The organism is Lewinellaceae bacterium, from assembly GCA_020636105.1.
In the GTDB taxonomy this organism is placed as follows: domain Bacteria; phylum Bacteroidota; class Bacteroidia; order Chitinophagales; family Saprospiraceae; genus BCD1.
In genome coordinates, this window is record JACJYL010000002.1 from 1 (window position 1) to 57,671 (window position 57,671).

Annotated in this window: 37 protein-coding genes, 1 tRNA gene and 1 CRISPR repeat array (1 of these 39 running past the window's edge); of the genes, 26 read left to right on the plus strand and 12 right to left on the minus strand. The window is 42.4% G+C overall.

Annotated features, from left to right (window positions below):
• Positions 1-41 precede the first annotated feature (41 nt).
• Positions 42-13,116: a CRISPR direct-repeat array (repeat unit 30 nt; unit sequence GCTTTAATCGTACCATTTTGGAATTGAAAC).
• Positions 13,117-13,437: 321 nt separating this feature from the next.
• A complete protein-coding gene (locus tag H6571_17490; GenBank protein MCB9325537.1) occupies positions 13,438-14,025 on the minus strand; it encodes a thymidine kinase in 588 nt (195 codons plus the stop codon).
• A gap of 406 nt (positions 14,026-14,431) precedes the next feature.
• On the opposite strand from H6571_17490, the gene H6571_17495 reads away from it, so the two are divergent.
• From H6571_17495 to H6571_17510, 4 genes are all read left to right on the plus strand, one after another.
• Positions 14,432-15,142, plus strand: coding sequence for a hypothetical protein (locus tag H6571_17495; protein MCB9325538.1), 711 nt, complete (start codon positions 14,432-14,434; stop codon positions 15,140-15,142).
• A 390-nt stretch (positions 15,143-15,532) separates the two neighbouring features.
• Positions 15,533-16,504: a 6-phosphofructokinase gene (pfkA, locus tag H6571_17500; protein ID MCB9325539.1), complete on the plus strand. Its 972-nt coding sequence runs from the start codon at positions 15,533-15,535 to the stop codon at positions 16,502-16,504.
• Between the two features lie 51 nt (positions 16,505-16,555).
• The gene (locus H6571_17505) at positions 16,556-17,752 is read left to right on the plus strand and encodes an ATP-dependent 6-phosphofructokinase (GenBank protein ID MCB9325540.1); all 1,197 of its coding nucleotides are present in this window, start codon (positions 16,556-16,558) and stop codon (positions 17,750-17,752) included.
• A gap of 91 nt (positions 17,753-17,843) precedes the next feature.
• Positions 17,844-18,563 (plus strand): rhomboid family intramembrane serine protease, encoded by a 720-nt coding sequence (locus H6571_17510; protein MCB9325541.1) that lies wholly within the window; start codon positions 17,844-17,846, stop codon positions 18,561-18,563.
• Positions 18,564-18,667: 104 nt separating this feature from the next.
• On the opposite strand, the gene glpK is transcribed toward H6571_17510, so the two are convergent.
• Positions 18,668-20,158 (minus strand): glycerol kinase GlpK, encoded by a 1,491-nt coding sequence (glpK, locus tag H6571_17515; GenBank protein ID MCB9325542.1) that lies wholly within the window; start codon positions 20,156-20,158, stop codon positions 18,668-18,670.
• Positions 20,159-20,412: 254 nt separating this feature from the next.
• Here glpK and bshC point away from each other — a divergent pair, with 254 nt between their 5' ends.
• Both bshC and H6571_17525 read left to right on the plus strand, forming a co-directional pair.
• The gene (bshC, locus tag H6571_17520; GenBank protein ID MCB9325543.1) at positions 20,413-22,005 is read left to right on the plus strand and encodes a bacillithiol biosynthesis cysteine-adding enzyme BshC; all 1,593 of its coding nucleotides are present in this window, start codon (positions 20,413-20,415) and stop codon (positions 22,003-22,005) included.
• 62 nt (positions 22,006-22,067) lie between these two features.
• A complete protein-coding gene (locus H6571_17525) occupies positions 22,068-22,577 on the plus strand; it encodes a hypothetical protein (GenBank protein MCB9325544.1) in 510 nt (169 codons plus the stop codon).
• Between the two features lie 405 nt (positions 22,578-22,982).
• Here the strand turns inward: H6571_17525 and H6571_17530 are convergent, their stop codons facing one another.
• The gene (locus tag H6571_17530; protein ID MCB9325545.1) at positions 22,983-23,969 is read right to left on the minus strand and encodes a DUF3179 domain-containing protein; all 987 of its coding nucleotides are present in this window, start codon (positions 23,967-23,969) and stop codon (positions 22,983-22,985) included.
• Positions 23,970-24,317: 348 nt separating this feature from the next.
• Between H6571_17530 and H6571_17535 the strand changes: the two genes are divergently transcribed.
• From H6571_17535 to ggt, 9 genes are all read left to right on the plus strand, one after another.
• A complete protein-coding gene (locus H6571_17535) occupies positions 24,318-25,181 on the plus strand; it encodes a LysM peptidoglycan-binding domain-containing protein (protein ID MCB9325546.1) in 864 nt (287 codons plus the stop codon).
• A gap of 103 nt (positions 25,182-25,284) precedes the next feature.
• A complete protein-coding gene (locus H6571_17540; GenBank protein ID MCB9325547.1) occupies positions 25,285-26,655 on the plus strand; it encodes a pyridoxal-phosphate dependent enzyme in 1,371 nt (456 codons plus the stop codon).
• Positions 26,656-26,727: 72 nt separating this feature from the next.
• Positions 26,728-28,062 (plus strand): dicarboxylate/amino acid:cation symporter, encoded by a 1,335-nt coding sequence (locus H6571_17545; GenBank protein ID MCB9325548.1) that lies wholly within the window; start codon positions 26,728-26,730, stop codon positions 28,060-28,062.
• A gap of 23 nt (positions 28,063-28,085) precedes the next feature.
• A complete protein-coding gene (locus tag H6571_17550; protein ID MCB9325549.1) occupies positions 28,086-28,613 on the plus strand; it encodes a hypothetical protein in 528 nt (175 codons plus the stop codon).
• A gap of 105 nt (positions 28,614-28,718) precedes the next feature.
• Positions 28,719-30,053 (plus strand): TlpA family protein disulfide reductase, encoded by a 1,335-nt coding sequence (locus H6571_17555; protein ID MCB9325550.1) that lies wholly within the window; start codon positions 28,719-28,721, stop codon positions 30,051-30,053.
• 114 nt (positions 30,054-30,167) lie between these two features.
• A complete protein-coding gene (locus H6571_17560; protein ID MCB9325551.1) occupies positions 30,168-31,274 on the plus strand; it encodes a histidine kinase in 1,107 nt (368 codons plus the stop codon).
• A gap of 28 nt (positions 31,275-31,302) precedes the next feature.
• Positions 31,303-32,085, plus strand: coding sequence for a response regulator transcription factor (locus H6571_17565; protein MCB9325552.1), 783 nt, complete (start codon positions 31,303-31,305; stop codon positions 32,083-32,085).
• A gap of 217 nt (positions 32,086-32,302) precedes the next feature.
• Positions 32,303-33,592 carry a DUF2911 domain-containing protein gene (locus H6571_17570; GenBank protein ID MCB9325553.1) on the plus strand — a complete coding sequence of 430 codons (1,290 nt, stop codon included), beginning with the start codon at positions 32,303-32,305 and terminating at the stop codon, positions 33,590-33,592.
• A 481-nt stretch (positions 33,593-34,073) separates the two neighbouring features.
• Positions 34,074-35,792: a gamma-glutamyltransferase gene (ggt, locus tag H6571_17575; protein ID MCB9325554.1), complete on the plus strand. Its 1,719-nt coding sequence runs from the start codon at positions 34,074-34,076 to the stop codon at positions 35,790-35,792.
• 126 nt (positions 35,793-35,918) lie between these two features.
• On the opposite strand, the gene H6571_17580 is transcribed toward ggt, so the two are convergent.
• Positions 35,919-36,254 (minus strand): hypothetical protein, encoded by a 336-nt coding sequence (locus tag H6571_17580; GenBank protein MCB9325555.1) that lies wholly within the window; start codon positions 36,252-36,254, stop codon positions 35,919-35,921.
• 1,096 nt (positions 36,255-37,350) lie between these two features.
• Here H6571_17580 and H6571_17585 point away from each other — a divergent pair.
• Complete coding sequence (locus H6571_17585; protein MCB9325556.1) at positions 37,351-39,711, plus strand: carboxypeptidase-like regulatory domain-containing protein; 2,361 nt, start codon at positions 37,351-37,353, stop codon at positions 39,709-39,711.
• 33 nt (positions 39,712-39,744) lie between these two features.
• Positions 39,745-40,653 carry a DUF4249 domain-containing protein gene (locus H6571_17590; protein ID MCB9325557.1) on the plus strand — a complete coding sequence of 303 codons (909 nt, stop codon included), beginning with the start codon at positions 39,745-39,747 and terminating at the stop codon, positions 40,651-40,653.
• Positions 40,654-40,745: 92 nt separating this feature from the next.
• On the opposite strand, the gene H6571_17595 is transcribed toward H6571_17590, so the two are convergent.
• Both H6571_17595 and H6571_17600 read right to left on the minus strand, forming a co-directional pair.
• On the minus strand, positions 40,746-41,123 hold the full coding sequence (locus H6571_17595) for a methionine-R-sulfoxide reductase (GenBank protein MCB9325558.1): 378 nt from the start codon (positions 41,121-41,123) through the stop codon (positions 40,746-40,748).
• A 6-nt stretch (positions 41,124-41,129) separates the two neighbouring features.
• Positions 41,130-41,339 (minus strand): DUF2007 domain-containing protein, encoded by a 210-nt coding sequence (locus H6571_17600; protein MCB9325559.1) that lies wholly within the window; start codon positions 41,337-41,339, stop codon positions 41,130-41,132.
• Between the two features lie 72 nt (positions 41,340-41,411).
• Between H6571_17600 and H6571_17605 the strand changes: the two genes are divergently transcribed.
• Together H6571_17605 and H6571_17610 are read left to right on the plus strand one after the other, a co-directional pair.
• The gene (locus tag H6571_17605) at positions 41,412-42,176 is read left to right on the plus strand and encodes a shikimate dehydrogenase (protein ID MCB9325560.1); all 765 of its coding nucleotides are present in this window, start codon (positions 41,412-41,414) and stop codon (positions 42,174-42,176) included.
• A gap of 55 nt (positions 42,177-42,231) precedes the next feature.
• Positions 42,232-43,482: a proline dehydrogenase family protein gene (locus tag H6571_17610; protein ID MCB9325561.1), complete on the plus strand. Its 1,251-nt coding sequence runs from the start codon at positions 42,232-42,234 to the stop codon at positions 43,480-43,482.
• 109 nt (positions 43,483-43,591) lie between these two features.
• Here H6571_17610 and H6571_17615 read toward each other — a convergent pair whose 3' ends face one another.
• Complete coding sequence (locus tag H6571_17615; protein ID MCB9325562.1) at positions 43,592-44,707, minus strand: AAA family ATPase; 1,116 nt, start codon at positions 44,705-44,707, stop codon at positions 43,592-43,594.
• Between the two features lie 224 nt (positions 44,708-44,931).
• On the opposite strand from H6571_17615, the gene H6571_17620 reads away from it, so the two are divergent.
• Entirely contained in the window at positions 44,932-47,034 is a 2,103-nt protein-coding gene (locus H6571_17620) for a hypothetical protein (protein ID MCB9325563.1), read from the plus strand.
• A gap of 91 nt (positions 47,035-47,125) precedes the next feature.
• On the opposite strand, the gene H6571_17625 is transcribed toward H6571_17620, so the two are convergent.
• Positions 47,126-49,063: a T9SS type A sorting domain-containing protein gene (locus H6571_17625; protein MCB9325564.1), complete on the minus strand. Its 1,938-nt coding sequence runs from the start codon at positions 49,061-49,063 to the stop codon at positions 47,126-47,128.
• Positions 49,064-49,354: 291 nt separating this feature from the next.
• Between H6571_17625 and H6571_17630 the strand changes: the two genes are divergently transcribed.
• Positions 49,355-50,008 (plus strand): YigZ family protein, encoded by a 654-nt coding sequence (locus H6571_17630; GenBank protein MCB9325565.1) that lies wholly within the window; start codon positions 49,355-49,357, stop codon positions 50,006-50,008.
• Positions 50,009-50,100: 92 nt separating this feature from the next.
• Here H6571_17630 and H6571_17635 read toward each other — a convergent pair whose 3' ends face one another.
• Positions 50,101-51,057 (minus strand): DUF4349 domain-containing protein, encoded by a 957-nt coding sequence (locus tag H6571_17635; GenBank protein MCB9325566.1) that lies wholly within the window; start codon positions 51,055-51,057, stop codon positions 50,101-50,103.
• Positions 51,058-51,345: 288 nt separating this feature from the next.
• Here H6571_17635 and miaB point away from each other — a divergent pair, with 288 nt between their 5' ends.
• The 4 genes from miaB to H6571_17655 all read left to right on the plus strand — a co-directional run bounded on the left by miaB (position 51,346) and on the right by H6571_17655 (position 55,508).
• The gene (gene miaB, locus H6571_17640) at positions 51,346-52,770 is read left to right on the plus strand and encodes a tRNA (N6-isopentenyl adenosine(37)-C2)-methylthiotransferase MiaB (GenBank protein MCB9325567.1); all 1,425 of its coding nucleotides are present in this window, start codon (positions 51,346-51,348) and stop codon (positions 52,768-52,770) included.
• Between the two features lie 157 nt (positions 52,771-52,927).
• The gene (locus H6571_17645) at positions 52,928-53,290 is read left to right on the plus strand and encodes a hypothetical protein (protein MCB9325568.1); all 363 of its coding nucleotides are present in this window, start codon (positions 52,928-52,930) and stop codon (positions 53,288-53,290) included.
• A 274-nt stretch (positions 53,291-53,564) separates the two neighbouring features.
• Positions 53,565-54,866: a sigma-54-dependent Fis family transcriptional regulator gene (locus tag H6571_17650; GenBank protein MCB9325569.1), complete on the plus strand. Its 1,302-nt coding sequence runs from the start codon at positions 53,565-53,567 to the stop codon at positions 54,864-54,866.
• A 129-nt stretch (positions 54,867-54,995) separates the two neighbouring features.
• On the plus strand, positions 54,996-55,508 hold the full coding sequence (locus tag H6571_17655; GenBank protein MCB9325570.1) for a hypothetical protein: 513 nt from the start codon (positions 54,996-54,998) through the stop codon (positions 55,506-55,508).
• A gap of 130 nt (positions 55,509-55,638) precedes the next feature.
• Here the strand turns inward: H6571_17655 and H6571_17660 are convergent.
• Positions 55,639-55,712: transfer RNA gene (locus H6571_17660), tRNA-His, on the minus strand.
• 174 nt (positions 55,713-55,886) lie between these two features.
• Here H6571_17660 and rfaD point away from each other — a divergent pair.
• Positions 55,887-56,852, plus strand: a complete 966-nt coding sequence (gene rfaD / locus H6571_17665) for an ADP-glyceromanno-heptose 6-epimerase (GenBank protein MCB9325571.1) — start codon at positions 55,887-55,889, stop codon at positions 56,850-56,852.
• A gap of 24 nt (positions 56,853-56,876) precedes the next feature.
• Here rfaD and H6571_17670 read toward each other — a convergent pair whose 3' ends face one another.
• Positions 56,877-57,317, minus strand: coding sequence for a hypothetical protein (locus H6571_17670; GenBank protein ID MCB9325572.1), 441 nt, complete (start codon positions 57,315-57,317; stop codon positions 56,877-56,879).
• Between the two features lie 83 nt (positions 57,318-57,400).
• On the minus strand, positions 57,401-57,671 hold the 3' end of the coding sequence (locus tag H6571_17675) for an RsmB/NOP family class I SAM-dependent RNA methyltransferase (GenBank protein ID MCB9325573.1). It continues 926 nt past the right edge of the window; only the last 271 of its 1,197 coding nucleotides appear in the window; its start codon lies off the right edge, out of view; it ends in the stop codon at positions 57,401-57,403.

Genomic DNA, 57,671 nt, shown 5'->3' on the forward strand with positions numbered 1-57,671 from the left:
AAACGCTTTACAAAAAAATCAAAAGCATCGAACGCCCCCAAGCTTTAATCGTACCATTTTGGAATTGAAACGCTCCTGGTCCTCTAACTGGTCTAACTTTCGGAGGATGCTTTAATCGTACCATTTTGGAATTGAAACAACAACGCGGACAAAATAACGGACTCCGGATTTATGGCTTTAATCGTACCATTTTGGAATTGAAACTAGCCTTAAAACTTGGTTGGGCTCCAGGCTTACCGGGCTTTAATCGTACCATTTTGGAATTGAAACCAGATAGCTCTAAACTAACCAGCCCTCCAGGGTGAGCTTTAATCGTACCATTTTGGAATTGAAACCGGTTACTACTGGAAGGTTTACAGGAGTGCAATCTGGCTTTAATCGTACCATTTTGGAATTGAAACGGAGTATATAATAACATCTACCCAAAGCATCAGTTTGGCTTTAATCGTACCATTTTGGAATTGAAACATTTTCCTGTGTACCATTTAGCTGGTGCTGATATGGCTTTAATCGTACCATTTTGGAATTGAAACTCGCTTGCTGAAAGGTAGTTACCTCACAACCAGCATGCTTTAATCGTACCATTTTGGAATTGAAACGAAGAAGCATTTGAGTTTTTGCAAAAATATAATTTCGCTTTAATCGTACCATTTTGGAATTGAAACGAATAAAATTCATCTTTGTCCATAATCGGATTTAAAGCTTTAATCGTACCATTTTGGAATTGAAACTCAAAAGAGTTTTCATTATTATCTTCCCCTACAAAAGGCTTTAATCGTACCATTTTGGAATTGAAACGACAGAGTAAAGCAGTTTATAAACTTTGAAAATTGCGCTTTAATCGTACCATTTTGGAATTGAAACACCCTAAAAACACTACATCTAAACTATGCCTGGAAGCTTTAATCGTACCATTTTGGAATTGAAACGGTCGAAGGCGTTACATAATTGCCCGCTCGTGGGGGCTTTAATCGTACCATTTTGGAATTGAAACAATGAAGCAACAAATCGCAACCAACTTTTTATCGGCGCTTTAATCGTACCATTTTGGAATTGAAACCGGGCTAAACCTCCAGGCTGGGGGAAGTATAATACTGCTTTAATCGTACCATTTTGGAATTGAAACGGGCCAGCTCTTTGTCTCGCCCGTCGGCCATAGCCGGCTTTAATCGTACCATTTTGGAATTGAAACGGCTTATAGTAATAGTTATCAATTTTCGCACCGGGGCTTTAATCGTACCATTTTGGAATTGAAACACTTTTCATGATTGGTCACGAACTCCCGCATACGTAGCTTTAATCGTACCATTTTGGAATTGAAACTATTTGTCGGATATAACGTTTTCTATCTTTACATTATGGCTTTAATCGTACCATTTTGGAATTGAAACAAGTATCAGTTTGTTCCTCGGGGGTATAGGCTCGGGCTTTAATCGTACCATTTTGGAATTGAAACGCGGAGGATGGCCCCGGATAGGTCCACCTCGGATAGGGCTTTAATCGTACCATTTTGGAATTGAAACACGGGTAGAAAAAAGCTAAGTAATGCCAAAGAGCGCGCTTTAATCGTACCATTTTGGAATTGAAACTTTGCTGGGCACTCTGTTCCATGCTTTTTGGAGGCGCTTTAATCGTACCATTTTGGAATTGAAACACATCATTATAAACTTCAATAGTCGAACTAGCAGGTGCTTTAATCGTACCATTTTGGAATTGAAACCCGTTACCGTAGTGGACACCAGCGACACGGTAGTAATGCTTTAATCGTACCATTTTGGAATTGAAACCTTGTAGCGAGTATGCTGTAGTCCCCGCGAAATTGCGCTTTAATCGTACCATTTTGGAATTGAAACCGTTAAACATTAAAGCCGCGGAGGCCTCGTATATTGCTTTAATCGTACCATTTTGGAATTGAAACTAAACTTGAATCTTTCCAGTCTATGTATGAGCCTAAGCTTTAATCGTACCATTTTGGAATTGAAACTTCTAAGATATTATCTAAAGTCATTTTTATAGATTGCTTTAATCGTACCATTTTGGAATTGAAACGGGGGATAATTAATCTAAATTTTGGGTTTTCCGGGCTGGCTTTAATCGTACCATTTTGGAATTGAAACATCAAAAGCAAGGGCCGCCTTTTCTCCGGCATCTCGCTTTAATCGTACCATTTTGGAATTGAAACTGGATGAGCTGGCCAATATTTCCAGGCTTGTAGCCCGCTTTAATCGTACCATTTTGGAATTGAAACGGGTTGCCCGGAGACCGCTAAAAACCCCCTGGCTGGGCTTTAATCGTACCATTTTGGAATTGAAACGGGTTAAGGTGGGCAAGGTGGACCTAACCCCTCGGAGCTTTAATCGTACCATTTTGGAATTGAAACCGGATATACGCAAACAAAGCGATATTTAAAACGCTCGCTTTAATCGTACCATTTTGGAATTGAAACAGGAAAAAAAAGACTCCATGGATATACCTTCCAGCTTGCTTTAATCGTACCATTTTGGAATTGAAACGAATTTAGATAACATACCCTCCACCTCGTTAATTTTGCTTTAATCGTACCATTTTGGAATTGAAACCCAGGAAACCTACGGCGGTAAGTTAGTAGAGAACAGGCTTTAATCGTACCATTTTGGAATTGAAACTTTTTTAAAGGTGATTTTATGCAAATAACCCTTTGCGGCTTTAATCGTACCATTTTGGAATTGAAACCCTTAAAATAGAATCCCTGCAGGATAATATTCTAAAAGCTTTAATCGTACCATTTTGGAATTGAAACTCTGTATTTTCGTCGATATAGAAGTACCCGTATTTGGCTTTAATCGTACCATTTTGGAATTGAAACAAATCTCCAGGCGGCCACCGTTTGAGTGCTATACGGGCTTTAATCGTACCATTTTGGAATTGAAACGGACCAACCAGGGCCGCAACTTTAACCGGTGGCGGGGCTTTAATCGTACCATTTTGGAATTGAAACAACCAAAGAATTATATTTCCTCCCGCCTGAAGGTTTGCTTTAATCGTACCATTTTGGAATTGAAACGGTTCTCGCCGCGGTCGGCAAGTTTGGCCATAATGGGCTTTAATCGTACCATTTTGGAATTGAAACTAAAATCAGCGCTGAACGCTATTGTATTAGAAGGAGCTTTAATCGTACCATTTTGGAATTGAAACCTGTATTACTGTGGGTAGTGGTCCCCAGGGAGGTACTGCTTTAATCGTACCATTTTGGAATTGAAACGGAATATTAGTTTATTCTGCCTTACCGTATCTACGGCTTTAATCGTACCATTTTGGAATTGAAACCAATTTAACCTACAATAATGGCAGACCCTAAACAAGGCTTTAATCGTACCATTTTGGAATTGAAACCAGTAATAGCGGGCGCCGCGTTTTGGCCTATAGTGGGCTTTAATCGTACCATTTTGGAATTGAAACTATATTCCCAGTGTTTTTCGAGAGTGTAGGCATAGTGCTTTAATCGTACCATTTTGGAATTGAAACGGAGCACGTTATTAGCCGCCACATTTTGCATTTTCGGCTTTAATCGTACCATTTTGGAATTGAAACGGGGTAAATACCTCTCCTCCGCTAATAATTTTAATCTGCTTTAATCGTACCATTTTGGAATTGAAACACAGGAATACACAGATAACAGAAGGTTTAGCAAAGCGCTTTAATCGTACCATTTTGGAATTGAAACTAAACAGTACAAATTTAGCGTAGATGAAAACGCTTTGCTTTAATCGTACCATTTTGGAATTGAAACGGATTTTTGGGACTGGTTAGATTCTTTCTGGCATAGCTTTAATCGTACCATTTTGGAATTGAAACTAAACAGTACAAATTTAGCGTAGATGAAAACGCTTGCTTTAATCGTACCATTTTGGAATTGAAACCCGTTTGAGTGCTATACGGTGAAAATTGCCCGCCTTTGCTTTAATCGTACCATTTTGGAATTGAAACACATAATGAACCAATTCAACGCTCCAGCCGAGGAGGCTTTAATCGTACCATTTTGGAATTGAAACGAGCGTTTTTACGTTGTTTTTCGGTACCTATTACCCGCTTTAATCGTACCATTTTGGAATTGAAACTAAGAACATCCGAAAACAAAAGTTTCTTATACCTTGCTTTAATCGTACCATTTTGGAATTGAAACAAGGTAACGCCTCCCCGTTTGCCAGGTCTACTATTTTGCTTTAATCGTACCATTTTGGAATTGAAACAACCGAGGATTACAGCCTCCTGCCAGGGCATCCAGGCTTTAATCGTACCATTTTGGAATTGAAACTTATAAAATAACTTTATGCTTTAACCCGTTTGGGTTGCTTTAATCGTACCATTTTGGAATTGAAACTTTGTAGCTAATCCAAGATCATCGTTAGCGAGTAGAGCTTTAATCGTACCATTTTGGAATTGAAACTAATTTTGAATTTTCAGTAAATACCGAGTTTGTAAAGCTTTAATCGTACCATTTTGGAATTGAAACTAAAAAACATAAAAAACATATTTTCAAAATGGGAGGCTTTAATCGTACCATTTTGGAATTGAAACATGGCCTATATCCTATTTTATATAGCCTATATATACGCTTTAATCGTACCATTTTGGAATTGAAACAGATCATCGTTAGCGAGTAGATACATTCCGCTATTAGCTTTAATCGTACCATTTTGGAATTGAAACTATATAGGGGCTCCGGAGGCATCTACGGCGGTTATGGGCTTTAATCGTACCATTTTGGAATTGAAACCTAACCTGGAGGCATTAATTTGCCCGTAAACATCGCTTTAATCGTACCATTTTGGAATTGAAACGGGTGAGGCTTTGGAGTGGTACTACGACCTCCTCCTGCTTTAATCGTACCATTTTGGAATTGAAACCAAGAATTAATCCAGTAAACCTTTACATCTCTGTCTGCTTTAATCGTACCATTTTGGAATTGAAACACAGGAATACACAGATAACAGAAGGTTTAGCAAAGGCTTTAATCGTACCATTTTGGAATTGAAACAACAGGAGGACACCTACCGGCCGGCATACGCCAGGAGGCTTTAATCGTACCATTTTGGAATTGAAACTGGCCTCCTGTAGAGTTAGGGAGCCATCCTCCATAAGCTTTAATCGTACCATTTTGGAATTGAAACATGTAAAAGAATTGGAGCTCAAATTAGAGGCCGCCGTGCTTTAATCGTACCATTTTGGAATTGAAACGACGCTGGTAACCCCAACCCTCAGCGGAGATTTTAGGCTTTAATCGTACCATTTTGGAATTGAAACGGTTCTCGCCGCGGTCGGCAAGTTTGGCCATAATGGGCTTTAATCGTACCATTTTGGAATTGAAACCGGTATAAGCCTCTCCGGCGCCCTGCCTATATACCTGCTTTAATCGTACCATTTTGGAATTGAAACGGGTAAAATAGTAAAGCAGTTAGAGGGGTATTTAAGCTTTAATCGTACCATTTTGGAATTGAAACCCCCTAAAAGGTGGTCCCTGGTGGAGGTCAATTTTGCTTTAATCGTACCATTTTGGAATTGAAACAAACGAATTAAATAAATTTAACATAAAGCAAAAGTGCTTTAATCGTACCATTTTGGAATTGAAACAGCTTTGGAGCTCGTTTGTCGGGTCCGCGTCCGCGTGCTTTAATCGTACCATTTTGGAATTGAAACGGGTAAAATAGTAAAGCAGTTAGAGGGGTATTTAAAGCTTTAATCGTACCATTTTGGAATTGAAACAGGATGGGGAGGTTTTCGGTATTTTAAGCCGTCCGGGCTTTAATCGTACCATTTTGGAATTGAAACAACCGAGGATTACAGCCTCCTGCCAGGGCATCCAGAGCTTTAATCGTACCATTTTGGAATTGAAACCCCGATACGGGGGAAACGCCAATACTATCCGTTACATGCTTTAATCGTACCATTTTGGAATTGAAACTTTTTTATTTCGCTCGTCCATACATTTTCGGCCAGCTTTAATCGTACCATTTTGGAATTGAAACGTATTTCCGCCGCGGTTACTCGGCATACCGCCAGGGCTTTAATCGTACCATTTTGGAATTGAAACACGTTGAGTATATGCGTAGCGTAACGAAGTGGAGTTGCTTTAATCGTACCATTTTGGAATTGAAACGTTCCTAGGCAAAGCGCCAAACGGTACCGGAGGGAGCTTTAATCGTACCATTTTGGAATTGAAACCTTGTAGCGAGTATGCTGTAGTCCCCGCGAAATTGCGCTTTAATCGTACCATTTTGGAATTGAAACATAAAACCGCGCCGGGAGTAGTAGATAACGCCTGGGGCTTTAATCGTACCATTTTGGAATTGAAACAAAATATTTTATCTACTTCCGCAAAGTTAATATCCGGCTTTAATCGTACCATTTTGGAATTGAAACATACTATTTGCCCGTTGCTGGTTAGGTCTTGGGTAACGCTTTAATCGTACCATTTTGGAATTGAAACGTAGGAGTTTCAACTAATACGTAGTCATTATGGGTGCTTTAATCGTACCATTTTGGAATTGAAACCCCGGAGTCCCGGAGGTCCAGGAGGAGGTCGTAGTGCTTTAATCGTACCATTTTGGAATTGAAACGGATATGCAAAACGTTTATGATACTCTTCACCCCTGCTTTAATCGTACCATTTTGGAATTGAAACCAATTTAACCTACAATAATGGCAGACCCTAAACAAGTGCTTTAATCGTACCATTTTGGAATTGAAACGTAATTTCTGCTCCTCTTTTTCATACTCCGCCCGGGCTTTAATCGTACCATTTTGGAATTGAAACTGTGCTCGAGTGTTATAGAATCTAATATATCCCCCGCTTTAATCGTACCATTTTGGAATTGAAACCCAGCTAATAAAATCCTGGTACACGCCGTTTATTTTGCTTTAATCGTACCATTTTGGAATTGAAACTGGAGAGAGCAACATACAACATTTTAACCGATAGAGCTTTAATCGTACCATTTTGGAATTGAAACAGCCAACAAAGTGTAAAGGCGTATGTTCTTAACCAGAGCTTTAATCGTACCATTTTGGAATTGAAACAAGCCGAGAAGGGCCTGGCTAAAAAGTACGGTATTGAAGGCTTTAATCGTACCATTTTGGAATTGAAACTGGGTATCAATAGTAGTGCATACCTCCTCCTCTATGCTTTAATCGTACCATTTTGGAATTGAAACGGGCTACTACCCTAACTTTTTCAAATTTGCACATTGGCTTTAATCGTACCATTTTGGAATTGAAACGTTATAAAAATAGTTTTAAATATTCTGGCCTCATCAGCTTTAATCGTACCATTTTGGAATTGAAACATCAAGTTTGGATCATTTGACTCATCTGGATTGGTGCTTTAATCGTACCATTTTGGAATTGAAACTACGCAACAATAGCAGGAGCATTTTCAGGATCAACTGGCTTTAATCGTACCATTTTGGAATTGAAACTTGTCAGATCTATATTTTAGCGATTCAGCAAACACGCTTTAATCGTACCATTTTGGAATTGAAACGGAGAAAGGATCAACATTCAAAGATGGATCCAATGAGCTTTAATCGTACCATTTTGGAATTGAAACGGATCAACAGGGACAGGAAAACCAGGATCAACATTGGCTTTAATCGTACCATTTTGGAATTGAAACGATTTGAAACATAGGCCAATCCCATCAATAATCAGGCTTTAATCGTACCATTTTGGAATTGAAACCTCTTTTTTTAGGTGACTTATTCTTTGTTGCATTGCTGCTTTAATCGTACCATTTTGGAATTGAAACAATTAAAAATAGATGACTGGAAGCTGGAAGGTATATCGCTTTAATCGTACCATTTTGGAATTGAAACCCAAGACGGATTTTTGACCACCAACCAGGAGCAGCAGCTTTAATCGTACCATTTTGGAATTGAAACGGGCAAAAGAGGGGCTACGGTTGCCGAGCTGCAAAGAGCTTTAATCGTACCATTTTGGAATTGAAACACAACTAAACAAAAAAGCCCAACCGGAAAAAATCCGGGCTTTAATCGTACCATTTTGGAATTGAAACTATATTTATTAAACGATGCCTTTGTTTTCAGGTGATGCTTTAATCGTACCATTTTGGAATTGAAACTGTTTTGTATTATCCGGTTTGTAATTAACCTGAAAAGCTTTAATCGTACCATTTTGGAATTGAAACGGGGGAAGGTTCAGATATTACGACCCATTAAACGTGCTTTAATCGTACCATTTTGGAATTGAAACAGGGGTGGCCTGGCATTGGCTATCATTACGTAATAGCTTTAATCGTACCATTTTGGAATTGAAACTAGGAAGTATAACTTCCTTTAATAGTTCGCTAGGAGCTTTAATCGTACCATTTTGGAATTGAAACCGGAATACATGGCAAGACTTTGTAAATTTTTATCGCGCTTTAATCGTACCATTTTGGAATTGAAACTGATTTGATTTTCTATGCCGCACATGGTTCGGATAAGCTTTAATCGTACCATTTTGGAATTGAAACCCCGATACGGGAGAAACGCCAATACTATCCGTTGCGCTTTAATCGTACCATTTTGGAATTGAAACCTGGAGATAGAAAATACAACATGCCGAAAGGGCAGGGCTTTAATCGTACCATTTTGGAATTGAAACCGAGCAGAAAGATTCAGAACGCAAAGATTATCAAAGCTTTAATCGTACCATTTTGGAATTGAAACTGCCATTCGCATCCTTATATATAATAGTGTACCGGCGCTTTAATCGTACCATTTTGGAATTGAAACCTGGAGATAGAAAATACAACATGCCGAAAGGGCAGGGGCTTTAATCGTACCATTTTGGAATTGAAACATGTTAAATCTCAACTCACAAAGTTGATTGAAAAGGGCTTTAATCGTACCATTTTGGAATTGAAACAGAATGAGGACCCCGGACGCACCTTTGTTTTTTACTCGCTTTAATCGTACCATTTTGGAATTGAAACTGATTTTAAAATCCTTGCTTTAGGATCAATAAATGAGCTTTAATCGTACCATTTTGGAATTGAAACTCGAGCAGGAACAGACGGGGCCTACGGCTTACGATTGCTTTAATCGTACCATTTTGGAATTGAAACAACGAAATTCACGAGGCGGAAGGATTTTTTGATGTGGCTTTAATCGTACCATTTTGGAATTGAAACTCGCAATAATTGTTCAATTAATATCAATAATCGTTGCTTTAATCGTACCATTTTGGAATTGAAACACGATTTAAAAATGGCAAACCTACGCGGGGCAAACCGCTTTAATCGTACCATTTTGGAATTGAAACCCCGCAGTATCGTGTAGATAGTCCCAGTCTGTCGGGCTTTAATCGTACCATTTTGGAATTGAAACCAGCCAGCGTTTTAGTATCGCTTTTCGGAATAATCAGCTTTAATCGTACCATTTTGGAATTGAAACGGGGTTTAACCTTTATACTTTAATCGGCCTGGACCGCTTTAATCGTACCATTTTGGAATTGAAACTTAACATTGACAGTGAGTGGGAGTGGATCAATTGCGCTTTAATCGTACCATTTTGGAATTGAAACATTTTAGGGAAAGTATTTGACAGTTTAAACAATGGAGCTTTAATCGTACCATTTTGGAATTGAAACTCAACTTTGACATATTTCAATCCATAACAAATGCCGCTTTAATCGTACCATTTTGGAATTGAAACATGTATTATTTAAGATCTCATACCTTTCCTGCAAATCGCTTTAATCGTACCATTTTGGAATTGAAACTGGTTGTGGAAACAAGGGACCCAACGACAATAGGAGGCTTTAATCGTACCATTTTGGAATTGAAACTGATTATTGATAGTGACATATTAGATACTTTTGTGAGCTTTAATCGTACCATTTTGGAATTGAAACGGCGATTACATGGATAGATAGCGACCACCAAGGCCGGCTTTAATCGTACCATTTTGGAATTGAAACAGGCTTGCCCGTTTTTGGCTCTAATAATGCCGTTAGCTTTAATCGTACCATTTTGGAATTGAAACCCATCTGAACTTATTAAACCAACTGTTTTTTGCGCGCTTTAATCGTACCATTTTGGAATTGAAACAGATAACCGGAGCTTCCTGAATCATCATCCAGGATGGCTTTAATCGTACCATTTTGGAATTGAAACATCCTTTTCACCCGGCTACAATAGGATTTAAACGCGGCTTTAATCGTACCATTTTGGAATTGAAACTATTAATAGAAATTCCGGCCCCGGCTGTTATTGTGTGCTTTAATCGTACCATTTTGGAATTGAAACGGGATTGGTCGCCTATCTGCATCTTGTGTATCTTCCGCTTTAATCGTACCATTTTGGAATTGAAACGGTTATAGAAGTCTTCCGGAAGGCGCAAAATTTTGGGCTTTAATCGTACCATTTTGGAATTGAAACTTGACATACAGTAAAGATCGTTTTTGTCGTCGGCAAGCTTTAATCGTACCATTTTGGAATTGAAACTGGTTATGGTTCAGCTATTGCGGCGGAAATGACAAAGCTTTAATCGTACCATTTTGGAATTGAAACTGTTATTAATATCCTTGAGTGGACAATAGAATTTCTGCTTTAATCGTACCATTTTGGAATTGAAACTCAAAATCTTCAATTCCCGCAACTACCGGCCGGCCGCTTTAATCGTACCATTTTGGAATTGAAACTTAATAAAACCATGTTGAAAAATTCTTTAGTTTCTTGCTTTAATCGTACCATTTTGGAATTGAAACGCGACAATAGGATTTAAACGCGTTTCAGAAAGTTACGCTTTAATCGTACCATTTTGGAATTGAAACAAAGGAAAAAACGGCCTCATTAAGTTATCCATGAAGGCTTTAATCGTACCATTTTGGAATTGAAACATTGTAATATTTTCGGGCGTAACCTCGAGAGTGGACAGCTTTAATCGTACCATTTTGGAATTGAAACGTATCTAATGCCGGGGAAATTTCCCCCTCGCTAATATGCTTTAATCGTACCATTTTGGAATTGAAACTGAGTAAAATCATGTTAAAGAATTCCTTAGTTTCTGCTTTAATCGTACCATTTTGGAATTGAAACCACTATCAATTTGACAAATAAAAATTATTAATCAAGCTTTAATCGTACCATTTTGGAATTGAAACAGGGGTGGCCTGGCATTGGCTATCATTACGTAATAGCTTTAATCGTACCATTTTGGAATTGAAACTAGGAAGTATAACTTCCTTTAATAGTTCGCTAGGAGCTTTAATCGTACCATTTTGGAATTGAAACCGAATAAATAAAATATCATGTCATTAATTACAGCATGCTTTAATCGTACCATTTTGGAATTGAAACAAAAAGAAACGTTGTGTAGGCTCTTTGATACTGAAGCTTTAATCGTACCATTTTGGAATTGAAACTACCAACAAGCCACGGCCAATGGTAGGATACGAATAGGCTTTAATCGTACCATTTTGGAATTGAAACTAGGTAGGGTCGTAGTACCCTGACGCCTTATAACCCGCTTTAATCGTACCATTTTGGAATTGAAACGGGCCACAAGCCTGGAAATATTGGCCAGCTCATCCAGCTTTAATCGTACCATTTTGGAATTGAAACTGCTGGAGGTGGCGGGAGACGATAACAGGGCGCGCGGGCTTTAATCGTACCATTTTGGAATTGAAACTTTGTAAAATCAGGCGGCGAGTTTTACGCCGGATTTGCTTTAATCGTACCATTTTGGAATTGAAACTAACTATCAAAGAGGTGACCCGTAACGGCGTACGAGCTTTAATCGTACCATTTTGGAATTGAAACGGAGTCCTACAGTTTCCTCAAATTGTACATTACTGGCTTTAATCGTACCATTTTGGAATTGAAACAGGAAGGGAAAATTAACGAGGTGGAGGGTATGTTAGCTTTAATCGTACCATTTTGGAATTGAAACATTTACGTGCTAAGGGCAAAGTAGCCGAGCTGGCCCGCTTTAATCGTACCATTTTGGAATTGAAACGGAAAGAGATAGACGACCTTAAAGAAAACAGAGAGGCTTTAATCGTACCATTTTGGAATTGAAACTTAGAGGATGTGGATTGGAAACGTGGAGAAGAAGGTGCTTTAATCGTACCATTTTGGAATTGAAACGGCTAATCTCTAATGTTGTGCCTGTTAATTGTAGTGGCTTTAATCGTACCATTTTGGAATTGAAACTTTGTAGTTTCAGCAGCTCTATGTCTCGCCTAACCGGCTTTAATCGTACCATTTTGGAATTGAAACGATTCAAATCCGTACCGTCGTATGTCCCCGAAATTACGCTTTAATCGTACCATTTTGGAATTGAAACTATTTACATAAATGCCGGGGCATTGTGTATGACCGGGCTTTAATCGTACCATTTTGGAATTGAAACTCAGCTTATTATGACTGCCGGACTTTTGCAATATTGCTTTAATCGTACCATTTTGGAATTGAAACTCAAAAGCCCCGGACGCGAAAAGAATCGAAGCGGGTGGCTTTAATCGTACCATTTTGGAATTGAAACTTAATCACCCCTTAAAAATCGTTTTTATCCCTATCGCTTTAATCGTACCATTTTGGAATTGAAACAGTGCAACCCTCAAAGGAATTATTAATAAATTGACGCTTTAATCGTACCATTTTGGAATTGAAACTTGATAGTGATGACGATATCCGTGATGCCTGGGTCAAGCTTTAATCGTACCATTTTGGAATTGAAACCGTACACAGACATGCCTTTCTTGAGCGTTTCTTCCGCGCTTTAATCGTACCATTTTGGAATTGAAACCAGGCTTTGGCAGAACTCAAAGACCTTGACGCGGACGCTTTAATCGTACCATTTTGGAATTGAAACATGAAATTCAGGTAGTCGATACGCTTGTTTTAACCGCTTTAATCGTACCATTTTGGAATTGAAACGTTCAAGGTATAGGTTAGCAATCATCTCATTATCGCGCTTTAATCGTACCATTTTGGAATTGAAACTGTTTAGTGTATGTCTTAGCGTGATTCGATGTAAAGCTTTAATCGTACCATTTTGGAATTGAAACCCGCAAGATTAGAACAACAAAAACTGGAAGGAGAAAGCTTTAATCGTACCATTTTAGAATTGAAACGGGTTTCTTTACTTGCCAACCAAAGTATAGTAATATTTGAAGGGTTTATGCAATGCTACAGACTTTTCAGCATCCTGACTAATCCGCAAAAGTGGTGAGGGGTTATTATTCTTCTGCTTTATCTTTGAAACATCAAGGAAACAAACGCCAAAAAGCCAGTTGAAGACGTTTTTAAAGCTATGAAAACTGACAGATGGAAGCAACCGTTTTTCCTCAAAATGCGCTCTCATAACAGGATTCAGTTTCTGCCTTTACAGGTGAAACTCCAAGGCCCACGGCAATTAAACCTGCTCTTCGTGGGTCTTTTTTATTTCCATTGCTTTACTTTCCAAAATCGAGGATGTTGCCCATGCTGTAACATGTACGGCAGCGGGGTTCATAGCTGTCCTTTTCGCCCAGGACCACCGTATCTTCCTCCTTGGTTTTCCGGTAGGAAAAAACGGCGAGGTTTCCGCAATGTTGACAAATAGCGTGCACCTTGGTAATATATTCAGCAACCGCCAGCAATTGTGGAATGGGGCCAAAAGGCTTCCCCTTAAAATCCATGTCCAGCCCGGCTACGATCACTCGTACGCCCCGGAGAGCCAATTGCTCACAAACCAAAGTGAGGTCTTCATCAAAAAACTGTGCCTCATCAATGCCGACCACATCAACACCTTCCGATAATTCGAGGATCTTCCGAGATTTTTCTACGGGAGTAGAGAGGATATAATTGGCATCGTGAGAAACCACCTTCGCTTCATCGTACCGCGTATCGATTTTGGGTTTGAAAATTTCCACTTTTTGGTTCGCGATCTTGGCTCGCTTCAACCGCCGGATAAGTTCTTCTGTTTTTCCTGAAAACATGGATCCGCATATGACTTCGATCCAACCACTGCGTTGACCTTTAAAATGTGGCTCTAAAAACATATTGTTCTTTTATTATACGATTCAATTTACTTCAGTTTTTCAATAGGTTTAATGGTTCAAGTGGAGCGCAGCGACATCCCGGCATTAAATGCCGAGGACAGGTTCCCGCACCGTAGGTCGGGAGGGTTCAAATCTTTAGCAATTATTTGATAATCAAAATTTTGCATGCCAACGACCCCCGACTATTCGTGTAAGAGACAGGTTTGCGAGAGACATAGTTAAATATACATTCTCTCAAAAGGGCTCCCAATCTATCTCAATCTCCCTCAATCTCCCTCAATCTCTTTCAATCTCATTCCATCTCCAAAAAATTCTCCGCCAAAAGTAAAACAAATAAAGAATAAATGGAGTTAGGAGTAGATTAATATCATTATATTATCTTTGCGAAAAATTAAATCGAGGATTCATGGATTTTCAACAAAGCAAAAAACTGTTAGATAAAATAAACGCCCTCCACCAAAGTATATCCTTTGAGGAAGAAAACATTTCATCCATAGAGAGAGATCTCATGCTGAGTTATATTCGGCAGTTTTACGAATCTTTCCTGAACACCCAACCGGAAACACTTTCAGACCCGGCAAGAAATGCCATTAAAAAGGCCAAAATTAAAAAAGAGGCCAGCACAAGTTCCGCGGAAGAATACGCTCCCCCTCCAAAAGTTAAAATTCCGGAGCCAGTAAAAGAGATTGAATTTGAGGTGACTCCGCCACCTCCGCCACCACCTCCGCCACCGCCAGTGGTGAAGGAAGAACCAAGAGTTGAAGTACCGCAACCTCCAAAAGCGACACCGGCACCAAAATCCGCTCCTTCCGGAAAATTCAGATCTCTTTTCGACAACAAAGAAGCTTCAGAGCTTTCGGAAAAACTGAGTCTGCAACCCATCAGCGACATCAACAAAGCAATTGCCATCAACGACAAACTGTTGTATGTCAATGACCTGTTCGGAAAGGATCCCAATGCCTACTCCGCAGCGATGATCCGGCTCAACAATTTTAACACCATGGATGAAGCCAGGGATTTGCTTGAGCAATTCGCACAAAGTCACGATTGGCTGGAAGAGGAAAAACAGGATACCGCCCGCGCATTCATAAAAATCGTCAGGCGCAGGTATATCTAGGGGGTCAGGATATTATTTTTGTTGATCCTGGGAGGTAATTTCGTGCCCGGCCAAAAAACAATCTGTTCCCTTAAGAACAGCGGATGGTCTTTTAGAAACATTAAACAAAGCTACCTCCCCACCCTGCCAGAAGTCGTAGAAACCACCATTTTTTTTTATTTTTGTGACATTTTACAACAGGAAAAAACTTTTTTATTCAAATAGAAAAGGGTTATTTTACACTAAGGTATTAAATACCTGGGACAGCAAATAAATTTCAATTAAACCGAATAGTCATTTATCCCCTCGTTAAAAGAGATAAAGAGGTGGAAAAATCAGGATAAATAATGCAATGGCTTTAAAAAGAGCTCGTAATTACATTGTTTATAAGGATAAAAAACTTTACAAAAAATGAAAAAAATCGCCGTATTTACCTCTGGAGGTGATGCCCCCGGCATGAATGCGTGTATTAGAGCCGTAGTGCGTGCAGCAATCAAAAACAACTGCGAAGTTGTTGGAATTATGAGAGGTTATGAAGGTATGATGGATGGTGACTTTACACCATTGAAGCGAAGAGATGTTAGCGGTATTATCCAACAGGGAGGTACGATTTTATATTCAGCCCGAAGCGAACGTTTCAGAACGCCCGAAGGGAGGAAGATAGCCTACAAAAATTTGAAAAAAGAAGGGATCGAAGGGGTGGTTGCCATTGGAGGAAATGGTACCTTTACGGGGGCCAAAGTATTTATGGAGGAATATCCTCAAATCCCTTTTGTAGGGGTTCCGGGAACCATCGACAATGATCTTTATGGAACAGATTACACCATTGGTTACGACACTGCCATCAATACGGCCATGCAGGCCATTGACAAAATTAAAGATACAGCCAATGCCCACAACCGGATTTTCTTTGTAGAAGTAATGGGGCGTGATGCAGGTTTTATTGCACTACTCAGCGGCATTGCCACAGGATCGGAAGCAGTGCTCATCCCGGAAAATAAAACGGAAATATCCGACCTGATCGCCAGTCTCGAATCATTGGACGGAGAAAAGAAAACTTCAAGTATTGTGATTGTTGCTGAAGGCGATGATGCCGGAGGTGCCTTTAAGGTGGCAGAAGATGTAAAACAATTACGCCCGGATTTAAGTATCAGGGTTACCGTGCTGGGACATGTGCAACGAGGAGGAAGCCCTACCTGCATGGAGCGGGTAAGAGCCAGCCGCCTGGGGGTAGAAGCTGTCAATGCGCTTTTTACAGGAATGCGAGGAGTTATGATCGGGCAGATTCATAACGATATTTCTTATATTCCCTTTGCCCGGGCCATCAACTTCAAACAGGTAATCAATCCTGTACTGCTGGATATGGTTAAAATCCTTCGGTAACCAATAAGTAAAGACAATCAAACTGAATTATATTACAGAAAATTTATCATCATGGCAAAAGCGAAAACAAGTAAAGGAACCATTGCAATTTTAACGGGTGGGGGTGATGTACCCGGACTCAATCCGGCAATACGCGCGGTAACCATCCGTGCCAACAGGGAAGGATTCCGGGTCATTGGAATCCGGAGAGGCTGGGGAGGTCTTGTCGATATTATCAGGGACCCCAAAGCTGATAACAGTAATAATTTCCAGGAATTGACCAACAATATCGTCAACAAAGCCGGTAGAACCGGAGGTACTTTCCTTCACTCTTCAAGAACTAAACCCAGCCATGTGAAAAAATCTGAAGTGCCGGAACACCTGAAGGATTCATTCAAGGAAGATATCAATGACCTTACTCCTGAGGTATTGAAAAACCTCGAATGGCTGGGAATTGATTATCTAATACCCATTGGAGGAGACGATACCCTGAGTTATGGCGTACACTTATCCACCCTGGGCGTCAAAGTGGTGGCCATTCCCAAAACGATGGACAACGACGTACCGGGAACTGATTACTGTATTGGTTTCAGTACCTGTGTGACACGAACCATCAGTATGACCAACAGCCTTCGTACTGCCGCCGGTTCGCACGAGCGTATTATGGTCCTGGAAGTATTTGGCCGTTATGCAGGCTTTACGGCCATGTTGCCGACTATGGCGGGAGCGGCCAACAGGTGCGTCATCCCGGAATTTGAATTTTCACTGGATCACCTTACCGAAGCCTTGTCAGAAGACAGGCGCCAGAACCCCAGCAACTATTCCATCGTTCTGGTATCAGAAGGCGCCAAATTCGAGGGAGCTGAAATGATGTTCCAGGATGCGGAAAGAGATGCTTACGGTCATGCCAAACTCGGAGGAATTGGTAAAATTGTGGCTGATCAGATCAAAAAGCTTTCTCCCAAATACAATAACGGCAAACGCGTAGACGTCATTGAGCAAAAACTGGGCTACCTCACCCGATGCGGGGATCCGGATGCAGTGGACTCCATCGTACCAATGGCTTACGGCAACCTCGCCCTTGACCTGATCATCAAAGGAATGCACGGGAGACTGGTGGTATTGAAAAACGGCCGCTATGACAACCTCCCTATAGAGGTAGTGACCAGTTCCAATAAAATTGTCGATGTAAAAAAACATTATAACACAGAACGGCTTCGTCCGTTTTACCACAGTTTCGAGATGCTGCCACAGTTCATCATGACCTAAGTGGCGTTGGTCTAATTTTCAGGAAGGATTGAACCTAAAAGGACGGGAATTCGTTATTTTAAGCAATATATCCATTATTACAATCAAGAAAATGGCCAATAAAACATCAAATCGACTGTTACAAAGTTTGGGCGCCCCTGCAATTTTTGTCGGCATCCTCGTCCTCATCCAGCTATTGAGTTCCCTATTGGGATTACAGCTTGGTGTTTATGGTATTTACCCGAGGGATCTGACAGGTTTCAGGGGCGTTTTTTTGGCCCCCCTACTCCATTCAGGCTGGCCGCACCTGATTTCCAATGCACCTCCCTTGTTTTTCATGAGCGCCATGATTCTCTATTTCTACAGGCGTGTGGGCTATAAAGCCATCACCATGATCTACATTCTCACCGGCCTTGCCGTATGGTTGTTTGGCCGGTCGGTATTTCATATCGGTGCCAGTGGCGTAGTTTACGGCCTGGTGGCTTTTGTCGCCTGGATGGGTATCTTCAGAAGGAATATCAAATCCATAGCCCTTTCTCTTATCGTGGTCTTTTATTATGGCTCCATGTTCATGGGTATTGTTCCGGGGCAGGAAGGCATCTCCTGGGAAAGTCACCTTTTTGGGGCCCTGGTAGGTATTTTTGTGGCATACTGGTACAAGGCTGATATTGAAAAAGATGAGGAAAAAGAAGTCCCTTCCTGGGAAAGGGAACCTGAACTTCCACCCAAAAATTTCTTCGATTCCGATCCTTTTGAAAAAACAAAACAAGAAAAACTTCGCGAAGAACGGGATAAGGGCAATGACCCGCCGAAGTGGTTTTCGAATTATTAATGCTGGTTACTGGTTTGCTGGTTACAGGTTTGCTGGTTGCTTGTTGCTGGTTACTTGTTGCTGGTTACTTGTTGCTCGTTGCGAGATTGACAGCTGTAAAGACATTAGTGCTCTTCCCACCCCATGGTGCGTTGAATGGCCTTTTGCCAGCCAGCATATTTCTCTTTGCGCCAGTTTTCGTCCATTTGTGGGAAAAAAGTACGGTCCAGCTGCCAGTTTTGGACAATTTCTTCCATCGTCAGATATCCTACCGACAACCCGGCGAGGTAAGCGGCTCCCAGTGCGGTCGTCTCCACCACTTTGGGCCGTTCCACCGCTGTATCCAGAATATCCGACTGAAACTGCATGAGCAAATCATTGGCACTGGCTCCGCCATCCACTTTTAACTTTTTCAGTGAAATGCCCGAATCTTTTTCCATGGCCTCCAAAACATCTTTGGTTTGATAGGCAAGTGATTGTAAGGTGGCCCGGATCAGGTGTGCCTTGGTAGTGCCCCGGGTAAGTCCGAAAATAGCCCCCCTGGCATACATATCCCAATATGGAGCCCCTAATCCTGCAAAAGCAGGAACGACATAAACCCCGCCGGCATCTTCCACTTTCAGCGCATAATATTCCGAGTCCGGAGATTCATCGATAAGATGAAGTCCGTCGCGCAGCCATTGAATAGCAGCCCCTGCAATAAAAACGCTGCCTTCCAGGGCATAAGTGACTTTCCCATTTAGCCCCCAGGCAATAGTAGTTAACAACCCAGATTTCGACAACACGGCCTTTTCCCCGGTATTCATCAACATAAAACATCCTGTACCATAAGTATTTTTGGCCATACCCGGTTGGTGACATGCCTGGCCGAACAAGGCAGCCTGTTGATCACCGGCCACCCCTCCTATCAGGATTCCGGCTCCGAACCAGGACTCATCCGTGAGGCCAAAGTGCCCGCTGGAAGGCCTCACCTCCGGCAACATGATGGCCGGCACCCCGAGGATTTGCAACAGTTTTTCATCCCATTTCAATTCATGGATATTGTACATCAGCGTTCTTGAGGCATTGGAATAATCCGTAGCATGAACCGTCCCGTTGGTCAGTTTCCAGATCAACCAGGTATCGATCGTTCCAAAAAGCAATTCGCCCATTTCCGCGGCTGGTCTTGCCCCTTCCACATTGTCCAGTATCCACTTCAGTTTGGTTCCGGAAAAATAAGCATCCAGCACCAGGCCCGTCGAATTTCGGAACACATCCTCATGTCCTCCGGACTTAAGATCATCGCAAATGCTGGCCGTCCTTCTGTCTTGCCAGACAATGGCTTTACCTACCGGCCTTCCCGTTTTTTTATTCCAAACGACCGTGGTCTCCCGCTGGTTGGTGATTCCAATAGCCGCTATTTGCTGAGGGGAAATATTGTTTTTGCCCATCACCGCCCTGGCCACTTTCAGCTGAGTCTCCCAAATTTCCATCGCATCGTGTTCAACCCAGGCTGCTTGAGGAAAAAATTGGGTAAACTCTTGCTGCGCAACATCAACAATATCTCCTTTCCTGTCAAAAATAATCGCTCTTGAGCTTGTCGTCCCTTGATCCAGGGCAAGGATATATTTTTCCATAACTTTGAAAATTTATTTATGCTTTGAACCTGTCAACCACCAGGAAATGAAGTGATTAACAAATTTTATACTCAATTTAACTTTATTTTTCTATCGAACGGTATGCCCCCTTTTGCTATGCTGCCATGCATCACGGGAAGAGGTCACCTCATTTGAAGCAAATCAAATTTCCGGGGAGGCAAACTTTAAAAATATTTGGTTGTTCTATCAAATTGTATTAATCTTAAGCCTTATAAAAAACACAAACCATCTACATGCAAACGGTTAGAATACCTTTTCAAAACATACCTCAGCTCAGTAAAAAAGACATTGCATACGCTACGGAAAACCCTTCTTTACGCCCTTTTTTTAAATACGATGTCAAAATAGAAAGTTTCGGACAAATAATAACCGACAAGCAAAAAGAAAATACAGACCGCCAGGTGCTTGTGGATGCCCTTTTAAAACAATACAGCCAGATGAATCCCCACCAAAGGGTTAAAGAAAATATTCAGTCCCTGGCTCGGGAAAATACATTCACGGTGACCACCGCCCATCAACCCGCCCTTTTTACCGGGCCGCTTTATTATACCTACAAGATCATTTCCACCATCCGTTTAGCAGAAGAACTGAACCGTTTTTATCCGGATTATCACTTCGTCCCTGTTTTTGTTTCCGGTGCGGAAGATCATGATTTTGAAGAGATCAATCACGCCAATTTATTCCAAAAACACATCGTTTGGGAAAATAATGAAAAAGGAGCCGTGGGAATGATGAAAACGCATACCCTCAAAAACCCACTGGCAGAACTCAAAGAAATCCTGGGCGAAAGTGAGCAGGCAAAATCAATGTTGAACATTTTCTCCACCGCCTGCGCTTTTAATGAAACCTATGGCGAGGCGACGATCCAGGTAATTAATGAGCTATATGAATCCTATGGATTGGTTGTTCTGGACATGAACAAACCTGCCCTGAAAAGACTCTTTATCCCTATTGCCGAGCAGGAGCTGTTGCACCAGGTATCCCAACCCATGATAGAAGCTGCCCAGGAAAAACTCGAAGCTGCGGGATTCGGTGGCCAGGCACATGCCCGTGACATTAATTTGTTTTACCTGAGTGACCAAATCCGCAACAGGATCGTATTTGAGGACGATTTGTATAAAGTCGTCGAAACCGAATTGGTTTTTTCAGCAAAGGAAATCCTCGAGGAGCTGCACAACCACCCGGAAAGATTCAGTCCGAATGTAGTCCTGCGCCCGCTGTACCAGGAACTGATACTCCCCAACCTGGCTTACATAGGCGGAGGCGGAGAAATTGCCTACTGGCTGGAACGCTTAAAACAGTTTGAGCATTTCGGCATCAATTTCCCGATGCTCGTCCGAAGAAATTCTGTGTTGTGGATCGATAAAAACAGCCAAAAGAAAATAGAAAAACTGGGGTTCAATGCTGAAACTTTGTTTAACGATACGGATTGGCTTATCCGAACTTATGTCGATCATAATGCCTCTTCTCCTCTGAGCCTGGAGGAGGAAAAAAAACTCCTTGAAGCCGTTTTTGAGGGCATCCTCAAAAAGACCGAAGAAGTAGACCCTTCCCTCCAAAAGGCCGTCCTGGCCGAGCAAACACGCCAGTTGAAAACCATTGATCAATTGGAAAGCCGGCTGCATCGGGCGGAAAAACAAAAACACGATACGGCCATTAACCAGATACGCTCCTTAAAGGAAAAATTCTTTCCCAACAATGGACTCCAGGAAAGAACAGATAACTTTTTACCATATTATCTGAAATATGGGGAAGCCTATTTTGATCTGCTCAAAGCTGAACTTGACCCACTTGAGCAGGGTTTTATTGTTTTTATTGAGGATTAGTACCAACTTTTGTTAATTTGTTCAAGTTTTTAAAAAAAAATCGTTGCCAAAATAATAGGATCATGAGAAATATCAAAGCCTTTTTACTGGTGCTGTCGTTACTGGCGACCACTGGTTTTTATTCATGCAAAACCACCTCCGGGCCTGCAACCTCCCAAACAAAAACGGCAGTTCCGACAGATCCCCTCCAGCTGCTAAAGGTCAACTACAATTCTCCCTGGCTGGGCATTACCGTTGCAGATAAAAAAATAACCAAGGTTAAAACGTTGAATCATTTTAAAGAATCTAATTTTTCTTCCACTCCAGATTCGGTCAGTACCGAAATGCTGATGGATGGAGTAGCTTTAAGCGACAGTATTCTCAATGTATTGAACAAACTGATCGATGAAAAAAAATTCTGGGAACTAGAAGACAATTATGGAGCCCCCGAGGGACTACGATTTTATCCTTACACTATTTCTGTGGAAAGAAATGAAAAAATAAAGACAGTCACTTTCCGGAGCAATCCTTCTTATGGCCTTGCCCCTTCCGGGTTTACGGCGATCCAAAAATTCCTGGAGGAAATGAAGTAAAGAAAGAAACATGAGTTCATCCCGAATTTTCAAAAACTGTCTGAAATAGAATTTTTTAGATTATTTGAAGTATTTTTTAAATGTAAAACCTGCCTGCAGACGCAGGAAGGCAGGTGTAAAACAAGGAATTTAAAACCTGCCTGCTGACGCAGGAAGGCAGGTGTAAAAGTGAGTGGGCAAAAGGTTTGGGTTTTGGAAAAAAGTCATTTTTTGTCGCAAAACACCTAACACACGACCCAAACACTTCTAAATTTTGCGGTTACTTGTTTTAAACCTTGCCTGCTGCTGCGACGGAAGGCAGGTTTTGCGGTTTATTTCTTTTGTAAAAGAAAAATCCCGAATTTAATCTGATTAGATGAAATTCGGGATGACTCATGTTCTTCATTATTGTATCACGAAACAAATTTAGTCTTCTTCCAAAAGGGCCAATGGGGTACGATCAGGAAGGAAACCGTAGATTTTTGTATCCGTATGGTAAGCGTACCATGCATACCAGTAGGAAACTACCGCCGGTAACAATTGACCGTCCTCATCCGTCATGACAAAAGATTCATTTTCTGCATTAAAGCTGATTCTCACCTTCATCCCGTTAAAGTAATCTTCGACGACGGTGTTGCTGCTCTTTAACATAGAAAACGGGTATGCTTTATATTTCCCATCCACTTCCAGCCCGATGACCTTACTCTTCAAAGGAAGTTTCTTATTGGTATAACTCACCGGGAACGGCAATTCAACCGTATTTTCAAACTCGCTGTAAGCCGCCTTGCTGTAATCAATCCCCTCACTGTTCGCCATGGAAAGCACGCTGGTTTCAGGATGCATCAATGTCCACTCTTTCCATGTAGTGTAAACCACAGGTACTTTATCCAGGTACGTTCCGGCTAAATCCCCACTCACTGCCTGCCCGGTCATCTGTCCCCACAAAGAACGGGTAGCATTATCGTAGAAAAGGGTGTTGTTGTTGAATACCATTGCGGAAACGCCGGCATCCGTGCCTTTATAAGCCTGGCCACTGTAGGTTAGGGCACTGAAAGTCACCAAAATGTTTTCTCCGCCAAAATTGTCATTGACCACCTCATGCCATGAAATGATTCGTATAGGATAGGCTTTGGCAATACCGTTATAGGTGATCCCCAGCACCATATCCTTAGCATCAAGCCATTGATCAGCCTGTAAGGAGGCTTCAAAAACCGGAGCGCTCAACGCCGGAATTCCCGTCCTTTTTTCAGCTCCCGGGTAAATCTCACTGATGGGAATTTCAAGATTGGACAGTTCAAAATAGTTCGCTGCAAAAAATTCAGGATCGTAATCCACATTTTGAGCCGTAGCCCCATGAGTGAATCCCAAGAATAAAAGCGAAAAAAGTGTCGTAATTTTCAATACAGTGTTCATAGAAAAAAATTTAGAATAGTGTTTAAAAAATAATTGTTTCAGGTGAAGCATTTTCATGCCTACCAATAACTAATTACATAAAGCGTGCCAAAAATGAAAAAGAGTATTTTGAAAGAGTTTTTTTAGCTATTTTCTGAAATAATTATGATGTAGAGCCAATTCATAATCCTATACTGCAGCGATTGCTTTTTAGCTTTGTTGCTCGAAAATCGTTGGATACTGGAATTGTTGTTGAATTTTATCTATTTTCATCTTTAACCGGGGTTGCATTTTAAAATTTATCATTTATCATTTTACATTTATCATTTTACATTCCAAAGGTCTTATCTTTGTGGAAACTAATGTACTATGAGATTTTACAAACCCCTGGTCGTTTTAACGGTCATTTACTTTATGATTGCTTCCAGATTATTCGCCACAGGGGATAGTCTGTATTACCTCCTCCCAAAGGATTCTATCATACTGACGATTGACAATGATGGCGAAAAAATATTTAACCATAAAATCGAAAAAAAACAAACCCTCTACAGCCTGGCCTATTTTTATGGCCTTTCGGTGGAAGAATTGTACTATTACAATCCCGGGCTAAAGGAAGCTACCGTCAAAATACACCAGGGTATTCGGGTGCCCATTCCCAACAGAGCCATCACCAGGTATTTACCCCAGGATGAAACCGCAATTGGGTATATCCCGGTTTATTATGTGGTAAAAAAGGGAGATACCATGTACCGGATTTCCCAGCAATTTTTCAGGCTGCCCATTGATGTACTAATGGAACGCAATCACCTGACAAACAACCAGTTAAAAACGGGACAACTATTACACGTGGGTTGGATGAACATGGGGGGCATCCCTGAGGATTACCGACAAATTACGGGTGGCCCTATGGCCAGGCGCAATTTCGCCATGAAAAAAGTTTATCTTCGCGAGTCCAATGGGAAAAAAGAACACACTGAACAGGGCGTGGCCTTTTGGCAAAAAAACAGTAAGGAAGAGTCTGATTTTTATGCCTTACACCGCACGGCTCCGGTTAACTCAGTGATCGCAGTCGAAAACCCTATGACCAAAAGAACCGTTTACGTCAAAGTCATCGGGGACATTCCGGACGCGGCCTTTGGATACGATGTTGTGGTGGTCCTTTCTCCTTTGATGGCTAAATTATTGGGGGCAAAAGATCCCCGGTTTTTTGTCCATGTGAATTACCATAAGTAAGCAGTCCGAACCTGTCCTTGTTGAGTATTTCACTGTCCATCCCCTATCGGGTTGACCCGAAATGATAAAATCCAAAATTGACCATATTTTCAAAAAGTTATCAATGCAAAAAGAAATCCAGTACTACGACAACATCCTTGAGATCATCGGCAACACCCCTTTGATCAAATTGAACAAGATCACGAAAAATATTCCTGCCCTTGTCCTGGTTAAATTTGAAACCGTAAACCCGGGACATTCCATCAAAGACCGTATGGCCCTTAAAATGGTGCTGGATGCTGAAGCACGAGGCGACCTGAAACCGGGAGGCACCATCATTGAATGCACCTCAGGCAATACCGGCATGGGACTGGCCCTGGCTGCTGCCGTCAAAGGATACAAATGTATTTTTACCACGAGTGATAAACAATCCAAGGAAAAATTCGACCTGCTCCGCGCCCATGGTGCAGAAGTCATTGTATGCCCTACCAACGTCATGCCGGAAGACCCCAGGTCCTACTATTCCGTTGCTAAAAAGCTGAGTGAAGAAATTCCTAATTCCTACTGGTGTAACCAATACGACAACCTTTCCAACCGTCAGGCTCATTACGAATCGACAGGCCCTGAAATCTGGGAACAGACTGGAGGCCGGATTACGCATATGATCGTAGGCGTAGGGACAGGAGGTACCGTTTCGGGAGTGGGCAAATACCTGAAGGAACAAAACCCCGACGTAAAAATCTGGGGAATTGACACCTACGGCTCTGTTTTCAAAAAATACCACGAAACCGGAATCTTTGATGAAAAAGAAATTTATCCCTATATCACGGAAGGAATAGGAGAAGATATCCTTCCTGCCAATGTAGATTTCTCCGTAATCGATCATTTTGAGAAGGTAACGGACAAAGACGGCGCCCTCATGGCCCGCCGTCTCGCTGAAGAAGAAGGAATGTTATTGGGGTATTCCGCAGGGTCTGCAGTGGCCGGCCTTTTGCAAATGAAGGATCAACTCACCAAAGATGACGTCGTGGTCATTGTCATCCACGACCACGGGAGCCGCTATGTGGGGAAGTTATTCAATGACGACTGGATGCGGGAACGCGGTTTTATCAACAAAGAACCCGTGGTGGCAGACATCCTCGCCAAGAAGACAGGCATCGAGTTGATTGCCGTCAAACCGGATAATACGGTGAGGGAAGCTTTTAATATTATGAAGGCAAGAGAACTTTCTCAACTCCCTGTTATGAAAGGTGAGGATATCGTAGGCTCTGTGACGGAAACCATTGTACTCAACTACCTACTCGAAAATCCAATGAAAAATACAGAAAACAAGGTCAAGGACATTATGAATGCTCCTTTTCCAATGGTAAAAGAGGATACCCGCTGCAGTGATATTCGTAAAATGATGGATAAAAATGCTCCGGCCGTAATGGTAAAAGATAAAATGGGAGCCCTCCACATTATTACCAACTACGATATTATAAAAGCAATGTAGATTAATTATTACAAAAAATTCCTACATTAGACCGCTGTTGAATACCTAAATTGGACATTTAAAACCTGACACATGAAAAAACTAGCCCTGCACTGGAAAATTCTCATAGGAATGTTATTCGGGATCATTTTCGGAATGATCATGATACAAGTAAATGGTGGAAGTGCTTTTGTGGAAGAATGGATCAAACCATTCGGAACCATATTCGTCAATTTACTTAAGCTCATCGCAGTCCCCCTTATTGTGGCTTCCCTCATTAAAGGGATTTCTGACTTGAAGGACATTTCCAAATTTTCAAAAATTGGTGGACGGACCATTCTCATTTATATCATGACAACGGTTTTAGCCATTACCGTAGGCCTTTTACTGGTAAACACTCTAAAACCAGGAGTAGGCATTTCACAGGAAACCATCGCTCAGCTCACCGAAACCTACGCCTCCAGTGACCAGGTAGCCTCCAAGATTCAGGAAGCCACCCGACAAAAAAGCAGCGGGCACCTGCAATTCCTGGTGGATATGGTTCCCGACAATGCCATAGCCGCGATGGGAGAAAATACCCGAATGTTACAGGTGATCGTGTTTACCATTCTCTTTGGACTGTGCATGCTGCTCATCAAGCCTGAAAAGTCGAAGCCACTTAAAAAATTCTTTGACTCTCTCAATGATGTGATCCTTAAAATGGTGGATCTCATTATGCTGTCGGCTCCTTATGCTGTGTTTGCGCTGCTGGCCAGTGTGGTCTCCTCTTCGGATGATCCGGCCTTATTGTACGCTTTATTAAAATATGCCCTGGTGGTCGTGGGAGGCCTGTTGGTCATGATCGTCATTTATTCGTCGATCATATTTTTTATCGTAAAAAAGAACCCATTCTGGTTCCTCCGCGAGATCAGCCCGGCTCAGTTGCTCGCCTTTTCGACAAGCTCCAGTGCTGCCACGCTGCCGGTGACCATGGAACGTGTCGAAGAACATTTAGGAGTGGACAAGGAAGTATCCAGTTTTGTACTGCCCGTGGGAGCCACCATCAACATGGATGGTACCAGCCTTTACCAAGGCGTTGCCGCTGTTTTTATTTCACAGGCCCTGGGACACCACCTCTCCTTCGGTGATCAGTTGACCATTGTCCTGACCGCACTGCTGGCCTCTATAGGATCTGCAGCAGTACCGGGCGCAGGAATGGTAATGTTGATCATCGTATTGGAAGCTATTGGCTTCCCTCCTGATAAACTGGCCATTGGCCTGGCGTTAATCTTTGCCGTTGACCGTCCGCTAGATATGTGCAGAACGGTCATCAATGTCACAGGAGACGCCACGGTCGCCATGCTGGTAGCAAAAAGCGTAGGTAAACTGGGAGAACCTCATGTGGAAGAATGGGATGATGATTATTCCCCTGATTCGAAAGAAAATTAATTGTTCAAGTAAAAATAAATAAAATGAGTTCGACACTTGGCATCGGCTCCAGAGTAAACCACCCTGCCTATGGAAAAGGAGCTGTCATTCGCCTTCATAAAGCAGCCTATGAAATTTGCTTCATGATGTATGGGATCAAACACGTAGGTTACGAATACGACAAATGGGAAGTCATTGAAGCTATTCCCGCTGAGGAAAGCATCAGCTTTTCGGAAGCAGAAAAAGCGCTCATCAAGATTCTGCAAACTTATAACGGACTGGAGGAAATCGTAGACCTTGGAGATAAATGGCTCAATGGCACCCTGATCCTTAAGCCTGAAGATCCTGATCTTAAATCCAAGGAAATGCCTATCGAAACCTTTTTTCACAAATTGGTCATGGTCCGTGACCGGCTCAGGGTCATGGAACAGCGCATCAACAGCAGTGAGCTGACAGATGAGGATAAGGTTAACCTTCAACAGTATATCACACGTATTTATGGTAGCCTGACTTCTTTCAATATACTGTTCAAGTACAAGGAAGACCATTTTACCGGAGAAAAAACAAAGTGATCCCATATTTGTTGAATGAAAGCAGGGAGTTAGGTTTTTTATCCTGATATTTGAAGCAATAAATTCATTCCTGCTTTTATCTAACCTGTTTTAACTTGAAAGGATATGTCATTGCTCAATAAATTTTTACTCCTCTCCGGAATGATCTTGCTGATCAGCGGATGCCTGGTCGTTGACCATCCGTTTACAGGACTTCCTCCCGGACCATGGAGGGCCGTTTTGAAACTGGATGGCAATTTAAATCTGCCGGAAGAAGACCTGGGGTTATTTGAAATACCGGAAATCAGGGACGAAGCCATTAAACCTGGAGAATTGCCTTTCAACTTTGAGGTCATTTACGATCCAAACAATGCTGATATCTTCAGCATTGAAATCATCAATGGGACAGAACGCCTGGTCGTCTCTCCTGACGATATTAAAATGGGATGGGATCATCGGATAGGAAAAGATACGATCACCATCAATTTCCCAATCTATGAATCCTACATAAAAGGGATCTATGCGGAAAATTACATCCAGGGGTTCTGGATAGTGACTACAAAAGAAAATTACAAAATTCCCTTTGAAGCCACATTTGGACAAAACCACCGATTTGCGAAATTGTTGGAAACTCCGGAATTTAATGTCGACGGAAAATGGGAAGTAACTTTTGAGGTAGAAACCGACTCTCCATATAAAGCCATTGGCGAATTCAAACAGGAAGGAAGTAAACTTACGGGTACATTTCTCACAGAGACCGGCGATTATCGATTCCTAGAAGGCACGGTTAGGAAAAACAATATGTTCCTGTCCTGTTTTGACGGGGCTCATGCTTTTCTCTTTGAAGCCAAAGGGATGGAGGACGGCACCTTGTCGGGACTTTTTAAATCCGGTAATCATTATCAATGCCTTTGGGAAGCAAAACGCAATCCGGATTTTGAACTTCGGGATCCCGATTCCCTGACTTTCCTGAAAGAAGGGTATGATAAGTTTGCCTTTACTTTCCCCAATACTGAAGGAAAAAGAATTTCGTTGGAAGACGAGAATCTTCAGGGCAAGGTAAAGATCATCCAGGTGATGGGAACCTGGTGCCCCAACTGCATGGATGAGACCAAATTCCTGTTGGACTTCCTGAAGGGAAACCAGAACGAAGACCTGAAGGTTATTGCCCTGGGGTTTGAAAAACATGATGAATCCCAAAACCAGGAGTTATTAAAAAAATACAAACTAAAACTGGGTATTCCCTATGAGATACTTTCTGCCGGCCCGCCGGAAAAAGCTGCAGAGGCTCTCCCCATGCTCAACCACATCATGTCCTTCCCTACCATGATCCTTATCGATAAAAAGGGACAGGTAAGAAAAATACATACGGGGTTCTCCGGTCCGGCAACCAGCGAATACCCTGCTTTTAAAAAAGACTTTGACCAAACGATTAAAATGCTTTTAGAAGAACCCTCCTAAATAAGTGAGATGCATTATCGCAGTATCGTAGAATCGTAGTATTATACCATCACAAAGTCTTCTGTTCATCACAAAGGATTGGTTTTTATCGGAAATTTTTAATTATTTCGCACCATGAAGCGGTTCAAACTTCCTTTTCCTTATTACTATGCCATTCTTGGTGGAATCCTTTTTGTGATCATTGCCACCCTGAAAAGTTATTTCCAATTGGTTTATTGGAATGAATTTGACCTGGAAAGGCTGAAAAAGCACTTCATCGTTCACGTTTTGAATTACGTATTGTGGGGACTGCTTGCCCCCATTGTTTATTACCTGGTAAAAAAGTACAGGATTTACGCCCCCGCTTCTTTCAGTGAAAAAATCAAAGCCATTGTAGTCAGTTTCCTGATGGCATCATCCCATGAGATAATATCGAATTTGGTTTACCTCGTTCCCGCCCATTATTTCGGTTTCGAACCTTTTACCAATGAAACCTGTAAATACCTTGTAAGAGCCATGCCTTCCGCACTGGTCTCAAGATTCATAGAATACTGGATCATTTATGCTTTTTTTACCGCCATTGATTTTCAAAAGCAATTCAGAGACAAACAACTCGAACTGGTGGAACTGGAAAAACAATTATCCCAGGCTGAGATGCAGGCCTTAAAATCCCAGCTGCAGCCGCATTTCCTTTTCAACACCCTCAATACTATTTCAGCCTTGATGGAGTTTAACATAAAAGGGGCTCAAAAGATCGTTTCAAATTTGGGAGGGTTACTTCGAAAAGTACTGGACAGTAATAAAGAAAACTTCACCCCATTGAGTGAAGAAATAGATTTTATCAGGAATTATCTGAATATCGAACAGGTCCGTTTCAGTGATCGGCTTGAAGTCAGGTACGATATCCGGGAAGGGGTATTAAATACCCCTGTTCCCAATTTACTGTTGCAGCCCCTTGTGGAAAATGCCATCAAGCATGGGTTTTCCAACCAGACAGGAAAAGGAATCATTGAAGTGAGCGCTAAAAAGCTGGATGAGGAATATATCCAATTGATCGTAAAAGACGATGGCATTGGATCACAAAGACCTGAAAATGAATTAATTAATTCGGGGATTGGCCTGAAAAACGTAAAGGATCGCCTCAATCTGATTTATAAATCGGATTATAAACTTGAAATTCGAACGGCCCAAAACAAAGGATTTGAGGTAATCATTTCCATTCCGGTAAAGGGACGTTCCTAAACAACCAAAAGATAAACCCTCCGTTATTATGAGAATGATCAAAACGCTGGTGGTAGATGATGAACCCTTTGCACGTGCAAGGATACTCAAATTGCTGGAAGAGTTTGATTTTATTACTGTTATCGGAGAATGTAAGAATGGTAAAGAAGCCGTTGCCCAAATCCAGAATTACAAACCGGATCTCGTTTTTCTCGACATCCAGATGCCCGATTTTAGTGGTTTTGAAGTCCTTGCCAAAAGTGAGAAGCAAAAACTTCCCTTTATCATTTTTGTCACGGCATTTAATCAATATGCACTGAAAGCTTTTGATGTAAAAGCAGTAGACTATCTGCTTAAGCCTTATGATAACGACCGTTTTGCCCAGGCATTGGAACATGCCCGGGATCAGATCATTCAAAAAGATGAGTCATTACTCCACAAGAAAATGGTCGGCCTGCTCGAGGAACATGTCCAACAACAGGAGGACATCAAATTTAAACTGGAAATAAAAGATAAAGGCAAGGTTTCCAGGATCAATGCCTTTGACATTTATTACCTTGAGGCCCAGGGCAATTATATAAAAGTTCACCTTGCCGATAAAAGTTTTATGATCCGGGAAACCCTGCAAAATATAAAATCAACCCTGGAAAAAAATACCTTTTTACAAATCCATCGCTCGGTGATGATCAATACAAATTATATTAACCAGGTCAAGTACACCGGCAATAATCAATACCAATTAATTCTAAAAAACGGCACCTCTCTCCATTCCAGCCGAAGTTACAAAACCGACATTCAAACCTACCTGAATGAAGTAGATTCGGGGGAATAAGGAAGCTTTGGAGCAGAAAACAAAGTGAAAAAGACTTTTTTTTAAGATAATTTTAAGATTTCGCCCTCTTTTTTATCCGCTCGTCACAATTCAAACCATTCATCACAAAACATTTGTACTCCATTTCATCTGTCCTTAACTTTGGTTTAAAGAAATCACCTGACTGCTTTTTAACCTTTCCGACGGGTAATTGACTGCAGTCAACAAAACACCTGACATGCAAAAGTATTACACAACCATCGCTTCACTGTTATTGGTGATGATCCTGCCCTTTGCCGGGATCAGCCAAACACAATTAACCACTACACCACGTGCCAGTCAAAAGGCGGCAACCATGCAACGAATCGGCCTGGCGGACATCACTGTAACCTATCATCGTCCCGCTGCCAAAGATCGTGAGATATGGGGAAAACTGGTTCCCTATGGCACGGTTTGGAGAGCCGGGGCCAATGAAAATACCACCATCGAATTCAGCCGGGATGTAAAAATTGAGGGAAAGCCTATCAGTGCCGGAATTTATGGCCTACACCTCATTCCTGAAGCAACAAAATGCACGGTTATTTTTTCCAACAATAGTACTTCCTGGGGAAGTTTCACCTACAATCCTGCAGAGGATGCACTTCGGGTAGAGGGCCGGTTGGTGCCTACAAAACACGATTATGAACTGGTGACCTTTGAATTTGAAGAGGTTCAGAGATCCTCTGCCGTGTGCAACCTCAAGTGGGGCAACAAAAAAGTGGCCTTCACCATTGAATCCGAGGTGGACCATGATGCCATTGCCAGTCTGAGAAACGAACTCAGGGATCGTCCCGGTTTCAGCTGGCAGGGATATAATGAGGCCGCTGCCTATTGCCTGCAAAATGAAGTGAACCTCCAGGAGGGCCTGCAATGGGCCACCCAATCTGTTTTCATGAATCCCAACCCCATAAATTTGAGGACCAAAGCGCTTTTGACAGGAAAGATAAATGGACAGGGAAATAAAACTGAAGCACTAAATCAAAGCATCGCTTCTTTTACCAATGATCTCAACAATCAGCCCTGTACCTGGAAAGAATGGAATGCAGCAGCAACCTTTGCCAGCCAGAATAAAGCCTACGACGAAGCCCTTGCCTTTGTCGAAAAATCTATCGACATGAATCCAAATATGACCAATATGATGGCAAAGGTGAATATTTTGGAAGCCAAAGGAGATGAAAAAATGGCCATGAAAGTAAAAAAAGAAGCCATTTCAAAGGGATCTAATGCAGAATTGAACAATTACGGTTATCAGTTGATGTTCGGTGGAAAAATCAATGAAGCCGTAGAAATCTTTGAAGCCAACACGGAAAAAAATCCCAAGGATCCCAATGCATGGGACAGCCTTGCGGAAGGATATAAAAATAAAGGCGATAAGGAAAATGCCATCAAAGCCTGTAAAAAAAGCCTTTCACTGAATCCCCAGCCAAACGTAAAAGCCAATACACTGAATACACTGCGCAGCCTCGGGGTAGATACCGATGACATGTAAGTTCAGTTAACCATAAAAATATATAAAATTAATGATGATGTGGCATGGCGGTTTGATCCTAAGGGATTGAACCGCCTTTTTTTGTTAAAAATATTTCCCCTTCCGTACCATAGCTTTTCACCAAAATAAAATGTGCCACTCACCTGTCAGTAAGTGGCACCTTTACATAAGCCAGTAAATAATTATTCTTAATACGGTCGACCCTGATTTTGTAGACGCTTAGTTTATTTTTTCATTTTTTCTGATGGCTAAAAAAAAGAGTGCAACGCCAAAAATTACAATTCAGGCTCCACCCTGGTAATTTCCCCTTCCGGACATCTGCCTGTTGCACTCCTTAAATTATCATTTAACCTTTTTTTTAAAAAACATTGCCCGCGTTTTTGGATTACTCCGATTACTTGCGAAATTTATCCTTATCAATTCAACCCGGGCAATGATTCACAAATCATAATATCACCTGAACATATAAAAAACAATTACCATGCCAAAAATAAAATCCTTACACTTCACCTTGCTTTTGGCCTTTATTTTCGGGGCTTTCGCGTGTAAAAAAAATTTTCCTGCCCCTCCCTATGAAGCCACCAAAAGTATGGTAAGTGACTCGGCAATGGTCGTTTCGGCCCACCCTTTAGCTACTACGGCAGGAGTCGATATCTTAAGAAAAGGAGGTAATGCCATTGACGCTGCGATTGCCGTTCAATTTGCCCTGGCGGTGGTTTATCCCCGGGCTGGCAACATTGGTGGTGGTGGATTTTTGGTTTACAGATCCAATACAGGACAAACCGCAGCCCTTGATTACCGGGAAAAAGCACCCCAAAAAGCTGGGCGAGACATGTACCTTGACGAACAAGGCAACGTCATTGAGAATATGAGTACTTTAGGACATTGGGCAGTCGGTGTCCCGGGTACGGTTGCCGGTATGGTTGCGGCCCATGAAAAGTACGGGAAACTCCCCATGGAAACACTCCTGGCTCCCGCCATTGAACTCGCTAAAAACGGGTTTGGAATCACTGAGCAGGAAGCCAACCGTTTGAACGAATTCCAGGAAGCGTTCAAGAAAGTGAATGATAAACCCAATGCATTCATCCGTCCAAACTGGAAAGCCGGTGACCTGCTGGTTCAGTCGCAACTCGCAAAAACGCTCGAACGCATCAGGGATCTTGGCATGGCAGGGTTTTACGAAGGGCAAACCGCCCAAAAAATTGTGGATGAAATTCAAAGCGGCGGCGGTATTATCAGTTTACAGGATCTGAAGGATTATCGGGCCGTCTGGAGAGATCCCATCATAGAAACCTATAAAAACTATAAAATCATTTCAATGCCCCCTCCCTCCAGCGGAGGAGTCGCCTTGGCACAACTCCTCAAAATGATTGAACCCTATCCGATTGAATTGCTTGGATTCCACTCCAAAGAGACCATTCACCTCATGGCGGAGGCTGAAAGAAGGGTGTATTCGGATCGGGCAAAACACTTAGGGGATATAGACTTTTATGAGGTTCCAATGGAACAATTGCTGGATAGTTTTTATCTGGCTGGCAGGATGAGTGATTTTTCAATGGATTCCGCTACCATCAGCAACACTGTGAACGCGGGTAATTTTAATATGCTCAAGGAGAGCTTTGAAACCACCCATACTTCAATTGTTGATCGGGAAGGCAATGCCACTTCCGTCACCACCACCTTAAACTCCAATTACGGCAGCAAAGTAGTAGTGGATGGGGCCGGATTTTTTCTCAACAACGAAATGGATGACTTTAGTATAAAACCCGGGGTGCCCAATCAATTTGGCTTATTGGGAGCAGAAGCCAATGCCATTCAACCCGGCAAAAGAATGCTGAGTTCGATGACCCCTACCATATTTGAAAAAAATGGAAAATTGTTTATGGTCGCTGGTACGCCGGGAGGTTCGACGATCATTACCGCCGTTTTCCAGGTCTTTGTCAATGTGGCCGAGTTCCATATGCCCCTGGATCAGGCCATTGAAGCCAAAAGATTTCACCACCAATGGCTGCCCGATGAGATCCTTATTGAAGAAGGCAGCCTGACAGACCAGCAAAAATCTGACCTTGCTGCTCTGGGGCACCAATTCAGGGAAGTCAAATACATGGCCATCGTAAAAGCGATTCAGGTGCTGGATAATGGCCGGCTCCAGGGCTGCGGCGACCCCAGGAACCCGGATGATACGGCAAAAGGATATTAAAAGGGAAAAGGCTATTAAAAGGGAAAAGACTAAAGATTAAAGGCTAAAAAATAGTATCACAAAATAAAAAGAGCTTTGAAGAAATAAATCTCCAAAGCTCTTTTTGTTTTGTCTTGATCCTTGAAACTATTGTCTGACCGGTATGAATTTTTTACCGGTTTCAAAAGCTTTTTGAATGATGCGAACATCAAGGAACAAGGCATCACTGCTATTGTTCTCTTGTTCTAATTCATCCGCTTCAACATATTCTGAATTGCGGAGCATCGTTCCTTTTTCGCTTGCTTCAGGTTGTTGAGTATTCAGGTATATGGTACAGTAAATACTTACAACGGCAAGAACCAAATAGAGTGCGTGTTTAGCGTTAACGTTTTTCATTACTTTCAGGTGACTAATTTTTTTGACATAACCAAAAGTCTCGTAAAAATAACACTTTTCTACGAAAAGTATATCATAAATCGACAACTGGAATGGTTTTCGCTATAAAGACGATTTAAAAGAAAAAAGGTTGCAATGAAATGGGAATAATTTCAATAAAATTCGACTATTTTTTGCCTTAGAGATTTGATGAAAATAAATTGACATATTTGCCACCGCTTACCCCGTCCCTAAAAGGAGTCATCCCCCAATAGGTCAATTTATTTTTAAAGTGTTCCTTATAAATTTACTAGACTTTGGACGCAGGCTGCTTTTTAGAAAAAAGTTTTTGAGCTCCAATCAATCCTACAACTCGTTGATAATCAATTAAAAGTGACATAATAATAAAATTATAGTTTCCTATATGAGAATTTTATTTTTTCGACTTTCTGCAATCTTTATAATTGCTCTAAAGTAAAAAAATAAAATAAAAAACATTTAAATAACTGTTAATCAATTACTTATTAAAATTAAATATATTGCTAGGTCGCAGTTCTATTTTGTGCCATTATTCAAACATTTGCGCAAAAAATTCTACATTCTATACCTAGCTATAGTATATACACAAATGTTTCTTTTGGGTATATATTATTCAACCCTTTCAGGGTTGCCAAATTTATTTTATTAAACAATGGATTACATCCATTGCCATTAATATTGATTCCCTTTCGGGAAGTAATGAGAAACGAATTAATTGGATTATTCTGTAAAAAAAATCCCCAACGGGGATAAATCTCAATTAACACAGTATGAAATGCTGTGTTAAAACAATATCTGCAGGCAACCCTGAAATGGGTTGTATTTTATTGTATCCTAAAAATTTATAGTATATACGGTAGACGACGTCAGGAGGCAGGTAATGAAATGGAAACATTTCCAAATTTGCCTACCCTTTCACTTTGGGCACATTTTAGAACTGCGCCCTATTGGTTTACGTCCAAAGTCTAGTTATAAATTTAATTCCTCTTTGAGGGATGCCGGACCCAAATGCAACCAAATGTTAATTTTTATCATTTTTTACGCATTGGACATTTAATTCGTTAAAAATTCATGCAAAATCCCAACCTATTTTAAAAATTAAAGCTCTCATTAACTGGGCAGATGAATGAGTTTGTCCGAAAACAACTAAAACAACCTATTTTTTATGCAAAAAAGATTCTACGCGCTCCTGTTGTTTTTTTGGACCACAGGACTGTTCTCTCAAAATTTCACCATTAGCGGTTACATTGAAGAAGCTTCTTCCGGGGAAAAACTGATTTCCGCCAACATTTTCGATCTAAAATCCGGGAAAGGTACCGTCACCAACACCTATGGTTTTTACAGCCTCACCCTTCCAAAGGATTCGGTTGAACTCACCTTTTCCTATATTGGTTACCAATCAAAAACCATCAAATTTTTTCTTAACAAAGATGAGACTTATCTCATCAAACTCGAGCCCATCCTGGAACTGGGTGAAATAGAAATCATCGGGGAAAGAGTCGAAAAAATTGAAGAGTCGAGCCAGATGAGCCAGGTGGATATCCCGGTCGAGCAGATCAAAAAGCTCCCTGCACTTTTAGGCGAAGTGGACGTTCTCAAAACCTTACAACTGCTGCCGGGGGTTCAATCCGGTGGAGAAGGCCAAAGCGGTTTATATGTCCGTGGAGGAAGTCCGGATCAAAACCTGGTGCTGCTCGACGGGGTGCCCGTGTATAACGTTTCGCACCTGCTGGGCATTTTTTCTGTTTTTAACGCCGATGCCATCAAAAATGTAACGCTGACCAAAGGAGGGTTCCCGGCACGTTTCGGTGGGCGATTGTCATCGGTGATTGAAATCAACATGAAAGAAGGAAATATGGAAGAATTTCATGGAGAAGGCTCCATTGGTCTCATTTCTTCCAAATTCACCCTGGAAGGACCTATCAAAAAAGGAAAAACCTCGTTCCTTCTTTCAGGAAGACGCACCTATGCTGATTTGATCTTCCGGCCGTTTATCAATGCCCTGGCCAGTTCAGAAGGGATAAAATCCAAACTCAAAGCCCACTTTTATGATCTCAATGTAAAAGTACAGCACAAGTTTAACGATAAACACAGGCTTTTTCTCAGCGTCTATTCGGGAGCCGATGTGTTTTACAATAAATTTGAAGAGGATCAGGATGTCTTTGAAGGAGGAATTGACTGGGGCAATGCCATTGCGGCCCTCAGATGGAACTACCAGATCAACAACAAGCTTTTTGCCAATACCACGGTAACCTACAGCAATTACGATATCAACTTCCTGGCCGCCACCGAATTCAATGACGGCGATTTTACCGAAAAATTTTCGGCAAAATACCTCTCCGGAATAGAAGACGTCGCCGCGAAAGTAGATTTTGATTTCATCCCGATACCCAACCACTACATCCGTTTCGGTGGCAGTGCCACACACCACACTTATCGTCCGGGCGCACTAACGCTCAAAGGCAGTGATGGCACCTTTGAAATCGACACCCTTATTGGTTCACAAAACGCGTATTCCATGGAATACAGCACGTATTTCGAGGATGATATCAGGCTTGGTGCATTAAAAGCCAATATCGGGGTTCATGCCTCTGCTTTTAATACGGAAGGAAAATGGTACACCTCTCTTCAACCACGCATCGGATTACGTTACCTGCTCAGCAATAACCTGGCGATCAAAGCCTCCTATGCAGCCATGACGCAGTACATTAACCTGCTCACATTTGAAGGACTCAGCCTGCCCTCTGACCTTTGGCTGCCCAGTACTAAGTTGATTAAACCGCAAACTTCATGGCAAGCCGCCTTTGGGCTGGCCCGTACCTTTGGCAGTAAATACGAAGTGAGTGTTGAAGGGTTTTATAAAGAAATGAACAATGTTGTGTCCTACAAGGAAGGCGCCAGCTTCCTTTTCGGGTTGGAAAATGACTGGCAGGATAAAGTCACCCAGGGCAACGGCCAATCTTACGGACTCGAAGTTTTCCTGCAAAAAAAGAAAGGCCGTACCACCGGTTGGATCGGCTACACCCTGAGCTGGAATTACCGACAGTTTGACGAATTAAATGGCGGCAAAGCTTATCCTTTTCGCTACGACCGAAGACACGACATCTCTGTTGTCGTAAGCCATGAATTAACTGATAACATCTCTATTTCCGGAGCATGGGTTTACGGCACCGGAAATGCCGTTACCCTTAATGTTTTCAGGTACCCTGTCGATGTGGACGGTTATTGGGATGGGGGAAACACTTCCTGGCTTTATTTTCGGGAAGTAGAATCAGGAGGACAGAAAAATGCCTTCAGGATGACCGATTATCACCGGCTGGATTTTAGCATTGAATTTAGAAAACAAAAACCAAAATACCTGCGCCATTGGACGGTAGGAGTTTACAATGCCTACAACCATAAAAATCCTTATTTTATGATAGCCTCATCGGATTATAATCCGGATACCGGTACTTCGACCCGGAAATTCAAGGAAATCAGTATTTTACCCATTATCCCTTCCGTTTCATACGGCATAAAATTTTAAAGGGTTCATTTTAAATGCTTAAAAACTAACAACATGAAATTCATACTCAATATATTAACTGCTTTTGTTTTGCCCGGTTTTATGATCTTAGGGCTTACGGCCTGCGATGAAGATACTTTTTCACAGGTCGTAGAAGTTGAAATCCCCGAACACAGATCGGCCGTAGTGTTGAACGGATTTTGGTTCAGTCAGGATTCTTTGTTGGACATGCTGGTTTCCAACAGCCTGAGCATCCTGGACAATTCAGACTTTACAGTGCCACAAGACGCTGACGTGAAATTGTACAAAAACGGAAACCTATTAGGCAACCTGACCCTGAACCAGGAAATTTTCAAATACCAGATGCCCCTCAATGAATCGCTGGGTGCTGAGGGAGCCACCTATAAAATCGAGGCCGTATTTGGGGATCTCGAGCCGGTAAGTGTGGAACAAACCATGCCCGGTTTGGTTGAGATCAAAGAAGCCAAATACCAGCCGGAGGGTACTTTTGACCCAACAGGGGAAAAGGTGGATGAATTTTCCATCACTTTTAACGACCCTCCGGGAGAAGAGAATTATTATCTGTTTCGCGCCTCAACCATTGAACAATACGAAGATTGGAACGGAGACACTATTACCTACAGGAACTACATCTATCTCGATTCCAATGACCCCATCGCCGAATACAGCGAAAAGGGTCTCATTTTTTCTGACAAGGCTTTTAATGGCAATGAATACACCATCAAAGGGTGGAATTACAGTTGGTGGGAGCAGGTGGAGAAATTTGAAATGGAACTCGTGAGCATCAGCAAAGACGGGTATTTATACCTCAGGTCCCTTGAAAATTATAACAATGCCGAAGGCAACCCTTTCGCTCAGCCTGCAACGGTTTATAGCAATATTCAAAACGGGTACGGAATTTTTGCGTTGGGAGCCTCAGATAAAGTATTGATTTACAGATAAAACGCAGCGTTTTTTCATAAAAAAAGAATCCCGAATACTCGAATGTGGAGCAATCGGGATTCTTTTTTATGCTTAAAAATCAAAGCCAATATTTATTCCTCATTAAACCTGATAGACAAAGAATTCACGCAATGACGGGTATTTTTTTTCGTCAAACGTTCCCCGACAAATACATGGCCGAGATGTCCTCCGCAATGGTTGCAAATGATCTCGGTCCGGCGTCCGTCCGCGTCCGTTACCCTCCGTACAGCGCCTTCGATCTCATCATCGAAAGAAGGCCAGCCACAGCCGGAATCAAATTTGTCACTCGATTTGTACAAAGGTGCATCACACTGGCGGCAGATATAAGTTCCCTGACCTTTATGGTTCCAGTATTCCCCTGAAAAGGGCATTTCCGTCCCTTTATTCAATATCACCCGGGCTTCTTTCTCTGTCAACGGATGGTAATCATCCGAATGCTTTGGCTCCATAGGCTATTATTCGATATTATTTTCTCTTAAAATTTTAATGGCCTGATCCACCCTGTCAGGCAGCACGTAAAGTACGGCTTCCCCTAAAGGCTGAAGCATGGAATCGGGCTTTTCAAGAATGTGGCTTTCAACATTGTTTTGTTTGAGAACATCCTCTGCGAGTTTTACCTCCAGCAACTGAGGGGAAGAAAAAATTTTTACCCAACCTTCTTTCATTGTTTTAGTTTTATATTTACTTTTAGTAACGCTTGTAAGATATGAAATGTTTGCCTAACAATCAATATATTAATGCATAAAGATATAGATTCTTTCCAACGCCTTTTCGGACTTATTGGTTACCCGATTTCTCATTCATTTTCAAAAAAATATTTCACTGAAAAATTTCAAAAGGAGTCCATAGAAAACTGTTTTTACGAGTTGTTCCCCCTGGAGCATATTGATCTTTTACCTTCCCTGATCCAAGCCCATAATCACCTAGAGGGACTCAATGTCACCATTCCTTACAAACAGCTCGTTATGCCCTTTTTGGATGAAATTGCCCCCTCAGCCAGGGAAGTCGGTGCAGTGAATACCATCAGGATAAAGAACGGTAAGCTCCATGGCTACAATACGGATATTTACGGTTTCGAGCATTCTTTGTTAAAACTGCTAAACTCGGGGCCCGTTCAACCGAAAAAGGCCCTGGTGCTGGGCACAGGGGGGGCGGCAAGTGCCGTTATTTATGTTTTAAACAAACTAAAAATCGGTTATAAAACAGTTTCCAGGACGGCAGACAAAGGAAATTTGGTTTATCAGGATTTGAACGCTAAAATTATGCAGGCCTACAAACTAATTATTAATACGACTCCTTTGGGAATGTCGCCAAATATTAATAATTTGCCACTAATTCCATACACTTCAATCGGAACAGAACATTTTCTTTTTGACCTCGTATATAACCCTGAAGAAACCGCTTTTTTGAAAACGGGAAAATTTGCAGGAGCCGCAACTTCCAACGGGATGGAGATGCTATTTTTGCAAGCGGAAAAAGCATGGGAGATCTGGAATCTCTAACCAAATATTACCAGGGGTCTGTAAATTTTACAGGCACTAAAAAAATTAAATACAAATGAATAAATCAGGTGGACCTGTTCAAAAAAATTTAGATAAGTACAAAAAACTTGCTGAAGAAGTGTTTGGATCGAAAGAAGCTACTGTCGATTTTTCAAATACTGAAATTGCCTATGCTCACAAAGACGATAAAGCTTTGAAAAAAATGCTTTGGCTCTTTGGTATGATGAATAAACACTGGCTCGTCGGGCTGGGAGCCAAACTCGGGATTCCGGCCATCAAAATGCATCTTCCTTTTGTAAAATCCATTGTAAAAAATACCGTTTTCGAACATTTTTGCGGAGGAGTGTCCCTATTGGAAACACAAAAAGCCATTGACACGCTTTGGAAAAGTAATGTTCAAACCATCCTGGATTACGGCGCTGAAGGCAAGCAATCTGAAAAGGAATTCAACAAAACCATGAATGAGACCATTCGTGCCATCCAGTTTGCCGCAAAAAATGATGAAGTGCCGGTGGTGAGTTCTAAAATAACCGGGTTGGCTCGCTTTGGTCTGCTTGCCTCTATACAGGAGGGGCTGCCTTTAACCAAAGAGACCAAAATCGAATACAGGAACATCCTGAAAAGGCTTGATTCCATCTGTTTTGTGGCTTCACAAAGCAATACGTCCATTTACTTTGATGCAGAGGAAACCTGGATCCAGGGAACGCTGGATCACCTGGTGGAAATCATGATGCGACGTTACAACAAGGAAAAAGCGGTGGTCTCTACCACCTTCCAGCTGTATCGGACAGAAGCCCTCCAGTTGTTGATCGATTCCTTTGACAAGGCCAAAAAATACAACTATTTCCTCGGGGCCAAACTCGTTAGAGGCGCCTATATGGAAAAAGAACGAGATCGCGCGGAAGAAATGGGCTACCCCTCTCCTATTCATCCCAATAAAGCAGCGACTGATGATGCCTACAATTCGGCTCTTAGGTTCTGTATCGACAATTATGAAAGGATCGCCTTATGCAATGCCACACACAATGCAGAGAGCAATTATCTGATGGCCAAACTCATCGATGAAAGAGGATTGCCCAAGGCGCATCACCACCTCAATTTCAGCCAACTCTACGGCATGAGTGACAACCAGACTTTTAACCTGGCCAAAGCCGGTTATTTTGTGGCCAAATACTTGCCTTATGGCCCCGTTGAGGAGGTGGTACCTTATCTTATTCGCCGTGCAGAAGAAAATTCATCCGTGACGGGAGATATGAGCCGGGAATACCAAATGGTGCTGGCAGAGGTTAAAAGAAGAGGAATTTAAGCACTGGTTACTGGATGTCGGGCCCCGAATTGACCCATTCGCCGGGTAAACCTGCGAATGGGTATAAGGTATTGTACGGAAAAAAGGTGTATAACTTCAACCCTCCCTCCTATTCAAGCATTTTGATCAGTCGATCCAGGTCTACATGCTCTTTGATGAGTTCCACGGCACGATCCGATTTCCAGGGCGTACGAATGTTGATTTTCACTTCTATCCGGTTGATTTTAATCACCGCCCCAAGCGTGTCGAACTGAGTGGTGATGACCGGGATGCCCAGGCTTTCAATGTATTCTGCTTCCTTGAAGAAAATTTTGTAATACTTTTCAATAGAGTCTTCTCCGGTGAGAATGATTCCCGAAATGGGTAACTCCTTGATCTTTTTCTGATGCGCTACCCTTCTGATCTGGTGGATGGCTTTATCAATACGTTTTATGCTGGAAACGAGCAAAATATTCGCAAAGTGATCGATTTTATCCGCCTCTATCAGCGAAGCAGGAAGAATTTCTTCAATCCGGTTATTGAGATTGTCTTCATTAAAAAGCACTTTCCCGTCAACGACCCTGCGTACGGAAGCCATGATAGGATACATGAGTGTTTTGTCATAAGGCAAAACCCCAAGTAGTGATAACCCCATTTTATCAAGGGCCTTTCCTACATAGTGTTTGACCATATCCATTTTTTCAGGAATAACCTTGTTGACAATGACGCCCAGTATTTCCACATTTTGTTCCCGAAACAGCGAAAGGCTCAAATTGAGTTTATCCAGTGTACTCCCAACGCCCCCCTGCACCACCATCAGGACCGGCGCTCCCAACATTTTCGCCACATCTGCGTTCGACAATCCAACCACACTTCCTACTCCAGGGTGGCCTGTTCCTTCATAAACGATTATTTCATGATTGGAACACAAAATTTCATCTGCCTTTAAAATGCGCTCCCTAAAAGGAAATGCTTCCGGGTTATCAAGATATGCAGTTGTAGCGCCCTTGCCCAGAATGACCGGACTGTGAATATCAGGATCCAGGGTAAACCCACTGACTTTTGAAAAAAGTAAAGCATCCTTATCTGCCCTCAAATCTCCAAGGTCTATGAATTTCTGACCCACCGGTTTACAATAGGCAACGCTATGACCGGCATCTTTTAAAGCTCTTACCAACCCAAGGGTGGAAGTGGTTTTTCCTATGTGCTGACTTGTCGCTGCTACATATACTTTTTTACAAGACATGAGGCTTTTTTTTATGAAAGAGGAATTTTTAGGTCGAAGTATAAATGTACAAAAGTTATCCAGTACCAGATAAAAAATAGTTTAGGTTTTTTCCGGCCATTCTTTTTTCGCTCAAAGAAAATCACCCTGTGCTGTAACATTTTCTGCCTTCAGAAGATAAAGTATCGATACTGAAACAGGAAAAACTGTTTTGGAATAAACAATTTTAAAAAAAATCAAATGTAATGGCAAAAGCAAAAATTCCCGAAAACCGTTTTAGCCTTAACGTCAAAGCAGACGTACAGGTTACCGACCCAGTCCAAAAATTACCCAAAATGGCGGTTTACGCCTTTTCCTCAGGAGGACAACTACTCAGTTTAGAACTCCTAGGAAAAGACCACACAGCCTCCCTAACCCTGCCAGGGGTGAAAGAGCGTCAGAGAATACAGGTTTTTCTTGGCCCTGTGATTGAAAAAGAAAACATTGATATCAGTGAATTGAAACGCCGCGGAAGCATCAGAGAATTTGTGGCCATTGATCCAAAAGTGAAAACACCCGAAGTGATCATCTCCGTTATTAATGAGAAAATTCTATGCTGGCTGCGTAGTTTATGTTTTGTCCAGGGAAATCTCCTGAAGCGGATAAACAGAGACGGGATAAATATCGATATGCCCGTTTGTAATGCAAAAGTAGAAATCTATGAGGTGGATCCCCTCTACCTGATCATTCCAAAACTGCCCGACCTGGTGATCGAAAGAATCCGGGAACATATCATTGACCCCATTGGTCCTGTCGTCCACCCGGAAATTCCATTTCCTCCGGTTGAGTTAATGCCACCGCTTCCCGCACCTACGTTCCCTGAAAACCTTTCGCTCATTTCAGGAGGCCAGAACAGGATGATGATCAATGATCCCGAATTAAAACAGTTGGCGCTCAGCACCAATACAGTTCAATTCAGAAATGAACTGGTTCGGTATGCCGATAAACTGAAATACTGGATTTGCTGGTATTGGCCGGTAAGCAAAAAACTGGTGGCTACTACCACTACCAACGGTTGTGGCAAATTCAAGGCCTACTTTTTCAATGGCTGCAAAAACCCGGACCAACCTGATCTCTATTTCATCGCCAAACAGAAGATCTTTTTCCCGTTTGAAACGACCATTTATGAACCTAAACCTGTGTCCTGTCATACTTTTTGGAATTATCAATGCGGAACAGAAATTACCCTTTACACCAACCATCCCCTTGCCAGGACTTGTGCTCCATGCCAGGATGTAATTGCTCCCAACAATTGGGTGTTGGTTTCAGCTGTAGGCAATTTGTCCCTAAATAATATCCATGGCACCAGCCAGGCATTGTCGGTCAGTACCAACGCAGCCAATAAAGGCCTGACCGCCGGGGGAGCTGCTTTCGGTGGTTTATTGCGCTTCAGACTGGAGTTTGATAATGCCCTGAGAGACAGTCTCGGTGTAAAATATTATAAGATGTATTACCGGAAGGGGAACACCGGAGATTTCACCCCAATGACCGGAACCGTAAACAGGCACTACACCCAGGAAGTAGGAGACGAACTGATTTTAAAAGCCTATAATCTGGGACCTCAATCAGCAGGTACCACTTCCCATTTATTTGAAATCCCTCCGGCACTGCCTCCTGAAGGTCAATGGTCCCTGCCTAACGTAGTGGAAGATACTACCAGCGCTTATTTTAATTCCCTGGATGTAGCACCTCTTGAGGGCAAGGGAGTAACCTGGCCGGAACATGGAAAATACCAGATCAAAGTGGAACTGTACAACGCTTCAGGAAACCTGGTAAACATCGATGCTCAGTCCATAAAATATGTAGTGCAGGCAGAAGTAGATGCTGATAATACCATCCACACTACTGCCGCCACAGCCCTTGGGCTTGTCCAGGTGGTACCGGGCGAAATCCTTAAGAGTTTTGTCATGGAATTGCATATTGACAATAGCCGTTGCCTGGCACAGGTGGGCAATCCAAGCCTGGACGGCACCGGAGCAGGGGTGAAATGCGGCGTGATCGATTATGACGCTTCTGATATGGCCAACATGGTGGACATGCCTTTTGAAGCCCGCCATCCGAATGGTTTTGCCACCTATAATTTCAGTGTAAAACGTGGTGTTGACCAAAGGGTATCTGCCTCAGGAAACGTTCCATTTCCGCCGGCGACGAGCCTGGCCCAGGAAACCGTTGCCAATTTGCTCGACGGATGCGCGGTAGCCGGCTTTTCGGAAGCCCTGCATGTGTGGGCAAATGTGACCAATGGATGGAGCCGTCAAAGTGGTTATGATGATTTTGACCACCGGGCTTTTGTATTGTCTGATAAGTAGTAATCAGTGTTTCGGATAGCCCTTTTTTAACAAAGGCACGCTCCGGTTTGGAGCGTGCCTTGTTTTATTTTGATTGAATTGGAAGCAAAAGTTAAATCCTGGTCAACCGCAGAACGCCGATACCTTTCTTTGTGGTAACTTTTACGGCATAATTTCCGGCAGGAAGATTAGATATATCCAGGTCGGTTTTCACAAGGTTGCCACCATCTTTGGATAAAACCATCTTTCCTGAATGGTCAAATACCTGTATCAATTGCATTTGAAGTGCATTATTTTTAATTTCTATTTCAACCTCATTTTTTGCCGGATTCGGAAACAAACTTAATGTATTTTCACGTAACAATATTTCAGGAGTCCCCACCGTCATACTGCTGGTTGCACACAACCATCGTTCCGGGTCAAACTGGGCACTTTCGATCTCAAAATCCATGGGTACATAAAAGCTCTGGCCATTGATCATGTTGTCGAAGGTAAGGGTAACGGTATTGCCCTGGCCAGAAAACTGAATAGGAACCGGCATTTCAAAAAATTCCACCGATTCGTGAGATGGTGTTTGATATATTTCCACTTTCAATACATTCTCAGAATTTTGTGACCAGTCAATCTGATAATCAGGATACCCCTGACCATAGTACCAGTCGGCAAAAAATTCCGTCAAATCCTGTCCGCTTTGGGCTTCCATGTGGGCGATCAGTTCAGGCGTTTTGGCGTAGCCATAGGCGTTACCCGGATCAGTAAGGTAATTGCGCAACGCCTGAAAAAAATCTTCATCCCCCAGCTTCCAGCGCAACATGTGGAGCAACAAAGCCCCTTTGCTGTAACTCAACCGGCCATCAAAAATCCTGTTGACACTTGTGGTATCATCCACACGGACTGATCCTCCTGGCTGAGCCGTCACCTGGTCTATCCGCTGTTGTTTCCAGTTCATCCAGGTGTTTTCTCCAAGGCCGTGTTCCTGTGTCATTCCTTCCAGGTAAGTGGCAAATCCTTCATTAAGCCAGATATCTTCCCAGCTTCCGCAAGTAACCATATCGCCAAACCATTGGTGGGCCAGTTCATGCGCCTGAAGATAAGGAGACCATCCACCCATAAAAGTCATGGTGGTATGCTCCATTCCTCCTCCCCAGCCAAATTTGGCGTGACCGTATTTTTCATCCGCAAAGGGATATTTGATAAATTTTTCATTGTACAATTGCATTATTGGCGGAAACCATTCCAGCATCAGTTGGGCCCACTCCAGATCCTCAGGATAGGTGTAATTGCTAACAAGAATGGGTTCATCATCGGTTTCCACGTAAAAATCATACACTGAATAATTGGTCACCGCAATGGCTATAAGGTAAGCCGGGATCGGGTATCTATGTTTCCAGTGATAAATCATACTATTGCCTGTCTGAACAGAATCGACCAACAAACCGTTGGAGGCTACCCTGTTAGGCATCGGGGTTTTTACATAGACATCAATGCTATCTATTTTGTCATTAAGGTCTTGTTTTGCCGGCCACCAGTCCTTGGCCCCATAAGGTTCTGACAAAGTCCATATCATGGGGTAGTTTGCATGTGTACCTTGTGCAAAGGAACCAAAACCACTTCCTGAAGGCTGTCCCTGGTAATAGACCTTTATGGTCCGCTGATCTCCTGCATTGAGCGTTTCCGAAAGATTTATGACCAGAAGATCCGGATTGGTTTGCGAAAAAGTCAAAGATTGACCATAATAAATAACGCTATCCACCTGCATCCCGGTGGAGAGGTCAAAGTGCAGGGTCGCAAAATTATTTTCCTTTGCCTCAAAAATGGTTTCTACGGAACCTTTTATGTAATAAACAGCGGGATCCACCTCCCAATCAAAGCGGTGATATTTGATATCGTAATCTGTGGTGAGCTCGTTGAACCGGTAGTTCATCAGGGAAGCATGAGCCTCCCGCTCGGCATCCACCATATCCTGAAAATATTCTTTATCTGTCTGACCAAAGGCTGAAAAAACAGAAAGTATTAACGCAAATAAAAGTGTGTTTTTGTGTGTAAACATGAATGAGAATTATTGGTAATTAAAACATGCAAGCTAAGAAAATGGAACATGAAATTCAAAGGAATTGTTTTTGATTTTGGCAATAAGGGGACAAATGAGTTACATGGTTAAAAAATTCTAGTGGAGCGTCACAACCTCCAGCACCAAGAGACCGGGAGAGCTCTAAAAGGGTTCAATGATCTATTCGTTTATAGCACCATTCTTCTCAAAAAATCGGGTAAAACTTACCGGCAAAAAATTCGAAAGGCTGAAAATTTTTAGAGGCTTCAGGTTTTTTTTACCTTGCAGCAGATGAAGGACGAATACAAAACGATACGGGAATTAAGCACTGGAGAGTTCCGCGATAAGGGCAGTAAGTTTCTTGCCTATGCCTGGCCGGTTTATACCCAGGAAGAATGGCAGGAGCATGTCAATGAACTTAAAAAAGAACACTTTAAAGCCGTCCATTATTGCTTTGCTTATCGACTGGGGACGGATAACAATGAATTCCGGGCCAATGACGACGGAGAACCCAGCGGCTCTGCGGGCAGGCCTATCCTCGGACAGATAGACAGCTTTGGGCTCACTAATATTCTCGTGGTGGTGGTTCGGTACTGGGGAGGCACTAAACTAGGTATTCCCGGACTGATCAATGCCTATAAAACCAGCTCCGCTGCAGCCTTGCAGCATGCCGAGATCATCGAAAAAACAGTAGAAGATATCTTCAGAATCTCCTTTGATTATGCCTTGATGAGTAACGTCATGAATGCGGTAAAAAAGGTCGGCGTTGAAATGATCCACCAGGATTTCAGCACGACAGCCACCCTGGACATTGCCATACGAAAAAGTGAAGTGGAAGAAACCTGCCATCAAATCCGGGCTCAGGTGGCCGGGGTCCGTATTGAAGAAGTTGAAAAATGGGAAAAAATCGAAGGCTTTGAACTTAAGTATCTGGAGACGAGATGATGGAAAAAAGACCCAAGGGAGGTGACACCTTCGTGCAGTGGCTTTCGGGTAATGCAAAAAGGTGTCGTCTCCTACTTCGGTTGAAAAAATGATTATTTCTTTTTTCTCCTCTTAAGCGTCCTGCGGATAACCCAAAACAATCCTCCTGCGATGATCCAAAATGGCCAGAGGGAAACTACCCCTATCATGAATTCCTGTCCGCCACGCCATCCATTGCCCAGGGCCCGGCCCATCCGACTCCAAAAGGTTTCCTTTTTTGCATAAGACTGTTCGAATGTTTCATAAATGGTTAAAAACAGCGTACTTTCTCCCACCTGGTCTTTCAACACCCGCAATTGACCTTCCATAGACTCCACTTCTTCCACCACCTGGCGCAAATGTTCTTCCACGTCGAGAATATCCTTAATCGTACGGGCAGTTTTTAAAATATCCCTGTACCGTTCAATGACGGCACGCTTGGAAGCCAGGCGCGTTTCCAGGTCGACGTACTGACGGGTGACATTGCGGCTATTGATGGATTTGTTGTCCACATCAACGCCAATGGCCACTGCGGCAGCAATCAGATCGTCCAGTTTTTCGGGGGCAACCCGAATCGTCAGCTGATTTTCCACCCGGTAGGAATGCCGTGACTCCTGTTCGCTTTCCACCCTGGCGCCAAAAGTCATCAGCATCTTTTCAAGAGCCACTCTTGCCGTATCGTATTTTTCCACCTCCATAGTCATCCGGGCGGTGCGGATGATCTTTTGGTTGTCCTTAGCGTTCGTGGAATTGGCTGTTTGTTGAATTCCCTGTTGCTCGTTTTCGTTGGTGGCCCTGGCACCATCTGTAGAAGAAGATTTGGAAAAATCATAACTGCCGCCTGAAGATGACATCTCTTCAAATTCGCCAGAAAGGTCTACGTCTGCACCTTCTAATTCCTCATTTGGATTGATGGCTCCCGCTACAGAACTTCCTTTCATGTCATACATTTCAGCACTGGCCTGGTTATCCATACTATTCTGGCAGGAAAGAAATAAAAAAATCAGGGGCAATAAAATCAGCTTTTTCATAAATTTTAAAATTTGGTTACCGTTCATTCAAAAAAAATGAACTCTGGCGTAATTTAAAATGTTTAACTGTCAAAATGTCATGGATAGGATGCAAAAATGTTTACCTTTGCACACAAAATAAGGAAAAAAATTGGTTGCTGGTTACTTGTTGCTGGTTACTTGCTGCTTTGATTTCGTTTGTTGTGTAGGAGGGTTTGCGAGAGGGATTACAGAACAATGTGAGGCGCCAAATTTATTCTTTATATAACTAATTGAATACCATTGACATAAACTTTTAAATAATTATCAATGTACGACGACAATCCGACATTATCGGGCCTGATCAAGGAGATTGACGAAAGCAAGCAGGGCGAGGTCTTTTTCAGGGAAGGAAATACGGACGGGAAGAAATTCTACATAGAAAGTTACGGCTGCCAGATGAATTTCAGCGACAGCGAGATCGTAGCATCTATCCTTGCCGGAGAAGGCTTTGGCCCAACGAGAAATTTGGAGGAGGCAGACCTTATCCTGGTGAATACCTGCTCGATACGCGAAAAAGCGGAAGAGACCGTACGTAAACGCCTGAGAATATTCGATAAAATTAAACAACAAAGACCCGGCACCCTGGTCGGCGTATTAGGTTGTATGGCAGAACGCCTTAAGGAGAAATTCCTTGAAGAAGAAAAACTGGTGGACATGGTAATCGGTCCGGATGCTTACCGTGATTTACCCAAACTGATCGCTACGGCAGAAGATGGAGACAAAGGAGTGAATGTATTCCTTTCCCGTGAAGAAACTTATGCCGATATCAGTCCCTTGCGGCTGGACTCCAACGGCGTGACGGGTTTTATTTCCATCATGCGCGGTTGTAATAATATGTGTTCTTTTTGTGTGGTTCCTTTTACCCGCGGCCGGGAACGCAGCCGTGATGCTTACAGCATCATTGCCGAAGCTACCGATCTTTATGAAAAAGGATATCGGGAGGTGACTTTATTAGGTCAGAATGTAGATTCTTACCTCTGGAAGAATCCAGAAACGGAAGCCGCTGTAAATTTCGCTCAACTGCTGGAAATGACTGCCTTGGTGCATCCTGACCTCCGGGTTCGCTTTTCGACCTCTCATCCAAAAGACATCACGGATGAGGTGTTGCATACCATGGCGAAATACGAAAATATTTGCAATTATATCCATTTACCGGTGCAATCCGGCAACAGCCGGGTACTGGAGTTGATGAACAGAACCTATGACCGTGAATGGTATATGGAGCGTGTAGCAGCCATCTACCGGATCATGCCGGACTGTGCCATATCTTCTGATATGATCGCTGGCTTTTGCACGGAAACAGAAGAAGAACACCGGGATACGCTTTCGATGATGGAATATGCCAATTATAGCATGTCGTATATGTTTTTCTACTCTGAACGCCCGGGCACACTTGCACACCGCAAGCTGGAAGATGATGTTCCCGAGGAAGTAAAAAAACGCAGACTACAGGAGATCATTCGATTGCAAAACCAAATTTCTTTCCAACACAACAAGGCTGACATTGGAAAGACTTTTAAGGTCCTGATAGAAGGAACCTCCAGGAAATCCGAGGATGATTTTAAAGGGAGGAATTCACAAAATAAAATGGTTGTTTTTCCTAAAAAGGAAGGTTTAAAACCAGGGGATTACGCCATGGTGAAGATTCTGGATGCAACAAGCGCCACTTTGAAAGGGGAGATTGCTTTGTAGCCAGTGGACGGTGGGCGACAGCTGACGGAGAACAGTTTGTCATTTTAAAGCGTTCAAATGGAACGCAGCGACATACCGACAAGTCATGTGCGGCACAGGTTCAAAAACCGCAGGTCGGGAGAATTCAATGGAGTTAAAAGAATTATCATAGAGGGCTATGGAATTATTTATCAATTGTAAAAATTGCCGGGAAAATTTTCCGATTGCCTCCCCGGCGATCACACGCGGGGAATTAGAGGATGAATTGGGCAGGTATTTTAAAATTCAATGTTCCAACTGTCTTAGTACAAGGGAGTATCATGTGAATAATATCCGAGCCAGGGCAGGTAGAAAGCAAATTTTGATTTTTGGATTGAGTATGTTGGGGGTGAGTGCCTTGCTCACCTGGTTGTTTTGGAGCGCGGGAACAGTGATCATCCTTACCGTAATCCTGCCCATGGTTGCCTTTTCTTATTATTACGCATTGAAATCTACTGCAGCCAACCAGTTCAACAGAATGCTGATCAAGCGGGATAAGTGATGGTTTGAAATTGAGTTGATATCCAATGGGTTACCCCTCCTCAGGAGAATCTATTTGGGAGCAGAATAACGAAAAAGAGGAAGAAATAGCCTGGACGGAGTCCATTATTTAGGAACTATGAAAAAACAAATTGACATTCTTAATCTTGTAAATCACTGGAAATCAGTACTTTTAAACCAGCCTTCCTGCGGAGCTGGCAGGTTGGTTTAAAAGTTAACATTTTCCTTAAGGACTTTGGTGGTGAAATAAAAATTCAATAAATTTATTTGAATTAATGAAGAATTTACAATCCATAAAACAGCGGTACGGAATTATCGGCAGATCCCCTTTATTAGATCGTGCGCTCAACACGGCCTTCCGGGTGTCCAATACTGATCTTACCGTGCTGATAACGGGTAAAAGCGGCGTTGGGAAAGAGGTTTTCTCAAGAATCATCCATGATAACAGCCCGCGAAAACACAATAAATTCATTGCCATCAACTGTGGCGCCATTCCGCCAGGCACTATTAATTCAGAGCTTTTTGGTCACGAAAAAGGAGCATTTACCGGGGCCATCAACGAACGAAAAGGATATTTTGAATCTCACAATGGAGGGACTATTTTTCTGGATGAGATTGCCGAAATGCCACTCGATACCCAATCTTACCTGTTAAGAATCCTGGAATCCGGCGAATTCATCAGGGTGGGCTCCAATAAAATCCTGCATACCGATATTCGAATCATCGCGGCCACCAACGTTGAACTGGAAGAAAAAATAAGAAAAGGAAAATTCCGGGAAGATCTTTTTTATCGCCTGAATATTGTTCCCATCAAACTGCCTTCGCTCTCTGAAAGGAGGGAAGACATCTATATGCTGTTCCGGAAATTTGCCATCGACTTTGCAGAAAAGTATCACATTGAACCTTTGCAGTTAGACGACAACGGCAGGATACTGCTGGAGAACTATTCCTGGCCCGGTAATATCAGGGAGCTCAAAAATATGGTGGAACAATTATCCATTCTTTCCGAAAACAGGATAATGGATGTGGATGACCTGTTAAACCTTGCCCCTCATTTAAGAGAGCGCCGGCTTCCCGTCATCGCCGGCGGAGCAGGCAGCGTAAATGATGGAAATACTTTACAGGAAAGAGAAATCCTCTACAATCTGCTTTTTGATATGAAAGGTGATCTCAATGATCTGAAGACCCTTGTTTTTGAACTCATCAAAGACAATGACCTCCAGGTGCCTGACGTTCAAAATCTAAAAAGCCTTAAGGCAGGAACTTTTACCCCAACAAAGGAAGATACGTTTCATTCGCCATCCCGCCAGCAAAGGCCCGTTCCCGCATCTCGTCATTATGAAGGAGAAGAAGCCGTCGGCGGTCCTGTAAAAGCTGTTATGCTGGAAAAAAACCTCCACGAAGATTATGACTCCATGGAGGTGGTGGAAGAAAACCTGTCGCTGGATGATAATACCCGCGAACTCATCAAAAAAGCCTTAAAAAAACATAGCGGACGTAGAAAGGATGCCGCAAAAGACCTGGGGATTTCTGAAAGGACACTCTACAGGAAGATCAAAGAATATGATATGGAGTGATCGGTACTGGTTTGCTGGTTGCCCCGACACTGCGTATCGGGATGTCATTTCATTCCACTGGCTGCCGGGTTAGTAATGACTAAAATTTATTGACAAAAATTGAGTTTTTTTTCACACTAAATACTGGTTATGAAAGGTGTTTTTTTATGGATAGGCTTATTAAGCTGTTTTTTCTTTCAGCATTGTTATAGCTTTCGGGGCATTAGCATCGATCCTGAAACAAAAACCTACTACGTCGGGCAATTTAAAAACAATGCCTTTAGTTCCCCTGCTGCCCTTGAAGTAACCATACAGGAGGCCCTGAACAAAAAGATACGTACCGAAACCCGTCTGATTTTTAATGATACGCAACCCGACATTTCTTTTGAAGGAAGCCTCGTTGATTACCTGGTCACTTCAGAAGCTCCCAAAGCCGGGGAGTCCACCGCTATAAACCGGTTGACGATCCGACTTGCCGTGGATTACATTGTTTTCAATAAAGATGGCTCAGTGAATGAGGATAAGGGCTGGAAAAGCAACTTTTCCTATTTCTACGACTTCGACAGCAATATCGACCTTTCCAGTATTGAAGATGAAGCCATTGATGCCATCATTACCCAATTGATGGAAGATATTTTCAACAAGGCTTTTGCGGATTGGTAAATGCAATAATGCTTGAATGCGGGAATATTGAGATGCAACTTTTTGGAGCATAAAGCAATGACAGAAAAAAATTGTCTGTAGTAATAAAAAAAGCCCCTCGTTAAGGATAACGAAAGGCTTTTTTTATTAGGGTGAATAACCGGATTTGAACCGGCGACCTCTGGAACCACAATCCAGCGCTCTAACCAACTGAGCTATACTCACCAGTTTTGAAAGGCTTTTTTCTGTAAAAAATACCTGCTTTTACCAAAAGCGATGCAAAGATAAAAAAGTTCCATGAAGTATGAAAGACCCTTTGCTTAAATTTTTAATTTAAAATAATAATTTAAACAAGACCTAGAGTTATCGGCCATTCCGTAATTTTACAAAAAATTCAAAATGATAGTCATTACTGGTGCTGCCGGATTCATTGGTAGCTGTATTGTAAGAAAACTGAACGACGAAGGGTACACAAATCTGATGATCGTCGATGATTTCAGCAGGGCTGATAAAAACGTAAACTTTGAAACCAAGGTCTTTACGCGGAAGATGGACAGGAAAGAATTTCCTGGGTGGCTGGAAGAAAACCAGAAAGAGGTAGGTTTCGTCTACCACATGGGGGCGCGTACCGATACCACGGAAAAAGATAAAGCCATTTTTGATGAATTGAACCTGAATTACACCAAAGCGCTCTGGAATACCTGCACGAAGCACAACATCCCATTTGTTTACGCTTCCAGTGCCGCCACTTATGGGTTGGGAGAACACGGGTATGAAGATTCTCACGATATTGTAGGGCAACTTAAACCGCTCAACCCTTATGGAGACTCCAAAAATGATTTCGACATCTGGGCCCTGAAACAAAAGACCACCCCTCCCCTATGGGTCGGGCTGAAATTCTTTAACGTTTACGGCCCGAACGAGTACCACAAAGGGCGTATGGCCTCCGTGATCTTTCACACGCTCAACCAGATCAACGCCACTGGCAGTATGAAACTCTTCCGCTCCCATCGGCCCGATTTCGAAAACGGACATCAGAGCCGGGATTTTGTCTATATCAAGGATGTAGTGGATGTATGTTATTTTTTCTACCTGAACCGCCCCCAAAACGGACTATTTAACCTGGGCACTGGTAAAGCCAGAACCTTCCTGGACCTTGCAAAAAACACTTTTTTCGCCATGGGACTCGACCCCGACATCTCCTTTGTCGATACGCCGGAAGATATCCGGGAAACCTACCAGTATTTCACTGAGGCCAATATGGAAAAACTCAGGAAAGCAGGATACGATAAGCCTTTTTATTCCCTCGAGGAAGGCATAAAGGATTATGTACAACAATATTTGTTGGAAGAGAAAATCTGGTAATATTCCCCGATTAAAGGAACATTATCATTGCCTGACACTACTCAGCCCTATGTAATAGATCAGTTCCCAATCCTCCCCGGGTCTTTTGGCGAATCGCCTCATCATGCCCAGGCCTACCTGCTCGTTGATCAGAGTCTCCTCCACCATATTGTCCGTCAGCCAGGAGTATTTAACCACAAATCCACTTCTTGCAGGATCGATTTCTTTGTGCATCAACCATTTGTCTTCCTGCCACATGAACTGGCCGTTAGGTAAAGTATCACCGGCACTGGCCTTGTCTGGCCGGCCATCCAGTGGAAAGGTTATGTGGGTCACCTGGAACAAACTGTCTCTTAAAAATTTTTTCCGGAAAGTGAGGAATTCCTCTTCGGCGGTAAGTTCGTCTCCATGATTGTTCTTTGACCGATCATTCTGGCAGGCCAGCAAAAAGAAGGCCCCGAAAAGGATAAGCATATATGGTTTCATTAGTATAAAAATTTATTAATCTTTTATGCTTGAGGTTTTTGCAAATTCTTCTAAAAACCCTAGAAATAGCCCCGTATCCGAACTTATTCAATGCGCCCCAATAGGGCCATATAAAACCCGTCGCAATGTTCCCCGGGGTGTATCGTCTGTTCTTTTTTTAGTTCAAATTTACCTGGGTGCCTTGTCAAAAAATGACGAACCTGCTCCTCATTTTCAGAAGGAAAGATGCTGCAGGTAGCATAAACCATTTTGCCCCCGACTTTTACCATTCCGGAATACCGGTCCAGAATTTCCACCTGGGTCTTACGGACTTCTTCTAATTTTTTGGCCGAGAGCTTCCATTTGGCGTCAGGC

What these genes read in the sequence shown, in the direction of transcription:
- H6571_17605 (MCB9325560.1), top strand. Translation starts at nt 41,412, where the DNA reads ATGCATAAAGATATAGATTCTTTCCAACGCCTTTTCGGACTTATTGGT.
- H6571_17505 (MCB9325540.1), top strand. Translation starts at nt 16,556, where the DNA reads ATGGCAAAAGCGAAAACAAGTAAAGGAACCATTGCAATTTTAACGGGT.
- H6571_17650 (MCB9325569.1), top strand. Translation starts at nt 53,565, where the DNA reads ATGAAGAATTTACAATCCATAAAACAGCGGTACGGAATTATCGGCAGA.
- bshC (MCB9325543.1), top strand. Translation starts at nt 20,413, where the DNA reads ATGCAAACGGTTAGAATACCTTTTCAAAACATACCTCAGCTCAGTAAA.
- H6571_17670 (MCB9325572.1), bottom strand. Translation starts at nt 57,317, where the DNA reads ATGAAACCATATATGCTTATCCTTTTCGGGGCCTTCTTTTTGCTGGCC.
- H6571_17510 (MCB9325541.1), top strand. Translation starts at nt 17,844, where the DNA reads ATGGCCAATAAAACATCAAATCGACTGTTACAAAGTTTGGGCGCCCCT.
- H6571_17565 (MCB9325552.1), top strand. Translation starts at nt 31,303, where the DNA reads ATGAGAATGATCAAAACGCTGGTGGTAGATGATGAACCCTTTGCACGT.
- H6571_17630 (MCB9325565.1), top strand. Translation starts at nt 49,355, where the DNA reads ATGAAGGACGAATACAAAACGATACGGGAATTAAGCACTGGAGAGTTC.
- H6571_17610 (MCB9325561.1), top strand. Translation starts at nt 42,232, where the DNA reads ATGAATAAATCAGGTGGACCTGTTCAAAAAAATTTAGATAAGTACAAA.
- H6571_17555 (MCB9325550.1), top strand. Translation starts at nt 28,719, where the DNA reads ATGTCATTGCTCAATAAATTTTTACTCCTCTCCGGAATGATCTTGCTG.
- H6571_17655 (MCB9325570.1), top strand. Translation starts at nt 54,996, where the DNA reads ATGAAAGGTGTTTTTTTATGGATAGGCTTATTAAGCTGTTTTTTCTTT.
- H6571_17545 (MCB9325548.1), top strand. Translation starts at nt 26,728, where the DNA reads ATGAAAAAACTAGCCCTGCACTGGAAAATTCTCATAGGAATGTTATTC.
- H6571_17645 (MCB9325568.1), top strand. Translation starts at nt 52,928, where the DNA reads ATGGAATTATTTATCAATTGTAAAAATTGCCGGGAAAATTTTCCGATT.
- H6571_17620 (MCB9325563.1), top strand. Translation starts at nt 44,932, where the DNA reads ATGGCAAAAGCAAAAATTCCCGAAAACCGTTTTAGCCTTAACGTCAAA.
- glpK (MCB9325542.1), bottom strand. Translation starts at nt 20,158, where the DNA reads ATGGAAAAATATATCCTTGCCCTGGATCAAGGGACGACAAGCTCAAGA.
- H6571_17495 (MCB9325538.1), top strand. Translation starts at nt 14,432, where the DNA reads ATGGATTTTCAACAAAGCAAAAAACTGTTAGATAAAATAAACGCCCTC.
- H6571_17570 (MCB9325553.1), top strand. Translation starts at nt 32,303, where the DNA reads ATGCAAAAGTATTACACAACCATCGCTTCACTGTTATTGGTGATGATC.
- H6571_17560 (MCB9325551.1), top strand. Translation starts at nt 30,168, where the DNA reads ATGAAGCGGTTCAAACTTCCTTTTCCTTATTACTATGCCATTCTTGGT.
- H6571_17585 (MCB9325556.1), top strand. Translation starts at nt 37,351, where the DNA reads ATGCAAAAAAGATTCTACGCGCTCCTGTTGTTTTTTTGGACCACAGGA.
- H6571_17530 (MCB9325545.1), bottom strand. Translation starts at nt 23,969, where the DNA reads ATGAACACTGTATTGAAAATTACGACACTTTTTTCGCTTTTATTCTTG.
- H6571_17490 (MCB9325537.1), bottom strand. Translation starts at nt 14,025, where the DNA reads ATGTTTTTAGAGCCACATTTTAAAGGTCAACGCAGTGGTTGGATCGAA.
- H6571_17595 (MCB9325558.1), bottom strand. Translation starts at nt 41,123, where the DNA reads ATGGAGCCAAAGCATTCGGATGATTACCATCCGTTGACAGAGAAAGAA.
- H6571_17525 (MCB9325544.1), top strand. Translation starts at nt 22,068, where the DNA reads ATGAGAAATATCAAAGCCTTTTTACTGGTGCTGTCGTTACTGGCGACC.
- H6571_17535 (MCB9325546.1), top strand. Translation starts at nt 24,318, where the DNA reads ATGAGATTTTACAAACCCCTGGTCGTTTTAACGGTCATTTACTTTATG.
- H6571_17540 (MCB9325547.1), top strand. Translation starts at nt 25,285, where the DNA reads ATGCAAAAAGAAATCCAGTACTACGACAACATCCTTGAGATCATCGGC.
- H6571_17635 (MCB9325566.1), bottom strand. Translation starts at nt 51,057, where the DNA reads ATGAAAAAGCTGATTTTATTGCCCCTGATTTTTTTATTTCTTTCCTGC.
- ggt (MCB9325554.1), top strand. Translation starts at nt 34,074, where the DNA reads ATGCCAAAAATAAAATCCTTACACTTCACCTTGCTTTTGGCCTTTATT.
- H6571_17590 (MCB9325557.1), top strand. Translation starts at nt 39,745, where the DNA reads ATGAAATTCATACTCAATATATTAACTGCTTTTGTTTTGCCCGGTTTT.
- miaB (MCB9325567.1), top strand. Translation starts at nt 51,346, where the DNA reads ATGTACGACGACAATCCGACATTATCGGGCCTGATCAAGGAGATTGAC.
- rfaD (MCB9325571.1), top strand. Translation starts at nt 55,887, where the DNA reads ATGATAGTCATTACTGGTGCTGCCGGATTCATTGGTAGCTGTATTGTA.
- H6571_17615 (MCB9325562.1), bottom strand. Translation starts at nt 44,707, where the DNA reads ATGTCTTGTAAAAAAGTATATGTAGCAGCGACAAGTCAGCACATAGGA.
- H6571_17550 (MCB9325549.1), top strand. Translation starts at nt 28,086, where the DNA reads ATGAGTTCGACACTTGGCATCGGCTCCAGAGTAAACCACCCTGCCTAT.
- pfkA (MCB9325539.1), top strand. Translation starts at nt 15,533, where the DNA reads ATGAAAAAAATCGCCGTATTTACCTCTGGAGGTGATGCCCCCGGCATG.
- H6571_17625 (MCB9325564.1), bottom strand. Translation starts at nt 49,063, where the DNA reads ATGTTTACACACAAAAACACACTTTTATTTGCGTTAATACTTTCTGTT.
- H6571_17600 (MCB9325559.1), bottom strand. Translation starts at nt 41,339, where the DNA reads ATGAAAGAAGGTTGGGTAAAAATTTTTTCTTCCCCTCAGTTGCTGGAG.